The 57,075-nt window shown below is 67.7% G+C and carries 52 protein-coding genes and 1 tRNA gene (2 of these 53 only partly in view); 37 read left to right on the top strand and 16 right to left on the bottom strand.

Translation table 11 applies throughout. The features are described 5' to 3' along the window. A protein-coding gene (locus K8P10_RS11330) for a sensor histidine kinase (RefSeq protein ID WP_224779024.1) crosses the window boundary here: on the top strand, window positions 1-1,135 show its 3' portion. It extends 380 nt beyond the left edge of the window; 1,135 of the gene's 1,515 nt are visible here — the last part of the coding sequence; the start codon falls outside the window, past its left edge; the stop codon is at window positions 1,133-1,135. Between the two features lie 18 nt (window positions 1,136-1,153). Here the strand turns inward: K8P10_RS11330 and K8P10_RS11325 are convergent, their stop codons facing one another. Both K8P10_RS11325 and K8P10_RS11320 read right to left on the bottom strand, forming a co-directional pair. Beyond that, the gene (locus K8P10_RS11325; protein ID WP_224779023.1) at window positions 1,154-1,462 is read right to left on the bottom strand and encodes a hypothetical protein; all 309 of its coding nucleotides are present in this window, start codon (window positions 1,460-1,462) and stop codon (window positions 1,154-1,156) included. Continuing rightward, entirely contained in the window at window positions 1,459-2,982 is a 1,524-nt protein-coding gene (locus tag K8P10_RS11320) for a PspC domain-containing protein (protein WP_224779022.1), read from the bottom strand. The genes K8P10_RS11325 and K8P10_RS11320 overlap by 4 nt, the downstream gene beginning before the upstream one ends. A gap of 114 nt (window positions 2,983-3,096) precedes the next feature. Between K8P10_RS11320 and K8P10_RS11315 the strand changes: the two genes are divergently transcribed. Together K8P10_RS11315 and K8P10_RS11310 are read left to right on the top strand one after the other, a co-directional pair. Further along, window positions 3,097-4,443: an ATP-binding protein gene (locus tag K8P10_RS11315; RefSeq protein WP_224779021.1), complete on the top strand. Its 1,347-nt coding sequence runs from the start codon at window positions 3,097-3,099 to the stop codon at window positions 4,441-4,443. Continuing rightward, window positions 4,440-5,111 carry a response regulator transcription factor gene (locus K8P10_RS11310; RefSeq protein ID WP_224779020.1) on the top strand — a complete coding sequence of 224 codons (672 nt, stop codon included), beginning with the start codon at window positions 4,440-4,442 and terminating at the stop codon, window positions 5,109-5,111. The genes K8P10_RS11315 and K8P10_RS11310 overlap by 4 nt, the downstream gene beginning before the upstream one ends. A 24-nt stretch (window positions 5,112-5,135) precedes the next feature. Here the strand turns inward: K8P10_RS11310 and K8P10_RS11305 are convergent, their stop codons facing one another. Continuing rightward, on the bottom strand, window positions 5,136-6,650 hold the full coding sequence (locus K8P10_RS11305) for a phospholipid carrier-dependent glycosyltransferase (protein WP_224779019.1): 1,515 nt from the start codon (window positions 6,648-6,650) through the stop codon (window positions 5,136-5,138). Between the two features lie 66 nt (window positions 6,651-6,716). On the opposite strand from K8P10_RS11305, the gene K8P10_RS11300 reads away from it, so the two are divergent. The 6 genes from K8P10_RS11300 (at window position 6,717) to K8P10_RS11275 (ending at window position 16,303) form a co-directional block, all read left to right on the top strand. Beyond that, entirely contained in the window at window positions 6,717-8,498 is a 1,782-nt protein-coding gene (locus tag K8P10_RS11300; protein WP_224779018.1) for a proline--tRNA ligase, read from the top strand. Between the two features lie 186 nt (window positions 8,499-8,684). Beyond that, window positions 8,685-8,978, top strand: a complete 294-nt coding sequence (locus K8P10_RS11295) for a WXG100 family type VII secretion target (protein ID WP_224779017.1) — start codon at window positions 8,685-8,687, stop codon at window positions 8,976-8,978. Between the two features lie 62 nt (window positions 8,979-9,040). Next, on the top strand, window positions 9,041-13,435 hold the full coding sequence (locus K8P10_RS11290; RefSeq protein WP_224779016.1) for an FtsK/SpoIIIE domain-containing protein: 4,395 nt from the start codon (window positions 9,041-9,043) through the stop codon (window positions 13,433-13,435). Beyond that, a complete protein-coding gene (locus K8P10_RS11285; protein WP_224779015.1) occupies window positions 13,432-13,752 on the top strand; it encodes a hypothetical protein in 321 nt (106 codons plus the stop codon). The genes K8P10_RS11290 and K8P10_RS11285 overlap by 4 nt, the downstream gene beginning before the upstream one ends. Further along, on the top strand, window positions 13,749-15,617 hold the full coding sequence (locus tag K8P10_RS11280; protein ID WP_224779014.1) for an alpha/beta hydrolase: 1,869 nt from the start codon (window positions 13,749-13,751) through the stop codon (window positions 15,615-15,617). The genes K8P10_RS11285 and K8P10_RS11280 overlap by 4 nt, the downstream gene beginning before the upstream one ends. A 74-nt stretch (window positions 15,618-15,691) precedes the next feature. Beyond that, window positions 15,692-16,303, top strand: coding sequence for a hypothetical protein (locus tag K8P10_RS11275; protein ID WP_224779013.1), 612 nt, complete (start codon window positions 15,692-15,694; stop codon window positions 16,301-16,303). A 51-nt stretch (window positions 16,304-16,354) separates the two neighbouring features. Here the strand turns inward: K8P10_RS11275 and K8P10_RS11270 are convergent, their stop codons facing one another. After that, entirely contained in the window at window positions 16,355-17,656 is a 1,302-nt protein-coding gene (locus tag K8P10_RS11270) for a GNAT family N-acetyltransferase (RefSeq protein ID WP_224779012.1), read from the bottom strand. 95 nt (window positions 17,657-17,751) lie between these two features. Between K8P10_RS11270 and nusA the strand changes: the two genes are divergently transcribed. From nusA to infB, 3 genes are all read left to right on the top strand, one after another. Next, window positions 17,752-18,750: a transcription termination factor NusA gene (gene nusA, locus K8P10_RS11265; protein WP_224779011.1), complete on the top strand. Its 999-nt coding sequence runs from the start codon at window positions 17,752-17,754 to the stop codon at window positions 18,748-18,750. 14 nt (window positions 18,751-18,764) lie between these two features. After that, window positions 18,765-19,016: a YlxR family protein gene (locus tag K8P10_RS11260; protein WP_224779010.1), complete on the top strand. Its 252-nt coding sequence runs from the start codon at window positions 18,765-18,767 to the stop codon at window positions 19,014-19,016. A gap of 74 nt (window positions 19,017-19,090) precedes the next feature. After that, a complete protein-coding gene (gene infB / locus K8P10_RS11255) occupies window positions 19,091-21,838 on the top strand; it encodes a translation initiation factor IF-2 (protein ID WP_224779009.1) in 2,748 nt (915 codons plus the stop codon). A 73-nt stretch (window positions 21,839-21,911) separates the two neighbouring features. On the opposite strand, the gene K8P10_RS11250 is transcribed toward infB, so the two are convergent. After that, window positions 21,912-22,472: a DUF805 domain-containing protein gene (locus K8P10_RS11250; protein ID WP_224779008.1), complete on the bottom strand. Its 561-nt coding sequence runs from the start codon at window positions 22,470-22,472 to the stop codon at window positions 21,912-21,914. Window positions 22,473-22,611: 139 nt separating this feature from the next. Between K8P10_RS11250 and rbfA the strand changes: the two genes are divergently transcribed. Continuing rightward, the gene (rbfA, locus tag K8P10_RS11245) at window positions 22,612-23,052 is read left to right on the top strand and encodes a 30S ribosome-binding factor RbfA (protein WP_224779007.1); all 441 of its coding nucleotides are present in this window, start codon (window positions 22,612-22,614) and stop codon (window positions 23,050-23,052) included. Between the two features lie 31 nt (window positions 23,053-23,083). Here the strand turns inward: rbfA and K8P10_RS11240 are convergent, their stop codons facing one another. After that, complete coding sequence (locus K8P10_RS11240) at window positions 23,084-23,977, bottom strand: A/G-specific adenine glycosylase (protein WP_224779006.1); 894 nt, start codon at window positions 23,975-23,977, stop codon at window positions 23,084-23,086. A 32-nt stretch (window positions 23,978-24,009) separates the two neighbouring features. On the opposite strand from K8P10_RS11240, the gene truB reads away from it, so the two are divergent. The 10 genes from truB to ilvA all read left to right on the top strand — a co-directional run bounded on the left by truB (window position 24,010) and on the right by ilvA (window position 34,418). Continuing rightward, window positions 24,010-24,960, top strand: coding sequence for a tRNA pseudouridine(55) synthase TruB (gene truB / locus K8P10_RS11235; RefSeq protein ID WP_224779005.1), 951 nt, complete (start codon window positions 24,010-24,012; stop codon window positions 24,958-24,960). Then, window positions 24,957-25,313 carry a hypothetical protein gene (locus K8P10_RS11230; RefSeq protein WP_224779004.1) on the top strand — a complete coding sequence of 119 codons (357 nt, stop codon included), beginning with the start codon at window positions 24,957-24,959 and terminating at the stop codon, window positions 25,311-25,313. Before truB ends, K8P10_RS11230 begins: the two co-directional genes overlap by 4 nt. A 17-nt stretch (window positions 25,314-25,330) precedes the next feature. Then, window positions 25,331-25,828: a hypothetical protein gene (locus tag K8P10_RS11225; protein ID WP_370631857.1), complete on the top strand. Its 498-nt coding sequence runs from the start codon at window positions 25,331-25,333 to the stop codon at window positions 25,826-25,828. 5 nt (window positions 25,829-25,833) lie between these two features. Next, window positions 25,834-26,784, top strand: a complete 951-nt coding sequence (locus tag K8P10_RS11220) for a bifunctional riboflavin kinase/FAD synthetase (protein ID WP_370631856.1) — start codon at window positions 25,834-25,836, stop codon at window positions 26,782-26,784. Window positions 26,785-26,915: 131 nt separating this feature from the next. Continuing rightward, window positions 26,916-29,099, top strand: coding sequence for a DEAD/DEAH box helicase (locus tag K8P10_RS11215; RefSeq protein ID WP_370631855.1), 2,184 nt, complete (start codon window positions 26,916-26,918; stop codon window positions 29,097-29,099). Window positions 29,100-29,196: 97 nt separating this feature from the next. After that, complete coding sequence (locus K8P10_RS11210) at window positions 29,197-30,225, top strand: 6-phosphofructokinase (protein ID WP_224779002.1); 1,029 nt, start codon at window positions 29,197-29,199, stop codon at window positions 30,223-30,225. A 107-nt stretch (window positions 30,226-30,332) separates the two neighbouring features. Next, window positions 30,333-31,640 (top strand): inorganic phosphate transporter, encoded by a 1,308-nt coding sequence (locus K8P10_RS11205; protein WP_224779001.1) that lies wholly within the window; start codon window positions 30,333-30,335, stop codon window positions 31,638-31,640. Then, complete coding sequence (locus K8P10_RS11200) at window positions 31,637-31,936, top strand: hypothetical protein (RefSeq protein WP_224779000.1); 300 nt, start codon at window positions 31,637-31,639, stop codon at window positions 31,934-31,936. The genes K8P10_RS11205 and K8P10_RS11200 overlap by 4 nt, the downstream gene beginning before the upstream one ends. Window positions 31,937-31,995: 59 nt before the next feature. Then, the gene (locus K8P10_RS11195; RefSeq protein WP_224778999.1) at window positions 31,996-33,183 is read left to right on the top strand and encodes an AI-2E family transporter; all 1,188 of its coding nucleotides are present in this window, start codon (window positions 31,996-31,998) and stop codon (window positions 33,181-33,183) included. Beyond that, window positions 33,180-34,418: a threonine ammonia-lyase gene (gene ilvA / locus K8P10_RS11190; RefSeq protein ID WP_224778998.1), complete on the top strand. Its 1,239-nt coding sequence runs from the start codon at window positions 33,180-33,182 to the stop codon at window positions 34,416-34,418. The genes K8P10_RS11195 and ilvA overlap by 4 nt, the downstream gene beginning before the upstream one ends. On the opposite strand, the gene K8P10_RS11185 is transcribed toward ilvA, so the two are convergent. Then, window positions 34,415-35,008: a TetR/AcrR family transcriptional regulator gene (locus K8P10_RS11185; RefSeq protein ID WP_224778997.1), complete on the bottom strand. Its 594-nt coding sequence runs from the start codon at window positions 35,006-35,008 to the stop codon at window positions 34,415-34,417. The two genes, ilvA and K8P10_RS11185, sit on opposite strands and share 4 nt — an antisense overlap. Window positions 35,009-35,121: 113 nt before the next feature. On the opposite strand from K8P10_RS11185, the gene K8P10_RS11180 reads away from it, so the two are divergent. Beyond that, window positions 35,122-36,840, top strand: a complete 1,719-nt coding sequence (locus K8P10_RS11180; protein WP_224778996.1) for an amidohydrolase — start codon at window positions 35,122-35,124, stop codon at window positions 36,838-36,840. 62 nt (window positions 36,841-36,902) lie between these two features. Beyond that, window positions 36,903-38,309 (top strand): APC family permease, encoded by a 1,407-nt coding sequence (locus tag K8P10_RS11175; protein ID WP_224778995.1) that lies wholly within the window; start codon window positions 36,903-36,905, stop codon window positions 38,307-38,309. Between the two features lie 223 nt (window positions 38,310-38,532). On the opposite strand, the gene greA is transcribed toward K8P10_RS11175, so the two are convergent. Together greA and K8P10_RS11165 are read right to left on the bottom strand one after the other, a co-directional pair. Next, window positions 38,533-39,018, bottom strand: coding sequence for a transcription elongation factor GreA (gene greA / locus K8P10_RS11170; RefSeq protein WP_224778994.1), 486 nt, complete (start codon window positions 39,016-39,018; stop codon window positions 38,533-38,535). Window positions 39,019-39,146: 128 nt separating this feature from the next. Next, a complete protein-coding gene (locus tag K8P10_RS11165; protein ID WP_224778993.1) occupies window positions 39,147-39,605 on the bottom strand; it encodes a DUF4307 domain-containing protein in 459 nt (152 codons plus the stop codon). A gap of 86 nt (window positions 39,606-39,691) precedes the next feature. On the opposite strand from K8P10_RS11165, the gene mca reads away from it, so the two are divergent. From mca to recQ, 3 genes are read left to right on the top strand one after another with little or no spacing between them, the layout of a single operon-like run. Then, window positions 39,692-40,558 (top strand): mycothiol conjugate amidase Mca, encoded by an 867-nt coding sequence (gene mca / locus K8P10_RS11160; protein ID WP_224778992.1) that lies wholly within the window; start codon window positions 39,692-39,694, stop codon window positions 40,556-40,558. Further along, window positions 40,555-40,860, top strand: a complete 306-nt coding sequence (locus K8P10_RS11155) for a hypothetical protein (protein WP_224778991.1) — start codon at window positions 40,555-40,557, stop codon at window positions 40,858-40,860. Before mca ends, K8P10_RS11155 begins: the two co-directional genes overlap by 4 nt. Then, entirely contained in the window at window positions 40,814-42,703 is a 1,890-nt protein-coding gene (gene recQ / locus K8P10_RS11150) for a DNA helicase RecQ (protein ID WP_370632011.1), read from the top strand. Before K8P10_RS11155 ends, recQ begins: the two co-directional genes overlap by 47 nt. A gap of 1 nt (window position 42,704) precedes the next feature. On the opposite strand, the gene K8P10_RS11145 is transcribed toward recQ, so the two are convergent. Continuing rightward, on the bottom strand, window positions 42,705-44,159 hold the full coding sequence (locus K8P10_RS11145) for an NAD(P)/FAD-dependent oxidoreductase (protein WP_224778989.1): 1,455 nt from the start codon (window positions 44,157-44,159) through the stop codon (window positions 42,705-42,707). Between the two features lie 37 nt (window positions 44,160-44,196). After that, a complete protein-coding gene (locus K8P10_RS11140) occupies window positions 44,197-44,961 on the bottom strand; it encodes a hemolysin III family protein (RefSeq protein WP_224778988.1) in 765 nt (254 codons plus the stop codon). Window positions 44,962-45,045: 84 nt separating this feature from the next. Here K8P10_RS11140 and K8P10_RS11135 point away from each other — a divergent pair, with 84 nt between their 5' ends. Both K8P10_RS11135 and K8P10_RS11130 read left to right on the top strand, forming a co-directional pair. Continuing rightward, complete coding sequence (locus K8P10_RS11135; protein WP_224778987.1) at window positions 45,046-45,843, top strand: isoprenyl transferase; 798 nt, start codon at window positions 45,046-45,048, stop codon at window positions 45,841-45,843. Between the two features lie 37 nt (window positions 45,844-45,880). Then, complete coding sequence (locus tag K8P10_RS11130; protein WP_224778986.1) at window positions 45,881-47,218, top strand: amidohydrolase; 1,338 nt, start codon at window positions 45,881-45,883, stop codon at window positions 47,216-47,218. On the opposite strand, the gene K8P10_RS11125 is transcribed toward K8P10_RS11130, so the two are convergent. Together K8P10_RS11125 and K8P10_RS11120 are read right to left on the bottom strand one after the other, a co-directional pair. Further along, a complete protein-coding gene (locus tag K8P10_RS11125) occupies window positions 47,215-47,706 on the bottom strand; it encodes an S-ribosylhomocysteine lyase (protein ID WP_224778985.1) in 492 nt (163 codons plus the stop codon). The genes K8P10_RS11130 and K8P10_RS11125 overlap by 4 nt on opposite strands. 84 nt (window positions 47,707-47,790) lie before the next feature. Continuing rightward, window positions 47,791-48,054: a hypothetical protein gene (locus K8P10_RS11120; RefSeq protein ID WP_224778984.1), complete on the bottom strand. Its 264-nt coding sequence runs from the start codon at window positions 48,052-48,054 to the stop codon at window positions 47,791-47,793. A gap of 279 nt (window positions 48,055-48,333) precedes the next feature. Here K8P10_RS11120 and K8P10_RS11115 point away from each other — a divergent pair, with 279 nt between their 5' ends. The 3 genes from K8P10_RS11115 (at window position 48,334) to K8P10_RS11105 (ending at window position 49,414) form a co-directional block, all read left to right on the top strand. Next, entirely contained in the window at window positions 48,334-48,912 is a 579-nt protein-coding gene (locus K8P10_RS11115; protein ID WP_224778983.1) for a purine-nucleoside phosphorylase, read from the top strand. Window positions 48,913-49,014: 102 nt separating this feature from the next. Then, on the top strand, window positions 49,015-49,248 hold the full coding sequence (locus tag K8P10_RS11110; RefSeq protein WP_208237762.1) for a hypothetical protein: 234 nt from the start codon (window positions 49,015-49,017) through the stop codon (window positions 49,246-49,248). Window positions 49,249-49,323: 75 nt separating this feature from the next. Continuing rightward, window positions 49,324-49,414: transfer RNA gene (locus K8P10_RS11105), tRNA-Ser, on the top strand. Window positions 49,415-49,483: 69 nt separating this feature from the next. On the opposite strand, the gene K8P10_RS11100 is transcribed toward K8P10_RS11105, so the two are convergent. Further along, entirely contained in the window at window positions 49,484-50,656 is a 1,173-nt protein-coding gene (locus K8P10_RS11100; protein ID WP_224778982.1) for an ECF transporter S component, read from the bottom strand. 185 nt (window positions 50,657-50,841) lie between these two features. Here K8P10_RS11100 and K8P10_RS11095 point away from each other — a divergent pair, with 185 nt between their 5' ends. Next, the gene (locus K8P10_RS11095) at window positions 50,842-51,615 is read left to right on the top strand and encodes a hypothetical protein (protein ID WP_224778981.1); all 774 of its coding nucleotides are present in this window, start codon (window positions 50,842-50,844) and stop codon (window positions 51,613-51,615) included. Continuing rightward, complete coding sequence (locus tag K8P10_RS11090; RefSeq protein WP_224778980.1) at window positions 51,612-51,860, top strand: hypothetical protein; 249 nt, start codon at window positions 51,612-51,614, stop codon at window positions 51,858-51,860. Before K8P10_RS11095 ends, K8P10_RS11090 begins: the two co-directional genes overlap by 4 nt. A gap of 55 nt (window positions 51,861-51,915) precedes the next feature. Here K8P10_RS11090 and K8P10_RS11085 read toward each other — a convergent pair whose 3' ends face one another. Next, window positions 51,916-52,464 (bottom strand): type 1 glutamine amidotransferase domain-containing protein, encoded by a 549-nt coding sequence (locus K8P10_RS11085; protein ID WP_224778979.1) that lies wholly within the window; start codon window positions 52,462-52,464, stop codon window positions 51,916-51,918. Window positions 52,465-52,634: 170 nt separating this feature from the next. On the opposite strand from K8P10_RS11085, the gene K8P10_RS11080 reads away from it, so the two are divergent. Next, complete coding sequence (locus K8P10_RS11080; protein ID WP_224778978.1) at window positions 52,635-54,077, top strand: mycothione reductase; 1,443 nt, start codon at window positions 52,635-52,637, stop codon at window positions 54,075-54,077. On the opposite strand, the gene K8P10_RS11075 is transcribed toward K8P10_RS11080, so the two are convergent. Next, a complete protein-coding gene (locus K8P10_RS11075) occupies window positions 54,049-56,433 on the bottom strand; it encodes a helix-turn-helix transcriptional regulator (RefSeq protein WP_224778977.1) in 2,385 nt (794 codons plus the stop codon). The genes K8P10_RS11080 and K8P10_RS11075 overlap by 29 nt on opposite strands. 590 nt (window positions 56,434-57,023) lie before the next feature. Here K8P10_RS11075 and K8P10_RS11070 point away from each other — a divergent pair. Next, window positions 57,024-57,075 carry the 5' portion of a choice-of-anchor G family protein gene (locus K8P10_RS11070; protein ID WP_224778976.1) on the top strand. It continues 3,509 nt past the right edge of the window, so 52 of the gene's 3,561 nt are visible here — the first part of the coding sequence; the start codon lies at window positions 57,024-57,026; its stop codon lies beyond the right edge, outside the window.

Raw genomic sequence — 57,075 nt, 5'->3', positions numbered from 1 at the left:
GGTGATCACGCTGCACACGAGCGTCTCCGACGCGCGGAACGCGTCGCGGATCGGAGCCGCGTTCCGGGAGTGCGCGCTCGACATCTTCACGATGATCCAGCACGGAGACTTCCCTTCTCCAGGTACGAGTCGCGGGCGCGAGCGCGGCGCGCCCCGCGCGGCCGACGGACTCGTGCGCGTCGATCCGGAGGGCATCGTCCAGTTCGCGAGCCCGAACACGCAGTCAACCTTCAACCTTCTCGGCTACCGCGATGAGCTGGAGGGCGAGAGCTTCCCCGACGCCGTCGCGGAGATCGTGCGTGGTCAGTTCGACACGAACGAGAGCCTGCCGCTCATCGCGCAGGGCAAGATCGCGAAGCGCGCTGACCTCGAGGCGCTCGGGCGGACCGTGACCCTCCGGTCGATCCCGGTCATCCGTGACGGGCACCGTGCCGGGGGGATCGTGCTCACCCGCGATGTCACCGAGATCAGGCAGCAGGCGCAGGAGCTCATCACGAAGGACGCCACGATCCGCGAGATCCATCACCGCGTCAAGAACAACCTGCAGACCGTCGCGTCGCTGCTCAGAGTGCAGGCGCGCCGCGCTCGAGCCGAGGAGGCGAAGCAGGTGCTGGGGCAGGCCATGCGCCGCGTCGCCGCAATCGCCGTCGTGCACGACACCCTGTCGACCGGCCTCTCGCAGATCGTCGACTTCGATGTGGTGTTCGATCGGGTCGTCGGCCTGGCCGCCGAGGTCGCGAGCCTCCACGGGACCACCGTCCATCCCCGCAAAGAGGGGACCTTCGGCGAGCTCCCATCCGAGTACGCGACACCGCTGGCGCTCGCGCTGACGGAGGTCGTCACCAATGCGGTCGAGCACGGTCTGGCCGGCCGCGAGGGCGAAGTCTTCGTCCGCGCGGATCGCGATGACCGCCGTCTGCTCGTCGAGGTCGTGGACACCGGCACCGGATTGCCGGGCGGAACCGTCGGGGATGGGCTGGGCACGCAGATCGTGCGGACCCTCATCGAGGGCGAACTGGGCGGGTCGATCACCTGGAGCCCCGACGTCGCCGGCGGCACTCGGGTCGAGATAGAGGTGCCCCTGCACTGGATCAATACGCAGACGCGCCCGATCCCGCGCCTCGAGAACGACTGAGCGCGGAATCGGGCGGCGTCAGCGGCGGCCGCGCAGGATCACGGCCACTGCGACGACCAGGAGCAGTGCTCCGAGTCCCAGCACGACGCCGGTGACCCACATACCGGGGTCGACGGTACCGGGGGCGAGCGTCTGCTGGAGTACCACAGCGCAGAAGGCCAGGATGAGGACGCCCCAGACGATGGTTCCCGTGCTCGCACCCGATCGTTTGTCGGGCGCCGGGTCCGCGTCGACGGCGTGCGGCTCAGCGGGCTGCGGCCCAGCGGGTTGCGGCTCAGCGGGCTGAGCGTCGGCTGGCTCGGGTGGTTCGAGTGGAGTGGTGTTCATCGCAGTGCCTCCTCGGATGCGAGTGTGGTCATGGGTGCCGCGTCGGCGGTCGTGACATCGACGGGATCGTCGGAGATGCGGGCGGTGCCGAACGCGAGTCGGATCGTCACGTGGGCCGCGTCGTCCGAGGCGGAGGCTCGGGAACCGGTGACGGGGGAGCCTGCGGTGATGGTGCGGTGCAGGAGCACCCCTGAGCTCTGTCGTCCGTCGGAGTCGGTGCCGCGTTCGGTGATGTTGCCGGCCAGGAGGCGGACATCGACGATGGTCGGGCGATCCTCGGGGAGGAGGAGGCGCGCCTGCCCGGCGAGCACCCAGATCTCCGTGTCGACGGCGCTGGTGCTGTCGTCCAGGTCTGAGAGGTCGACGGTCGCGTTGCCCGCGATCATCGTGACGCCGGGAGCGTCGCCGTCAGACGAGATTGTGACGGTGCGCTGCCCGAACGGCTGGAACGCGGAGCCGGACGGGAAGATGGCGGTGAAGAGCAGTGCGACGACCCCGCACCACGAGAAGAAGACGAGGATGCCGCCGTCCTTGCCGCGAGCGCCCGCGACGATGAGGGAGAGCCCGATGACCGCGAGTGCGATCACGCCGCCGACCACGTACGCAAGCCAGGTCTGACTGGCATCACCGGAGAGCGGAAGCGCGACCCAGCCACTGAGGACCGCGGCCACTGCGGTGCCGCCCGCGAGGAGCGCGAACGCCAGGGTGAGGAGGATGTGGCCCGCTCCCAGTCGCCTCGCCCGGTGCCTGGCGGTGCTCTCGGCGCTCACCCGTTCACCCCACTCGGCCGCGCGACGGCCGACGTCTTCGCCCCACTCACCGGCGCGCTGGCCCATCTGCTCGCTCCACTGTGCCCAATCCCTGGACGGCTCCGCAGCGTCGCCCGGCGGCGGAGGGTTCGTCGACGCCGACTTCGGACCGGTGGCGTCGCCGCCCGCCTCGGCACCTGCGTCGCCAGGTGCGTCAGCCGGCCTCGCCTGCCGCCCGGGAGCCCCAGGTCCGCTCGTGAAGAACCACACGATCAACCAGATCGCTCCGCCCACGAGCGCGGTCCACCACAGGACGGCGAACAGTGCGGAGATCCAATCGGGCATCCCCCAGACGTCCCAGAGGGCGAAACCTCCGAAGGGGAGGCCGACGATGCGCAGGAGGACCGGGAGCACGATGACCGCCGCGAGCACGACTGCCGTGATCAGTACCCCGGTCGACGCTCGCCCCCGGACGATGTCCTCCAGGTGAATGCGGCCGGTATGGTCGGGCATGAGCAGCCAGCCGAGCACGTAGAGCAGGATGCCCGGGCCGCCGAGTACGGCGAGGACGAGGAAGACGCCGCGCACGATGAGCGGGTCGATGCCGATCTTCGCGGCGATACCCGAGGCGACGCCGGCGAACCAGCGATCCTGAGCGCGCGAGAATCCGAGGCCGCGGATCCAACCGAAGAAGCCTTCGGCAGGTCGTTCGGATCGCCCGAACTGCGGGTCAGGGGGAGTCTGGTCCCCGGGAGGCTGTGATGCGTTCATGTCTTCGAGTCTGCTGTCGGAGCGCTCGCGTCGCCATCGGGGTTCCCCCTGACCCGACCCTGATTCCTCGCCGTGAACGATGCGGGTGAGCGCTCGGGGTGCTTGGATGAGAGGGTGAACAGACCACCGCTGACGCGCCCGCGCACCGACCGCATCATCGCGGGTGTCGGTGCGGGGCTCGCCAGGCATCTCGGGTGGGAGCCGGTGCAGGTGCGCGTCGTCCTCGCGGCGCTCGCGCTGCTCGGGGGTGCGGGCGCCCTGCTGTACGCATGGTTGTGGGCGACGGTCCCCGAGGAGGGCGAGGTCGACGGTGTCGTCCCGCTGCGGCGTGCTTTCACCCGGCCCAGCGGAGCAGGATCGGCGGGAGCCGCGGCGGTTTCAGCAGAGCCCGGCCCCTCTCCCGCTGCCGCGGTTCCTCCCGCCGCTGCACCCCGTGCGAGCACGAATGCTCCTGCGACTGCGACCGCGAGGGTGGTCAAGCGGCGGATCCCGGTGGCCGAGGTCCTGCTCGGGCTCGGCCTGCTCGCGGTGGGGGTCGCGCTCGTGCTGATGCGTCTCAACGTGGACGTGCGTCTCGACCTGATCCTGCCGGCATTCGCGATCTGCGTCGGCGTCGGACTCGCGTGGTGGCAGATCGCGGACCGCGCGCGACCCGACCGCAGTGCTGTGCCTCGCGTGCTGGCCGCGCTCGCGCTGGTGGCGGTCGGCGTGCTCATGTTCTTCGTCACGGCGCGTCAGCCGAATGCGTGGACCGTGATCGCGGCGGCGATCTCGGTGCTGCTCGGGGTCGCGCTCGCGATCGCGCCGTGGCTCCTTCGGCTGAACCGGGAGCTCATGGCTGAGCGTGCTGGCCGAGCGCGAGAGGCTGAGCGCGCGGAGATCGCCGCCCACCTCCACGACTCGGTGCTGCAGACGCTCGCGCTGATCCAGCAACGCTCCGCGGCCGGGAGCGACGTGGATCGTCTCGCTCGCAGCCAGGAGCGGCAGCTCAGGGAGTGGCTCTTCCAGACGGGGGACGGCGCGCCGGCGCGCGACCGCGACGCGGTCGATGTTGAGCTCAAGTCCCACGCCGCAGCACTGGAGGAGGTGCATGCCGTGCGGTTCGAAGTCGTCGCAGTGGGCATCGGGCCGGGGGTCGACGCCCCGGAGCCACTCGTCGCTGCGGCCAGAGAGGCCATGCTGAACGCTGCGCGTCACGCCGGAGGAACCGTGACGGTGTATGTCGAGGCGGCGCAGGATCGCGTCATGATCGACGTCACCGATCGCGGGCCGGGCATCGACCTGGAGGCGCTTCCAGAGGGTCGGATGGGAGTGCGCGAATCGATTCTGGGTCGCATGGAGCGCGCGGGTGGGTCGGCGAGGATCGTCGCCGGACCAGGCGGATCCGGCACCTCCGTCAGGCTGTCGGCACCGCGGTCGAGTTCGACGAGTCAGCCGGAGCAAGGAACGGAGTCCACGTGAATTCCAGCGAACAGCCCATCAGGGTCGTGATCGTCGACGACCACCAGATCTTCCGAGCCGGCCTGCGCGCCGATCTCGGAGCTGACCTCGAAGTCTCCGCCGAGGCCGCGACCGTCGACGAGGCCGTGCGGGTGATCCGAGAGACCGAGCCGGATGTCGTCTTGCTCGACGTGCACCTGCCGGGTGGCGCCGGCGGCGGCGGAGCAGAGGTGATCCGAAGTCTGCAGGGGGTCATCGACCCCGCACGCACACGGTTCCTGGCGCTCAGCGTCTCCGATGCCGCGGACGACGTCGTCTCCGTCATCCGCGCCGGTGCACGCGGGTATCTTACGAAAGCCGCGACGGGCGCCGAGGTGGCGGACGCCGTCGCGCGCGTCACAGCGGGGGATGCCGTCTTCTCACCCCGCCTCGCCGGCTTCGTGCTGGACGCGTTCGGCGCGGGGATCGGGGAGACCGCTGTGGTGGATGACGAACTCGATCGCCTCTCCGCCCGTGAGCAGGAGGTCATGCGCATGATCGCTCGCGGCTACGCCTATAAAGAGGTTGCCGCGGAGTTGTTCCTCTCCGTCAAGACCGTGGAAACCCACGTGTCGAAAGTGCTCCGCAAGCTGCAGCTGTCCAACCGGCACGAGCTCACCGCCTGGGCGCTCTCCCGCAGACTGCTCTAATCCATCGAGCCGGCTCGCGGGACGTTACACCCAGTCGGGCAGCCAGAGGTGCAGCCGCCAGAACATGCTGCTCACGGGCATGCCCGACCAGAGGGGGAAGAAGAACAGCGACACCGCCACGGAGACGACCACGAAGATGGCGACGGCGATCCTGCGCCCCATGAGGGCACCCGGGTCGCGCTCGAAGCGGAGCAGACGGTGCCCCGGCGATTCCGGGGCGCGGATGAGCTCCGCCAGCAGCAGTGCGAGCGCGATGGCCGCGAAGGGCGTGAGGACCACGGCGTAGAACTGGAAGACCGCGGAGCGGGACACCGTGAGTACCCAGGGCAGCCACCCCGAGAGGTAGGCGACGACCGTGAATGCGGCCGCCCCGACGAGGGGGTTCGCGACCAGGCCGCCGCCGCGGTGCCTGAGCGCCCGGACTCCCGCGATGCCCACGACCGCAGCGAGCACGAGCAGTGCGACGACACCGCCCCACGTCACCAGCAGATTCGGCAGCGGCGAGACGACCGAGAGCCAGTCCGAAGCCTCGCCGGCCGGTCCCGCCGTCCCGTCTCCAGGGGCAGGGAGGGTGGATCGGCGCATCGCCGTCGGGATCAGGCCGAGCGGCCAGGTCCACGGCGACGAGTCGTAGGGGTGCGGGGCCGAGAGTGTGCTGTGCCACTCGAGCATCTCCGCATGGTACTGCCACAGCGCCGCCCACCAGGTGGGGGCGCTGTCGCGTGCGTGACCACCCGGGGTGATGATCCACGCCGTCCACGTCGCGACGTAGGCGGCGACCGCGACGACGAGCGCCCCGATTCCGGTGACCAGCGTGCGGAAAGCGGCGCCGAGCCACGGGTGCCGCGCACCGGTGCGCCGGGCCACCAGAACGTCGCTCACTGCGATGAACAGGAAGAGGAACACCATGGGGTAGATCCCTGACCACTTGATCGCCGATGCCGCACCGAAGCACACCGCCCCCGCGACGAGCCAGGGTCTGAGCCACCAGCGTCCTGCCCGATCCCGCTCGTGGTCCCGCCACAGGCACAGTGCGCCCGCCACGATCGCGCAGGTCAGCGGTCCGTCGAGGAGCCCCACGCGGGACAGCGTCACGTGGACTCCGTCGATCGTCAGTAGTAGACCCGCGAGGCAGGCCGTCACGACACTGCGGCTCATCCTCCAGGCGAGGCGCATGGTCAGCGCGACCGAGATCACACCCGTGAGTGCGACCGCGGAGCGCCAGCCCCAGCCGTTGTCCGGCCCGAAGAGCAGGATCCCCAGACCGATGATCCATTTGCCGAGCGGCGGGTGCACCGCATTCGCCGGCGACTCCGAGAACCCCGTTGCCCGTCCACCGGCGAGACTCGGCTCGCGATCCGGCCAGACCGTCGGGTACCCATGCGCGAGCTGGCTGATCGCATCGCGGACGTAGTAGACCTCGTCGAAGACGAGCGTGTCAGGGCGGCCGAGCGCCCAGAATCGGAGCAGCAGCGCCAGGGCGAGCACCGCTGCGGGTCCCAGCCAGCGCTGGCGGAGCAGGGACGGAACGGCGGTCACGCGACCAGCTTACGAGTCGCCGTCGTGCGGCCTCGCGCAGCCGCGCGACGGACTACGATGGAACCCGTGCTTACTCGTCTCAGCAACTACTTCTTGAAGACCCTCCGCGAGGATCCCGCCGACGCCGAGGTGCCCAGCCACAAGCTGCTGGTCCGGGCCGGATACCTGCGCCGCCAGGCGCCGGGAGTGTTCGGGTGGATGCCGCTCGGACTGCGGGTCAAGGAGAAGATCGAGCGCGTGGTGCGCGATGAGATGCTCGCCGCAGGGGCCCACGAGGTGCACTTCCCGCCGCTGCTCCCGCGTGAACCGTACGAGATCTCGGGCCGCTGGGAGGAGTACGGCGACGCGCTCTTCCGTCTGCAGGACCGGCACGGTGCCGACTACCTGCTCGCACCGACGCACGAAGAGGTCTTCACCCTCATGGTGAAGGACATCGTGAGCTCGTACAAGGAACTGCCGCTGACGCTGTTCCAGATCCAGGACAAGTACCGCGACGAAGCGCGTCCGCGCGCCGGGCTGCTGCGCGGGCGCGAATTCACCATGAAGGACGCGTACTCCTTCGACGCCTCCGACGAGGGGCTCGCGCAGAGCTACCAGCGTCAGCGGGACGCCTACGAGCGCATCTTCCAGCGGCTCGGCCTCGAGTACGTCATCGTCTCCGCCGATGCGGGAGCCATGGGCGGGTCGAAGAGCGAGGAGTTCTTGCTGCCGACCGCGATCGGCGAGGACACGTTCGTGCGGTCGGCCGGCGGTTACGCGGCGAACGTCGAGGCCTACGTCTCCACCGCTCCAGAACCGCTGCCGATCGAGGGGCAGCCTGCGGCGCACGTCTTCGACTCGCCCGATACGCCCACGATCGATACCCTCGTCGCGCACACCAACGAGGTGCTGCCCCGTGAAGACGGCCGTGCGTGGACGGCTGCGGACACCCTGAAGTGCCTCGTCTTCGCCGTCACCGATCTCGAGGGCAACCGCGAGCTCGTGGTGGTCGCGATCCCCGGCGACCGCGACGCCGACATGAAACGCGTCGAGGTCGCCTTCCCGAACTGCGAGGTCGAGCCGGCGACGCCCGCCGACTTCGCGCAGCACCCCGGCCTGGTGAAGGGGTACATCGGGCCGACGCTGATCGGCGCAGACGGCTCGGCGACGCCGGTGCTCGGCGAAGCGGGATCCACGCGGATCCGCCTCCTGCTCGATCCCCGCATCGTCGACGGCACCACCTGGGTGACGGGTGCGAACGAGGACGAGAAGCACGTCGCATTCCTCGTTGCGGGCCGCGACTTCAGCGGCGACGGCGTGGCAGACATCGCCTCGGTGCGCGACGGCGACCCGGCCCCGGACGGCTCGGGGCCCATCGAGACGGCACGCGGTATGGAGATCGGGCACGTCTTCCAGCTCGGCCGCAAGTACGCCGAGGCGCTCGGGCTCAAAGTGCTCGACGAGAACGGCAAGCTGGTCACGGTCACGATGGGGTCCTACGGCATCGGCGTCACGCGGATCATGGCGATCCTCGCCGAGCTGAACCACGATGACCGCGGTCTGATCTGGCCGCGCGAGGTCGCCCCGTTCGACGCGCACCTCGTCGCGACGGGCAAGGACCCCGCGATCCACGAGGCGGCCGAGACTCTCGTCGGTGAACTGGAGGCTGCCGGTCTCGATGTGCTCTTCGATGACCGCCCCAAGGTGTCGCCCGGCGTGAAGTTCGGCGATGCCGAGCTGCTCGGCGTGCCCCGCGTGGTGGTCGTCGGGCGGGACGCGCCTGAGGGGCTCGCCGAGGTCTGGGACCGCGCCGCCGGTACTAAGGAGAAGATCGCCCTCGCCGACGTGCCGGGGTGGCTGGCCGCTTAGACCTGCGTTCTACCGGTCGTCCCCAGGCCGCGCTCGAATACACTTCGGACGCCACCTGGGGATAACTGTTTCTGCACGCAGTGTTTCGATAAGCTGAACCCGTTCGGTCTTCCGCCGGGCAAGGCCACGGTGGCCGACGCGAACTGAGGGGGTTCTTCGCGGCATCTTCGCAGTACTGGAGTAGAAATGTCGAACATTCGGGTGAGCTATGCAGAGATCGAGGCGGCCGCGGCGCGTCTGGGGTCCGGCCGCGACGAGATCATCGAGAAACTCAACCACCTGCAGGCGCTGATCGGCGAACTCGTGTCGTCGGGGTTCGTCACCGATCTCGCATCGGTGCGTTTCACGGAGTCCTACACCCAGTACACGCAGTCCGCGCAGCAGACAGCTCAGCACCTCACGGACATCCAGGGATTCCTCCAGCAGACCGCGAATGCCATGCGCGACATGGACGCGGAGATCGCGGCACGCATCGCCTAGGCCCGGTCATGCAACGGCAATTGCGATTGCGCGTACGCGGGAGCGGGGGAGCGCGCCACGTTGTGGCCGTCTCGCACGAGAAAGGCGTGCTGGTGCGCGACGTCGCGCACGCGTTGATCCGACGCTTCCCCGAAGAGGCGACGGCGGCGGATCCCGAGATCTCTCATCGTCGCGGAACCCTTACCCTGATCGGCCAGTCAGTCGACGGCGACGCCCTTGAGATGCTCGATCCCGGGGCACCGGTCGAGCACTCCGGAGTGCAGTCGGGGTGGGAGGTCAGTGTCATTCGCGAGTTCGCGACGGCGGTGGCCTCCGCGACGCGCGTGACACCGATCCTCGGCGTCGCGGAGGTACTGGATGGTGCTGGTCGGGGCGACCGGTTCAGCCTGGTGGCGGGGGCGAACTCGGTGGGCAGGGGAGCACGCAACCGGATCCGGCTCAGCGATCGGAGCGTCTCCCGTCGCCACTGCGTGATCGACGTGGGCGATCGAGCGGTGATCCGGGATCTCGCCTCGGTGAACGGCGTCATCGCCGATGGGGTTCCCGTGCCCTCGGTCGCGGTTCCCGCGCAGGGAACCCGCGAGGTGCGCATCGGAGACGTCGGTCTCCGCATCCGCATCGACGCGCTTGCCCATGTCCCGTCCGCGGTCGAAGGGACAGCTGCAGTACCGCCGCGTTCGACGCATGAGGCGCATACCCCGCCGCCGCGGGTCGTGCCCCGGTTCGCGGCAACCGAGCGCGTCCTTCCGAAACCGCCCGCCCGACCGGCTCCGGCCCGGGTGCCGCTTGCGGCGATGATCGCGCCGGCGGTGCTCGGGATCGCCATGTGGTTCGTCACGGAGTCGGTCACCAGCCTCGTGTTCGCCGCGCTGTCGCCGGTGCTTGCCGGCGCGGCATGGGGAATTGAACGAGTCAGCAGACGAGCGGGTGAGCGGCACGAGGGGGCGAGATTCCAGGCCGCGATCGCAGGTGAGCGTCAGGAACTCGCCGCCGCGCAGGAACAGGAGATCGTCGCGAGGACGTCTGCGGCTCCGGCGACTCCCGAGATACTGCGGGCGGTGCAGTACCGGACCCGACTGCTCTGGACGAGACGCGTCGAGCACGAGACCTTCCTCATGGTCAGGCTCGGCACCGGCAGGGCAGTCAGCCGCACACGGCTCACAGCGCCGGAGGACGGGAGTGCTGACGAGCGAGCGCAACTCAATGCTCTGGTCAGCGACTTCGCGTATATCGAGCCGGTACCGATCGTCGAGCGCCTGACGGAGGCGGGCGCGGTCGCGGTCTGCGGAGTCGGCGAGGAGACGCTGGGAGCGGCTCGGGCGCTCATCATGCAACTCGTCGGCCTGCACAGTCCCGCAGACCTCCAGCTGGCGGCGTTCGCTGACGCCGCGACCGGATTGGACTGGGCGTGGCTCGGCTGGCTCCCGCACGCCGATGCGGCGGCGAGCGGACTCGGCGTCACCCACCTCGTCGATGACGCGGCCGGAGCGTCCGCCCTCATCTCGGCGCTCGAGAAGGAGCTCTCGCGACGGGCCGACGCCGAACGGACGAAGTCACCGATCCTCGTGGTGCTCGTGTTGAGCGACGCGCATGTTGCTCGCGCACGCCTCCTTCGCATCGCGGAGCACGGCCCCGACGTGGGAATCCACAGTGTCTGGGTGGTGCGGCACAGCTCCGATGCGCCGGCAGCCTGCCGCACCTACGTCGAGTGCGACAGCGCATCGGGTCGAGTCGGTTCAGTACGCACGGGAAACACCGTCCCACTGCGAAGCGTGGAGTCGGTCGACGCGGATGCGGCCGAACGGACCGCCCGGCGCATGGCCCCGCTGTTCGACGCCGGTGCTCCGCCGGCGATGTCCGAGGGGCTCCCTGCAACCGTGGAACTGCGGGACCTGCACGAGGTCGATCTCACGGCAGGAGCCGAGGCGATCCTGCGCGGGTGGCGCGCCACCGAATCGGTACGCGCAGATTGGCACCCCGGCCGCCATCGGAACCCGTCGCCGCTCACCGCCACCCTCGGACAGGGGGCGGGAGGACCACTGCAGATCGACCTGCGTGCGGACGGCCCGCACGCGCTGGTGGGTGGGACCACAGGGTCGGGCAAATCCGACTTCCTGCAGACCTGGATCATGAGCCTCGCGGCGAGTCTCAGTCCTGAACAGGTCACTTTCCTGCTGTTCGACTTCAAAGGCGGGGCGGCGTTCGCCGCCTGCGCATCGCTCCCGCACACCGTCGGGCTCGTCACCGACCTCTCAGCGGACCTCGTCCATCGAGCGCTAACGTCGCTTCGAGCGGAACTGCGTTATCGGGAGGCACTGCTTGCCGAGGCCGGTGCGAAAGATCTGCTGTCGCTCGAACGCGTGTCGCACACCGCCGCGCCTCCGGCCCTCGTCATCGTGATCGACGAGTTCGCGGCACTGGCGAGTGAGGAACCCGAATTCGTCGACGGTGTCGTCGACATCGCGCAGCGCGGCCGTTCGCTCGGGCTGCACCTCATCATGTCGACGCAGCGGCCGGCGGGTGTGATCACCGATAATCTGCGGGCGAACACCCGTATTCGGATCGCGCTCCGTATGGCCGATGAACGCGAGAGCAGGGATGTCATCGGCACGACGCACGCCGCGGAGATTCCGCTCACCGCTCCGGGCAGGGGAGCGGTCCGGTTCGGCACCGACGCCCCTGTGCTGTTTCAGACCGGGCGGCTGGGCGGCGCGGGTCAGTCACGACGAGCCAGGGCCACGGTCTCGGTCACGGGGCTCGGGTTCGGGGAACGAGAGGCTCCAGGATCGGCGGTCACCGCCGAGTCCGAGAACCGACCGGACCGCGTTGACGAACTCGAGCGACTTCGCCTCGCGATCGGTGGGGCCGCGGAAGCTGCCGCCGTACCCGCCCCGCGGAGGCCCTGGCTCGACCCGCTTCCCCGCGTTCTTCTGCTGGACGAAGTGCCTCCCAGTCCGCCGGAACGTCGAGCCGGAGCCGTCGTGATCGGGCTGGTCGATCTTCCGGAACGGCAGCTGCAGCCGGTGCTCTCGATCGACTTCCCTGCGGTCGGTCACGTCGCGATCATCGGGGCGGGTGGCACCGGCAAAACCTCCGCGGTAGTCATGATCGCGTGCGAACTCGCTCGAGCCTCATCGCCGAAGCACCCGATCGAGATCTATGCCATCGACGCTACGGGCGGGGAACTGGAGTGCCTCTCACCGCTCCCGATGACGGCGGCCGTGGCGTCCATCTCGAACATGGAACTGGTGACGCGCATCATCGACCGACTCCACTCGCTCTTGGACACGCCGTGCAACGGCCGGGTGAGCGCCGTGCTGATACTCGAGGGTCTCAGCGCTTTCCGCGAGGCGACCGAGTCGACCGCTGTCTCCACGCCGCTGTATGCCCGGTTCGCCGAGCTCGTCGCTCGGGGACGGGCAGCGGGCGTGCACGTCGTCCTCACGACGGATCGACCGGCGGCGATACCCGCCGCGCTCGCAGCACACCTCGAAATGCGGCTCGCGCTCCGCCTCGTCTCCGAGAGTGATCAGGCGCTTCTCGGCCTCCGTGTCGGAGGACTCGATGACGCCCCTCCGGGCAGAGGCTTTATCCTGGGTTCGCATACGACGTTTCAGCTCGCACTCCTCGCCTCTCCTGAGGAAAGACGGGGGCTTCGGCAGGTGGTCGCGCGCTGCGCGCAGGATCTGGAATGCTCGGGCCACCGGAGAGTGCCGCGTCTGCGCAACGCTCCGCGGCGCATCAGCCTGGCTGCGCTCCCGGTCACGCTCGACGAGGCACCCGTGATCGGCATCGAAACCGCTGGACTCTCTCCGGTGACGATGCCGACCAGAGGTCTCTGCCTCGTTGTCGGACCTCCGTCCAGCGGGCTCACCACCGCGCTGCGCACCTGCGTCACCGCCTGGGCTCGCTGGTCCAGTAAGTGCGGATCGACGGCGGAGACGGTGCTGCTCAGCTTCGGTCGGTCCGGCCTCAGCGGAGCATGTGCCTGGAACCGAACGGCGGTCGGAGCCGTCGCCGTCCTGCCCGTGGTCGAGGAACTGCTCGCCGCGCTCGACGGCGCTGCACGGGAACAGCCCGAGCCGACGTGTTCGAGATCGGCGTTGCGAACCCTGATCGTGGTGGAACGCTCGGCCGAATGCGACGATGAACGAGTCCTCTCCCGACTCGCGGCACTGGTGGGCGCTATCAAGCGTTCCGACATGGTCATGCTGGTCGAGAGCGATCCGGGTGCCGCGCCGTACCCGTTCGGTGCAGCGATTCGGCACCCGAGATGGGGGATCTCGCTGAAACCCGACCCGGCTGACGGAAGCGGACCCTTTCGAGAATCGCTCCCCCGCCGTGCACGGGACGAGGATCCTCCAGGGCGCGGTCTGCTGATTCGTACGGGCAGGGTCAGTGAGGTTCAGATCGCTGATCCATCGGAAGTCTGGGAAGCAATGGGTGCCGAGGGATGAGCGATCAGTTGGTTCTCGTCGAAGCCCACTCTCGGACCGCTGTGCGGTGCCTCACCCGCGCCGCACAGCACCTCGAGACCCGGCGCGAGATTCCCGCGCTCGCCGCAGAAACGTTGACGGCCGGCACAGGCGCGAGGATCGGGAACTTCATGCGCTCGTTGGAAGACGCGCGGTCGGCTGTCGCAGTCGCCGGGGGGAGCGCAGCGCGCATCGTGGCTGCATCGATCCGGGATTCGGACAGCGTCGATCGATCGATCTCGCAAGCGCTCGGCACAGGGTTCGCGACCGCGAACGAGTTCGGCGGAGGAGCGCGATGACCACCCTTCCCACTGCAGCGGACGTGTTACCCGACCCATCGCCGATCATCGGCAGCGCTGAGGAGTTCGAGGCGGCCGCAGGCTTTGCTGCGGACCTCGATGCTCGATTCCGTCAGGCGGAACGCGAGTTCGAAGGGGCAGCGGGGGAATTGAGCCAGCAGCACTCTCGTCACACGAATGAGATGGTGCGGCGTCTCCGCACCACGGTGATCTCGGGCTGTCAACTGTCGGGGGACACGGCTGCGGAGGGACGGCGAGCACTGCTAAGACACGCCGACGCGGTTGCCCAGACGCATCGCGAAGCACGGGCCGTCATCGAGTCCGTCGAGACGGGGATCGCGCACATGGCTGGTGCCTCTCAAACACTCAGCGAGGTCGCGACAGAACTCGGCTGCTCCTGTGAACTCTCATGGCGAGAGCCTGCGCCGCCGGTTCCACCGGTGGGAGCGCCTGCGGCGGGGCGCGGAGCCGCACTGGGTGTTGGTCCACTGGTGTTGGAATCGGGCCGCTCCGGCGTGCTCGAGGCCCGGTGGCGCGGCGCCGCTGCGGTCTGGAACGACGCCATTGAGATGATGGCCATCGCCGTGCGGCGCTGGGAGCGCCTGGTCGAAGAGCGTCGGGAAGCCGAACGGACGCTCGTGGCGAGCCTGAGTCGCACGGCGCTGGGAGCGCTGATCCTGCAGGGCGACTCCCATACGACACGAGAGAACGCCGTCTCGGCGACGGTCGCCGGATTCTCGAGCGGCAGGGTGCTGCTCGGAAGCGAGGCCTTTGCTGCGTTGGTGGGAGGGACGCTCGCTCCCACTGAGGCCGCGCGGGTGTGGAACGAGATCGTCGCCACCCGGTCCGCCGAGGAAGTGAACGCCCTCATCGATGAGCACTGCTGCGAGCTCGCGAGCGTGGACGGCATTCCCTTCTGGGTCATGAACCGTGCGGCGAGAGCTGTTCTCGCATTCGCACTCGAGACGGGCCTCGGCGAGCGCCGACAACGCGGTCGGCTCGCGGAGGTCGCGGCACGTATGGGGTTCACCCCGCGGGAGATCGACCTGCGTCAGTTCGGGGAGGAACTCAGTGGAATTCGACGTGATCTCGAGCGGGCGGAACGTGCTGGTGGGGGAGAAGTACAATTGCTCGATCTCGGCAGACATGACGGCGCGCTGACGGCAGCCGTTTCGTTCGGCAATCTGGATCGGGCGTCCCGCGTCGGGGTGCTCGTCTCCGGCATGAAGTCGGACGTGAGTGGCATCGAGGATGCGTTCAAGGCATTCTCACGGATCCGCAAAGGGGATCCGGGGATCGGAATGGTCACCTGGGTGGGCTACCGATCCCCGGGACTCCTCGAGGAACCGTTCCAGGCGCGTGCATCCGCCGGCCGATTGTCGTTGGCGTCGTTTCTCGATGGGTTGAGCGCGGCCCGTGTGGATGAGCCGCCGCTCCGCACGGTACTCATCGGACACTCGTATGGCTCGAACACGGCCGCTGAGGCTCTGAAGATCACTCGAGAGCCGATCGACGCCTTTGTGACCATGGGGTCCGCCGGGCTGAAGCCCGGAACGGTCACCGAGCAGCTCCACGCTCGCGAGATCTACGCGACGCACGCGGCCCAGGATCGCATCGCCCCCATCGGCATGAGCCTGCACCTCTCCGAACCGGGTCCGCGTGTAGACCCGCGGAACCTGGACGGCGTCCGTGTGCTCTCGGCGGAGGAAAGTGCGGGAGGGCGCGCGGTGTCGAGCCACCCTCTGAACCCCGGATCGTCGAACTCGGTGGGTGGCCAGGCTCGGGAACGAATCGGGTACCTAGACCCGACATCCAGAACCGTTCACGAGCTCAGCCGGGTTCTTGAAAACAACGTCAAGGAGTGAATTTGGTCAAGGTCCTTCGAATATCGAGCTGCGCTTTTCTCTTTGCTCTTCTCGGGTTACTACTTGGATGCTCGATGAGCGTCGACGCGGATGGAGCAACGTTGGAAGAATCTCAACAACTTGGTGACAGAGAAGGCTACGAACTTGCGTCCCGACGTTACGTTGAGTTCAACGAGTTCTTAGCCAAGGAACAGGAGTTCATACATCGAGGGGATTGGAACCTTTCAGGTGTGCGCAACGAAATCTTTCCGTTCGACGGTGGTGGCATGAGCGCATCTCAGCGTGGAATGAACGCGGACAATAGTTACTGTTTCGAAGCCACTCGAACTACTCAGCTCAAATCGAGCATTGCTCGGATTCTGGAGAAAACAGAGGAACGCTGGCAGCTGCGTGGATGGAGTGTCGAGGAGTATCGCAGTGAGGTCGATGGCAGTTCACGAGTCTCAGCATTCACAGATACGGGCGCATGGATCTCCATCGAGGAAGCAACGAACGGGGTGCTACTCGCTGCTTATTCACCCCCATACTGGGGCGAGTATCTCCCGCTCGCTGACGACATTCACGAGCGATACGAAGCGGAGAAGGCACGTGGCGAGCACGCCCGATACGACATCGAAGAGGATGAGCACCTCTCCCTGCTACCCGGCGACTACCGACCGTTCCCCCGGTGGGACGCAGTCGAGTGAAGGTGATGCAGAGGTCGCGTGAGGACACCCGACAATCTCGCCCCGCAGCACCTAATAGCTGATGCTCAACTGCGGTGCCCGCCAACTGTGCAGCGCTGCGGCAAGCGCACGAAGCGCCGGTTCAGGCCCGCGCACGCGCCCCGCATCAGCCAAGGCACGCACCGCGACGCCACCGAGATACAGCGACGAGAGCTCCGCCACCCCCAGCGAAACGCGAGGCAGATCCGAGTCCGCCGCCGACGTCACCGTAGCCGCACCCGACGCGTCGGCCTCAAGACGCCACGCGCCCGCGGCATAGCCGTGCGAGTCGGACACGTCGAGAACCACCGACACCGGAGCGGAATACCCGCGAGCGGTGAGCGCCGCGGGCACATCCAGAATTCGCAGCCACTCGAAATCGCGACCCTCAATGCTGACCGCGCGGGTATCAGCGACCAGCCAGGGGAGCGGATCATCGACGGGGCGGTGATCCGCCGTCACCTGATCCACCAGGTCGTACTGCACCGCGAACCGCCAGAGCGCCGCCTCCGCCTCAGGCGTTTCCGCGGCGAGGAAACGGACATCGAGCCGCGTCGGACCCGTTTCGGGCTCGTACACGCGATATGCCAGGGCGCCCCGCAGCTGCCCGGAACCATCGACGAAACGGACACCCCTGACCCGCTTGCCATCCTCTTCCCCCGCAGCCAGGCCGGCGAACTCCCTCCACCGCTCAGGCCAACCCGGCACATCACCCGGCCGGGCGAGGCGACCCGCCTCGTGCACCTCTCCCATCGCGACAGCGAGCTCTTCTCGGTCGATGAACTCGAGACGACCATCGGTCTCGGGGCCGACCCACCCGGCACGGCGCGTGTCGACGGTGAGCCGTGCTCCGGTCGTCGCGATCCCGAATCCGTACCGACCGTAGATCGTCGCCTCCGACGCAGTCAGGCCCGCGAGCGCGACGCCGGATTCCGAGGCATCGCGCAGCTCTCGTTCGAGCATCGTGCGGGCGATGCCGCGGCGGCGGTGCGTCGGTGCGACGGTGACAGCCGAGATGGCCCACATCGGTGCGCTTCCGCCGGGGACGGTCACATCGGTGACCCAGGATCCGACGGTGGCGACCGGAACCTCGGGGTGCGGAAGCGACGCATCGAAGACCGCGATATGCCGACGGCCCTGGATTGTCGAGCGCTGCGCGGCGAGTTCCGCATCGGTGGGCTCGCCCATGAGGAAGCCCCGAGCGCCTGCCCGGGTCACCGCGTCGACACCGGCGAGGTCATCTTCCGCGATGACCCGATACTCGAGGCCGCCGCCGCCGTCGACGGCGGGGCGGGGCTGACGGTTCGCGGGTGCGGAAGGAGGTGTCTGAGCCATCTCTTCAGACTAGGGGGAATGTCTCGGCAGTGTGCGGTATCCTGGGGGATTGACCCGTGAACCGTGCGGGCCGGACATGTGAATAGGAGGGCACCGTGAAGATCGATCTCGCGATGCTGCGTGGACTTGAACGCGAAAAGGAGATTCCTTTCGAGGAACTCGCCGAAATCATCGAGCAGGCCATCCACTCCGCCTACCTCAAGCACCAAGAGAACCAGAACCGCACCGTTCCGAACGAGAAGGATGTGCGGGTCACTCTCGATCGGAAGACGGGCGACATCTTCGTCTACGTCCCCGAGTTCGACGACGACGGCCAGATCATCGGCGAGGCGCTGCTGACCACCGACGAGTTCGGTCGCGTCGCATCCGCCGCGGCGAAGCAGGTCATCAACCAGCGTCTCCGCGACCTGTCCGACGACGCCGTGCTCGGCGTATTCAAGGACAAGGAGGGCAAGATCGTCTCCGGCGTCGTCCACCAGGGGCCGAACCCGCGCATGGTGCACGTCGACCTCGGTGAGATCGAGGCGATCCTGCCCCCAGAGGAGCAGATTCCGGGCGAGGACTACTCGCACGGCACACGGCTGCGCGTCTACGTGACGAGCGTGTCGAAGGGGACGAAGGGCCCGCAGGTCACCGTCTCCCGCACGCACCCCGGACTCGTGCGTCGACTGTTCGAACTCGAGGTTCCCGAGCTGACCTCCGGCGCCGTCGAGATCGTGGCGCTCGCTCGCGAGGCCGGGCACCGGAGCAAGGTTGCCGTTCGCGCCAAGGAGTCCGGGATCAATGCCAAGGGCACCTGCATCGGCGAGATGGGGCGCCGTGTGCGTGCCGTGATGTCGGAACTCGGAGAGGAGAAGATCGACATCGTCGATTACTCGTCGACGCTGCCGGTGTTCGTGGCGAACGCGCTCTCCCCGGCGAAGGTGACCGATGTCTTCATGCTGAACGAGTCGCTGAAGCAGGTCCGCGCACTGGTCCCTGACTTCCAGCTGTCGCTCGCCATCGGCAAGGAAGGGCAGAATGCTCGCCTCGCTGCGAAGCTCACCGGCGCTAAAATCGATATCCAGCCGGATTCAATCATGGAGTCCGACTGACTGCTAAGATAGTTATGCTTCGAACCTGTGTGGCGTGCCGCGAACGCGCGGAACGAGGGGATCTGCTCCGAGTTGTCGAGAACCGAGGTCAGCTCATCGCTGACGAACGGGCGGTACTTCCCGGCCGCGGATCCTGGGTCCATCCCACCGCACAGTGTTTGACGACTGCGATGTCGCGCGAAGCATTCGCGCGTGCATTGCGAGTGTCGGGGAAGCTCGACACTGGCCCACTAGAGAACAGGCTGAAATCACTCATGGATAACTGATGAGCGGCTCAAAATGAGGTCCGTCCGATAATTATGGTTCTCGCCTGTCTGGCGTGAACCCAGACAGGAGAAATGTGGCAAACCCACGCGTACACGAGATCGCTTCGGAGATCGGTGTCGATAGCAAGGTCGTTCTGGCCAAGCTGAAGGATATGGGCGAGTTCGTCAAGGCGAGCTCGTCGGCCGTCGCGCCCCCGGTCGCCCGGAAGGTGAAGGCTGCCCTTGAGGCAGACGGCGTCACCCAGGGCGGCAACGCCCAGGCGAGCAGCGACACTGAAAAGAAGTCCAGTGCTCCGAAGCCGGGCGCGAAGCCCGGTCCGAAGCCCGCAGCGAAGACCGCGAAGCCGGCAGCAGAGGATGCAGCCGAGACGAAGCCGTCATCGCCCCCGAATCCCGGTGGCACCGCGCCGAAGGCCGGTTCCTCCGCCCCGAACCCCGGCGCAACTGCGCCGAAGCCGGGCAGCACCCCGCCCAATCCCGGTGCTGCGGCTCCGAAGCCGGGTGGATCGGCGCCGAAGCCCGGAGCTGCGAAGCCCGGTGCGAAGCCTGGCGCTGCGAAGCCCTCGGGCCCGCGTCCGGGCAACAACCCCTTCGCGTCGAGCCAGGGTATGGGAATTCCGCGGCCCCCGAAGCCGGGCAACAACCCGTTCAGCCCCTCGCAGGGGAGCCGTCCGGGGAATCGCCCGAATCCCGGCAACATTCCGCGGCCCGCTCCGCGCCCCCAGGGTGCCGGTGCAGGTCGTCCCGGCGGCGCAGGTCGTCCCGGTGGCGGCGGACGTCCCGGCGGCGGTGCAGGGGCTCGTCCCGGCGGCGGTGCCGGTGGTGGCTTCGGCGCTCCGCGCCCGGGCGGCGGCTTCGCCGGCCGTGGCCGCGGTGGTCGCGGTGCGGGTACGGCCGGCGCGTTCGGTCGTGGCGGCTCCAAGAGCAAGGCACGCAAGTCGAAGCGGGCGAAGCGGGCAGAATTCGAGATGCGGGAGGCGCCGTCGCTCGGCGGCGTGAGCATCCCCCGCGGTTCGGGTGACACCCCCGTCCGTCTGCGTCGTGGAGCCTCGCTCGCCGACTTCGCCGAGAAGATCGATACGACCGCGTCGAACCTCGTCACGGTGCTGTTCCACCTCGGTGAGATGGCGACCGCGACCGAGTCCCTCGACGAGGGCACTTTCCAGGTGCTCGGCGAGGAGCTGGGCTACAAGATCCAGATCGTCTCGCCCGAGGACGAGGATCGCGAACTGCTCGAGGGCTTCGACATCGACATCGAGTCCGAGCTCGATGAGGAGAGCGACGAGCAGCTGCAGCCGCGGCCCCCGGTCGTCACCGTCATGGGTCACGTCGACCACGGTAAGACGCGACTCCTCGACGCAGTGCGTCAGGCCAACGTGGGCGGCGGTGAGGCCGGCGGCATCACCCAGCACATCGGTGCCTACCAGGTGCACACGGAGCACGAGGGCAAGGATCGCGCCCTGACCTTCATCGATACCCCGGGTCACGAGGCGTTCACCGCCATGCGTGCCCGTGGTGCGCAGGTGACGGACATCGCGATCCTGGTCGTCGCTGCCGATGACGGCATCATGCCGCAGACGATCGAGGCGCTGAACCACGCGCAGTCGGCAGGTGTGCCGATCGTGGTCGCAGTGAACAAGATCGACAAGGAAGGCGCGAACCCGCAGAAGGTGCGCCAGCAGCTGACCGAGTACAACCTGGTCGCTGAGGAGTACGGCGGCGACGTGATGTTCGTCGATGTCTCCGCGCGCAACAACGTGGGCATCACTGAACTGCTCGACGCCGTCCTGCTCACGGCTGACGCCGGTCTCGACCTGCGTGCGAACCCCGACAAGGACGCCCGCGGCGTTGCGATCGAGGCTCGCCTCGACAAGGGTCGCGGTTCGGTCGCCACGGTGCTCATCCAGTCGGGTACGCTGCGCGTCGGCGATGCGATCGTCACCGGCACGGCCTACGGTCGTGTCCGGGCGATGATCGACGAGAACGGCGAGTCCGTGACCGAAGCCGTGCCGTCGCGTCCGGTGCTCGTGCAGGGTCTGTCGAGCGTGCCGCGCGCGGGAGACAACTTCATCGTCACCCCCGACGACCGCACCGCACGCCAGATCGCCGAGAAGCGTGAGGCAGCGGAGCGCAACGCTCAGCTCGCCAAGGCGCGCAAGCGGATCAGCCTCGAGGACTTCACGAAGGCGCTCGAGGACGGCAAGGTCGAGTCCCTCAACCTCATCATCAAGGGAGACGTGTCCGGTGCTGTGGAGGCACTGGAGGAGTCGCTCATGAAGATCGAGGTGGACGACTCGGTCCAGCTCCGGATCCTGCACCGCGGCGTCGGCGCGATCACTGCCAGCGATATCGACCTGGCCACGATCGACAACGCCATCGTCCTCGGCTTCAACGTCCGTCCCGACGTCAAGGCGCGCGAGCGCGCCGCCCGCGAGGGGATCGACATCCGGTTCTACAACGTCATCTACAACGCGCTCGACGACATTGAGAGCTCGCTCAAGGGCATGCTCAAGCCCGAGTACGAAGAGGTGCAGTCCGGTGTCGCCGAGATCCGCGAGGTGTTCCGCTCCTCGAAGTTCGGCAACATCGCCGGTGTCATCGTCCGCAGCGGAACGATCACGCGCAACGCAAAGGCCCGTGTCATCCGCGAGGGCGTTGTCCTCGCAGACGGCCTCGCCATCGAGTCGCTGCGTCGCTTCAAGGACGACGTCACCGAGGTGAAGACCGACTTCGAAGCCGGTATCGGCCTCGGTAAGTTCAACGACATTCAGATCGGTGACGAGATCGAGACCACCGAGATGGTGGAGAAGCCCCGGGCATAGCCCGCGGTGCAAGAAAGGGCCGGTCGGCAGTGGGATCCACTGCCGACCGGCCCTTTCTTGTCTGCGAGACGCGTTAGCGGCCCTGATCGAACCGCTGGCCCTCAACCTTGGACGGGAGGAGCAGCAGAACGAGCAGCACGATGCTGCCGACCGTCGGGATGAACGACAGGAAGAAGAACGGCCCGGCGAAGTTGCCGTCGTGCAGACGACGCCACGTGATCGCGAGCGTCGGCACGAGGATCGCGAGTGAGATGACCGTGCTGAGGCCGCCGCCGACGAACATGAGGATCGCACCGGTGCCCGCGGCAGCCTGGTCGACCCCGCTGGTCGTGAGGTTGCCCATGCTGTCGTACGACATTCCGGCAGCGGTCGCGGACGCCGCCATTCCGATACCGACGAACATGAGGATGCCGGGGATCAGCAGCACGAGCACCTGGAAGAGCGCCACCCACCAGTACTCGCTGCGGGACGCACGTCCCGTGAAGTTCGCGTACTGCTTGAAGAAGCGCTTGATGGCCTGGCCGAATGAGGCGCCGTAGTAGGGGAGCGTGACGTCGTCGACGTTCGTGGTTCCCAGCGGTTGCTGCGGCTGCTGCGGCCCCGGCTGGTACTGAGGGGCGGATGGGATAGTCATGATGAGTCGCTTTCTCCTGGATGCATATGCCGTGTGATACGAGCGGGTCCCCACCCGTACGCACCGACTATTGCATCACACTCTGCGTCGATATGCGGGCGGGTCAGTGGCGCGTCCTCACCGCGGTAGGCTTGATGTCATGAGCAATCCACGTGCCGGCAAGGTGGCAGAACGCATTCAGCAGATCGTCGCTCGACGACTCGAGAAGGGTTTGCGGGATCCGCGGCTCGGATTCGTCACCATCACCGATGTGCGCGTGACCGGCGACCTGCAGCAGGCGAGCATCTTCTACACGGTCTACGGCTCGGAGGCGGAGCAGGCTGATTCCGCGGCTGCATTGAAAGCGGCGACGGGTATGCTGCGGACCGAGGTCGGCAAGCAGCTCGGCACTCGCCTCACCCCTGCGCTCGAGTTCATCCATGACGAACTGCCGGAGTCTGCGCAGCACCTCACCTCCCTGCTGGATGAGGCGAAGCGTCGCGACGCGGAGTCAGCGGCCCTTGCCGAGGGAGCCGAGTACGCCGGTGACGCGGACCCGTACGAGAAGCGGGACGCTGAGGCGGAGGACGAGAGGGGCTGACCGACGCGTCGGTCGCTACCGGGAGCGGTCCCTACCGGGGAAGTGCTGTGCGTCCCTCGTGCTCCACGATGAGACCATCGGCGAGCAACGAGTCGTAGGCGCGACGGGCCTGCTCGGGTTCCCGCAGGCCCCCTTCGGCTGCAGCCGCGAGCGCGTCCGCCGGATCCACCGGTGAGGTGGCTTCACGCAGCAGCGCCATGATCCGTCCGCGCACTTGCCGGTCGCTGCCTGAGAACGCAGCCTGGCGGGGGCGCTTGGCGGGTGCGTTGTCGGGGTAGCCCGCCCCGCGCCACTCGCACCAGTCCGCGACGGGGCATGCACCGCAACGCGGGGCGCGTGCGGTGCAGACGGTCGCCCCGAGTTCCATCGCTGCGGCGTTGAAGCGGGCAGCTGCAACGGGTTCGGCCGGAAGCAGGGCCTCCATGTCGGCGAGATCGGCAGGGGACGGCATGCCGGCGGCGGCGCGCCCGTGGACGAGGCGCGCGATGACGCGACGCGTGTTGGTGTCGACGACGGGGTGGCGGTCGCCGAATGCGAAGGCCGCGACGGCGCGTGCGGTGTACGGGCCGATGCCGGTGAGCGCGAGGAGCGCGTCGACGTCGGAGGGGACCCGGTCGTTGTGGCGCTCCGCGATCTCGACGGCGGCGCGGTGGAGCCAGAGCGCGCGCCTGGGGTACCCGAGACGGCCCCATGCGCGAACAGCCTCGCCCGGCTCCGCAGCCGCAAGGGCGGAGGGGGTCGGCCAGCGTTCCATCCACTCCGTCCAGCGAGGGAGGACGCGGTCGACCTGTGTCTGCTGCAGCATGAACTCGGACACGAGGATCGCCCACGCATCGACGTCAGGCGCACGCCAGGGAAGGTCGCGGGCGGCGGTCGCGTACCAGTCGTTCACGGCGGGTGCGACGCGGGAGAGTTCTGCGGCCACTCGCCCCAGTCTAGGTGAGTAGGCTGGACGGGATGGATGCGAAGTTCGAGCTCCCCGCCCAGGGCGGCATTCTGCTGGTGGACAAGGCCGAGGGGTGGACGAGTCACGATGTCGTCGCGAAAGCGCGGCGCGCGCTCGGCACCCGGAAAGTGGGGCACGCCGGCACGCTCGATCCGATGGCGACGGGGCTCCTCGTGCTCGGCGCCGGGCCCGCGACCCGTCTGCTGACGCACCTCGTGGGACTGGACAAGACGTATGAAACAACGATCCGCCTCGGCGAGTCCACGGTCACGGACGATCGGGAGGGTGAGCGGCTCTCAGCTGCCGACGCTGCTGATGTCGCTGCAGTGCTCGCCGATCCGGATCGTGTCGCCCGCGGTGTCGATGCGCTGACCGGCGCGATCGAGCAGGCGCCGAGCGCCGTGAGCGCGATCAAGATCGATGGTCGCCGCGCCTACGACCGGGTGCGCAGCGGCGAGGAGGTCGAGCTGAAGCGTCGGCCGGTGACGGTGCACCGCTTCGCGGCGGGGGAAGCGCGACCTGCGGAGTCGAGCGATGGTGGAGCGGTGCTGGACCTCGATGCGACGGTGGAGTGCTCCTCAGGCACGTACATCCGTGCGCTCGCGCGCGACCTCGGTGCCGACCTGGGTCTCGGAGGTCATCTCGTCGCGCTGCGGCGGACGCGGGTGGGGCCGTTCTCGGTGGCGGACGCCGTGTCGATGGAACGACTGGTCGCGGGGGATCCGGGCCCGTTGCTCGCCCCGGCCGACGCGGCGCGGTCGCTCTTTCCCGAGCTCACGCTGTCGGCCCAGCAGGCGATCGACCTCGGGCACGGCAAGCGTCTCGAGGTGCCAGACGTGGCCGATGCGCGCCTGGTCGCGGCAATCGATCCGGAGGGCCGCTTGATCGGCCTCGTCGAGGTGAAGCGCGGCGTCACTCGGGTCGTCACGAACTTCCCGACACCGGACGGTGCTGCCGGATGATCCTCTGGTTCGCGGTCGCCCAGATCGCGGTCGCGCTCGCGGCGATGTTCCTGTGCCTCGTCGCCGGCCTACGGAGGAGCGAACCCAACGACTTCACCATGGGGGCGACGCTGCTCGTCGCGCTGCTGCTGCTCGCCCAGGTCGTGGTGGCGATCGTCGCGCCGTTCACCGGCAACCATGCCGTGGGGGACCCGCTCGAATTCTGGATGTATCTCATCGTCGCGTTCGCGCTGCCGATCGGTGCAGGGTTCTGGGCGCTCATCGACCGGACCAGGTGGGCGAATCTCGTCCTGGCGCTCATGCACTTCGCCGTGGCCGTGATGCTGTACCGCATGCTCGTCATCTGGGGATGAGCGGTAAGCTGGAGGGCGTGCCAGAAACGAGATCGACGAGCAGCGCGCAGGGCGCGGGCGCCAGTGGCGCTGCCCAGGAAACGGGTGGTGCAGGGCGCGAACGTCGCCGCGGCGCCGGCCGTGTGCTCATCGCGGTCTACCTCGTGCTTGCGATCGCGGCAACCTTCCGGTCGGTCTACCAGATCCTCACGAAATTCGACGAGGCGCCCGTCGCCTACGCGCTTTCGGCCGCGGCCGGAATCGTCTACATCGTGGCGACCGTCGCGCTCGTGAACCGGGAGCGGCCCGGCTGGCGCGGTATCGCGTGGGCGGCGATCCTGTTCGAGCTCGCCGGCGTGCTCATCGTCGGCACGCTGAGCCTGGCGGTGCCCGAATGGTTCGCCCACCCGTCGGTGTGGTCGGGCTTCGGAATCGGGTACGTCTTCATTCCGCTCGTGCTTCCGGTGCTCGGCCTGGTGTGGCTCACCCGGACGCGCGGGGACGCCGCGGCGCGGACAACGGGGGGCATCTCCTGATGCGCATGTTCACCTCGATCGACGAGATCGGTGCCGCCTCGATTGAGCGTTCGGCGGTCGCGATCGGCAAATTCGACGGTGTGCACCTCGGACATCAGGCGATCCTCGACCGACTGCGCGGAGTTGCGAAGACCGAAGGACTCGACTCCGTCGTGTTCACGTTCCGCGAGAACCCGCTGAGCCTCCTGCGGCCCGAGCGCTGCCCCGCGCCCTTGATGAGTCCGGCGCAGCGCGAAGCCGCCCTCGCAGAAGCGGGCGTCGACATTTGCTTGATGGTGCCGTTCGATGAGCGACTCTCGTCCGTGCCGGCGGAGGCCTTCGTCCGCGACATTCTCGTGGGCAGAATGGGCACGCGGCACGTCATCGTCGGCCCCGATTTCCGCTTCGGCCACCGGGGCACCGGCGACGTTGCGCTGCTGCGACGGATGGGGGCAGAGCTCGGCTTCACGGTCGAGGAAGTCTCATTCGTCGTCGACGACGATCTGGGACGCGTGTCGTCCACCCGTGTACGCGAGGCCATCGGACAGGGCGACATCGAGCTCGCGACGCGGATGCTCGGGCGACCCGTAGCCCTGCGCGGCGAAGTGGTGCGCGGTGATGCGCGGGGGCGCGAACTCGGGTTCCCCACGGCGAACCTCGGGGGCGACATCGAAGGGTTCGTGCCGGTCGACGGCGTCTACGCGGGCTGGGCCACCGTCGGTGGTGTCCGGAGGATGGCCGCCATCTCGGTCGGTTCCAACCCGACGTTCACGCCGGAGGCGCAGTCCAGAGTCGAAGCCTTCCTGCTCGACTACTCTGGCGATCTCTATGGTTCGCAGATCACGATCGAGTTCGTGCACCGCATTCGCGGCACGTACACCTTCTCGGGGGTCGAGGCGCTCGTGGAGCGCATGCACGAGGATGTGCGGGAGACGCGAGCGCTTCTCGACGGCGGGAACCTGCGCGACGAGTGCTAGACTGATCTCAGGTCGCAACCCGTGTTCCCCCGGCGCCCAGTGCCAGGCACTTCGTCAGGCGGGGGTGGAAGCGGCGGACCGCGCTCCCGGAAGACTGGTCCGGGTCTGTGCTCACATCGATCAGGAGATCCATGGCATCCACCACTGCCACGCGCCCTGCCGGCGCTCGCAGCATGTCCAACGCCCCCGCGAAGCAGCAGGGGAAGCGACGTCACACGCACAACGAGGGCATCATCCCGCTCCTCGCCCGCGCGGTGCGCGAGGTCGAGGCGTCCGCGCAGCGGGGGAAGGCGACGTCGACGAGCCGCACCAAGTTCCAGGTCATCGCGCTCCTCATGCGCGAGGAACGTGCTCGCGTCCGCACCGATGAGAGCGTCAGCGACGCGGAGCGTGCGGAGACGCTGAAGCGACTCGACGGCATCGCGTCGATCCTCGCCCGCACGGCCGCCCGCGACACCTCCCTCATCGCGCTGCTCGAGCCGACCGCTTCGCTCGGCGATGCCGCGAAGCAGCTGAAGCGCAAGATGCTCACCCAGGCAGGCATCGACGTGCCCGAGGAGGCTCCCGAGCCCGAGCCCGCTCAGAAGTTCGTGCCGCCGGAGCTCGCGGAGCGCCAGGTCGAGCCGCGCGGCATCGAGACGCGGATCCGCACGAACCCCTTCCTCCCGCCGGATCTCAGCGGCAGCGCGTCCCCCACTCCGGTGGTCCGTCTCGCGAACTGGGAGCTCCTCGGACCGCTGCTGAAGTCCTTCGAACAGGGCGGTGGCGGGTCGGCCTGCATGGAACTGCCCGAGCCGCCGCAGCCGGATCGCCTCGCTCCGCGAGGCCAGGAACTCATGCCGCACCAGGCGCGCTTCCTCGCCGCGGTCGCGGAGGGGCACCGCAGCTTCCTCCTCGCCGATGAGCCCGGTCTCGGCAAGACGGCGCAGTCAGTGCTCGCGGCCTCCGTCGCGGAGTCGTATCCGCTGCTCGTGGTCGTGCCGAACGTCGTCAAGATGAACTGGGCGAGAGAAGCCGAGCAGTGGACGCCGCGGAGGCGCGTGACGGTCATCCACGGAGACGGCGCCGACATCGACCCCTACGCCGACATCTTCATCGTCAACTACGAGATTCTCGATCGGCACCTGAGCTGGATCTCCCGCTTCGGCTTCCGCGGCATGGTCGTCGACGAAGCGCACATGATCAAGAACGTGCAGTCGCAGCGGTCGCGCAACGTGCTCGCCATCGCCGAGCGCATGCGCGAGCGCACGCCGACGGCGCTGCCGCTGCTCATCGCTCTGACGGGTACGCCGCTCATCAACGACATCGACGACTTCCGTGCGATTTGGCGGTTCCTCGGCTGGACCGAGACCGATCTCAGTGGCAACGAGAAGCCGGGGCGCGAGCTGCTCGCCGCACTCGAGGCGAACGGGTACACCCCGGCCGATGCCGGTTTCTACCCGGCGGCCAGGCACAGCGTCGTCGACCTCGGAATCGTGCGTCGCCGCAAGATCGACGTCGCCGCCGACCTGCCCTCGAAGCGGATCGTCGACCTCCCCGTCGAGCTCGACGACGAATACGGTCGCGGGATCCGCGAGGCCGAGCGCCAGCTCGCGCGGAAGCTGCTCGAGCGCTTCGTCGCCGCCAAGCGGGGCAAGCTGGGCGAGAAGCTCTCCGACGAGGCGATCATTCGGATGATCTGCGCGCAGGAGCTCGAGGAGTCGAACGCGTCGGCCGACGGCATGAACGTCTTCACGATGGTCCGTCAGATCGGTCAGGCGAAGGCCCCGCTCGCCGCGGACTACGCGGCGCAGCTCGCGCGCTCGGTCGGCAAGGTGGTCTTCTTCGCGAAGCACATCGACGTCATGGACCAGGCCGAGGCGATCTTCGCCGACCGCGGCCTGAAGACGATCTCCATTCGCGGAGACCAGACGTCGGCGTTCCGTCAGGCGCAGATCGATGCCTTCAACCAGGACCCCGAGGTGTCGGTCGCGGTGTGCTCGCTCACCGCCGCGGGCGTGGGGGTGAACCTCCAGGCCTCTTCGGACGTCGTGCTCGCCGAACTGAGCTGGACCGACGCCGAGCAGACGCAGGCCATCGACCGCGTGCACCGCATCGGCCAGGAGGAGCCCGTCACGGCGTGGCGGATCATCGCGGCGCAGACGATCGACGCGAAGATCGCGGAGCTCATCGACGGCAAGGCGGGCCTCGCGGCGCGCGCCCTCGACGGAGCGGAGGCGAAGGACGAGGACGAGGACTCGGTGCAGCTCCAGGCGCTCATGCAGGTGCTCAGCGACGCCATCGCCGCAGGAGCGGACGAGCACGACGCGTCCTGACGCGACCTGCGTTCCGGAAGGGACGCAGGAACGCATCTTCCCCTAGGCTGGACCCACGTGCGCGTCCGCGCGCGATCTTCTGGGCAGGAGGAGAGCAATGCGTATTGGAATGCTGGTATCCGGCGGTGATTGTCCCGGGCTGAACGCCGCGATTCGCGGCGCAGTGCTCCGTGGCGTCGACGTCTTCGGATTCGAGATGATCGGCTTCATGTCGGGGTGGCGGGGCGTCATCGAGAACGACTGGATCCCGCTCGACCGCCGCGCGGTCCGCGGCATCTCTCCGATGGGCGGCACGATCCTCGGGACGAGCCGGGTGAGCCCATTCACGGATGAGGGCGGTGGCGCCGAGGGGATCAGGGCCCGCATGCGCGAGAACGAGCTCGACGGCCTGATCCTCATCGGCGGCAACGGTACGCAGACGGTGGCGCAGATGCTCTCGGAGGAGGGGATCAACGTGGTCGGCGTGCCGAAGACGATCGACAACGACCTCGGCGGTACCGACTTCACCTTCGGCTTCGACACGGCGGTCTCGATCGCAACCGACGCCATCGATCGCCTGCGCACGACCGGCGAGTCGCACGGGCGCTGCATGGTACTCGAGGTCATGGGCCGCGACGCCGGATGGATCGCCCTGCACGCCGGGATGGCCGGCGGTGCGCAGGTGATCCTGCTCCCCGAATTCCCGGAGTCGATCGAGCAGATCTGCGAGTGGGTCGAGAGCGTGCGCGATCGCGGCCGGCACTCGCTCGTCGTCGTCGCCGAGGGCTTCCGGCTCGAGGGCATGGACTCCGAGGTCACCCGCGAGGGGCTCGACGGATTCGGTCGCCCCCGCCTCGGCGGAGTCGCCGAGGTGCTCGCCCCTCTCATCGAGGAGCGCACCGGTATCGAGTCCCGCGCCACGGTGCTCGGCCACGTGCAGCGCGGCGGAGTGCCCACCGCCTTCGACCGGGTGCTCGCGACCCGCGCGGGCATCGCGGCTTCGGACGCGGTCGAGGCGGGCAACTGGGGCGTCATGACGTCGCTGCACGGCAACGACATCGTGACCGTGCCGCTCGCCGAGGCCGTCGGATCCCTGAAGGTGGTGCCCCGGGATCGGTACGAGCAGGTGAGGCTGCTCTTCGGCTGACCGGCGGCGGGAGTGCGCAGGTGAACAGTGGGTGAACTCTCCGAGTGAACGGCGTGTAACGGTTCGGTGAACTTGACCTGTCCGTGCAGCGATGTAACGATGATCCGGTGGAATTCACCCTGATCGTCCTGCTGGTCATCGCCCTGGCACTCTTCTTCGATTTCACGAACGGATTCCACGATACGGCGAACGCTATGGCGACGCCGATCGCGACCGGAGCGTTGAAGCCGAAGACGGCGGTGCTGCTCGCGGCCGTGCTCAATCTCATCGGCGCGTTCCTCTCGACCGAGGTGGCGAGAACCATCTCTGACGGGCTCATCAACGAGGGCGACGGCGGGGTGCTGATCACGCCGGAGATGATCTTCGCCGGGCTTATCGGCGCGATCGTGTGGAACCTGGTGACGTGGCTGTACGGTCTGCCGTCGAGCTCGTCGCACGCGCTCTTCGGCGGCCTCATCGGCGCGGCGATCGTGGGTGCCGGATTCCAGGCCATCAACGGCGGAGTCTTCCTCTCGAAGATCATCATTCCGATGCTCGCAGCCCCGCTGACTGCAGGACTCGTGGCCTTCACCGCGACGAAGATCGCCTACTCGATCACCCGGCGTCACGATGGCAAGAAGGACGGACGCGGGCGCTTCCGCTACGCCCAGATCGCCTCGTCATCGCTCATCGCTCTCGCGCACGGCACGAACGATGCGCAGAAGACCATGGGCGTCATCACGCTTACCCTTGTCGCGGCCAACCTCCAAGAGCCGGGCACCGGCCCCCACTTCTGGGTCATCGCGTCGTGCGCGTTCGCGATCGCGCTCGGCACCTACTCGGGCGGCTGGCGCATCATCAGGACGCTCGGCGCCGGCCTCACTCAGGTGAAGCCCGCGCAGGGCTTCGCCGCTGAGACCAGTACTGCCGCGACGATCCTCGCGTCGAGCCACCTCGGCTTCGCGCTCTCGACGACCCAGGTCGCCTCGGGTTCCGTCATCGGGTCGGGGCTCGGGCGCCGCGGATCCAGCGTCCGCTGGCGCGCGGTCGGCCGCATCAGCCTCGGCTGGCTCTTCACGCTCCCGGCATCGGCAGCTGTCGGCGCTGTCGCCGCCCTGGTTGCCCACCTCGGCGTCTGGGGGATCATCGCGAACGCGGTGTTCGGCCTCGGCTTCATCCTCTTCATCTTCTGGCGGTCGCGCCGCAACAAGGTCGACTCGTCGAACGCGATCCCCGTCCCCGACGTCGCGGAGTCGGGCTACGCCGTGCGCGTGCGGAAGGGGAAGAAGATCCGCAAGGTGAAGACGAAGACCGGCACGATCCCGCCGCTCACCCCCGTCGCCCAGTCCGCCGTCCGCGACGACGAGGCCGCTCGCGCGGCGCGCGAAGCGGAACGAGAACCCGGCGGATCTGCCGGAGAGGAGTCACGCCGATGACGATCGACTGGATGGCGTTCGTCATCGTGTTCCTCGCAGCCCTCGTCTCCGCCGCGGTCGTCGTGTCGCTGTACTCCCTGGGCATCCGCTTCCTCGCGATCCCTGCGCGGCCCGTGCGCCAGGCTGACGGGACTTTCGCACCGAACGGTCCGTCGCGCGACGATGAGAACGACGACGTCGACGCAGTGGGGCGTCCGCGCTGGGCAACGGTCTCGGCGAACATCTGCTTCGGACTCTCCGTCTGCTGCGTGCTCGTCGGCATCTTCCTCATCATTCCCGGCCTCCACTTCTGGTGAGCCGGGAGGCGTCTCGACGTATCCCAGGTTCTGCACGCACCCGCGACTAGTATTGGGGCGTGCCAGAAACCCCTCCCTCCACTGACGCCGCGCAGGAGCTCCCGCTCGGCATGCGGGTCGCCGCGGCGTGGTCGTGGCGGCTCATCGTCATCGGCGTCGCTCTCGCAGGCTTTCTGTGGCTCGTGGTGCAGGTGCGGATCATCGTCATCCCGCTGCTCGTGGCGATACTGCTCACGGCGCTCCTGTCGCCGATCGTGCACTGGTTCCAGCGGGTCGGAGCGCCGAAGTGGGTGGGGGTCATCGCCGCCCTGGTGTCGTTCATCGCGGCGGTGTGGTTTCTCGTCGCGCTGATCATCCACTACTCGCGCAGCGGTTTCTCGGATCTCGCGCAGCGGTCCGAGGCTCTCTGGTCCCAGTTCCTGCAGTGGATGGATTCGGAAGCGAGCTTCCTCGGCGTCGAGGCGAGCCAGATCGATGACTTCGTCGTCCAAATCCAGGAGACGATTCAGGATCACCAGTCCGAGATCTGGAGTGGGGCGCTCGGCGTGGCCACCACGGCTGGGCAGTTCGTCGCGGGCCTGCTGCTCGCGATCTTCTCGCTGATCTTTTTGCTCATCGACGGCAAGAAGATCTGGTACTGGGTGCTCGGGTTCACTCCGGCCAAGGCGCACGCCCCGCTCGACTCCGCGGGTGTCGCCGGATGGGTGTCGGTCGGGCAGTACGTGCGCGTGCAGATCTTCGTCGCGTTCGTCGACGCCGTGGGCATCGGCCTCGGTGCGTTCCTGCTCGGGGTTCCGCTGCCCGTGCCGATCGCGATCATCGTGTTCCTCGGATCCTTCATCCCGTTCCTCGGTGCCATCAGCACTGGTGCTCTGGCGGTCTTCATCGCGCTCGTCTACAACGGGCCGGTGAACGCCGCGATCATGCTCGGCGTGGTGATCCTCGTGAATCAGATCGAGGGGCACGTGCTCCAGCCCCTGGTGATGGGCAACGCCGTGAAGGTGCATCCGCTCGGCGTGGTGCTCGTGGTGTCCGCCGGCGCGCTCGTCGCCGGCATCCCCGGAGCGCTGTTCGCGGTGCCGTTCGCGGCATCGGCGAACTCCATCGTCAACGCGCTCGTGGCGCGGGAGTGGGATCCCGACTCCGATCCGGTCGCCGATTACCATCTGCAGAACAAGAAACGACAGCGGGTGCGCAGCCGTGCCCGCTGGGTGGCGCGTCTGAGGCGCAGAGAGGGAAGTGCATGAACTTCGACACCCCGACCCTGGAAGACTTCGAGCGCGCCCGTGACGTCGTCCACGTCATTACGCAGCGGACCCCGCTCGAGTCATCGCGCTACCTCGCGGAAGTGCTCGGAGTGCCGAAGGTCTACATGAAGTGCGAGAACCTGCAGCGCACCGGGGCCTACAAGCTGCGCGGCGCATACAACCGCCTCTCGCGGCTCTCCGCCGAGGAGCGGGCCAGGGGCGTCGTCGCCGCGTCGGCAGGCAACCATGCACAGGGCGTCGCCTTCGCAGCGAGCGAACTCGGCATCAAGGCGACGATCTTCATGCCGCTCGGCGCGGCGCTCCCGAAGCTGCAGGCGACGCGCGACTACGGCGCCGACGTCGTGCTTGCCGGTGCCGACTTCGCAGCGACCAACGAAGCGGCGCAGCGCTTCGTCAGCGAGACCGGAGCGCTCTTCGTTCCGCCGTTCGACGACGACGCCGTCATCGAGGGCCAGGGAACCGTCGCGCTTGAGATGTTCGAGGTCGCGCCCGAGATCGAGACGCTGATCGTGCCCATCGGCGGGGGCGGTCTCATCTCGGGAGTCGCAGCTGCGGCGAAGCAGCTCGCCGCGCGCGACGGACGAGAGGTCCGCATCATCGGGGTGCAGGCGGAGAACGCGGCTCCGTACCCCGTCTCCCTGCAGCGGGGGGAACCGGTGACGGTGCAGACCCGTCCGACGATCGCCGACGGCATCGCCGTCTCGCGCCCGGGCGAGCGCAATTTCGAGCTCATCCGCGAGTACGTCGACGAGATCGTCACGGTGAGCGACGACGATATCGCTCGTGCCATCGTCATGCTGCTCGAGCGCGCGAAGCTCGTCGTGGAACCGGCGGGGGCAGCGGGTGTCGCGGCGATGCTGGCCGGCAAGATTCACGCGCGAGGCGTCACCGCCACCGTGCTGTCAGGCGGCAACATCGATCCGCTGCTGCTGCAGCGCGTCATCGGGCACGGGCTCGCCGCCTCGGCACGGTACCTCAAGCTCCGCATCCTGCTGCAGGACGTCCCTGGACAGCTCGTCAAGACCGCCTCGATCGTCGCGGAGAACAATGCGAATGTCGTCGAGGTGATCCACACGCGTCACGCCACCGAGCTGCCCATCAGCGACGTGGAGCTCGAACTGCACATCGAGACGCGCGGTGTCGACCACGGCGAGCGCGTCGTCGAGGCGCTGCGGAGCGCCGGGTACACCGTGCGGGTCGGCGAGCGCTACTAGGTCCGCGCCCCCGCCTGCTCCGCGTACAGGCGGATGGCGCGTCGCGCGTCGGCGACCGTGATGTTGCCGCCGGCCACGATGTGGAGTCCGTACGCGTCCTCGAGGGCGACGAGATTCATCGCGGTGTCCTCCAGAGGGCCGGTGAGCGCGAACTCGCCGGATGCCACGCCCTCCTCGAGGATCCCCCGGTAGAGGTGCAGCTGCTCGCGGTAGAGCTGCTGCACCAGTTCGTCGTGGAGGGGAGACTTTCCGGCGAGCACGTCGAACTCGTAGAGCAGGCGCATGAGGGCGTCGTCCGGTCCGCTCGGAAGACCGGCGTCGATCGCGGTGCGGAGCTTCGCGACCGAGGTCTCCTGCTGTGAGACGAGGGCGACGCGTTCGGCGCCGACGCGCTGCATACCGGAGGCGTGCGCCTCGACGAGGATCGCCTCGAGGTCGTCGTAGTAGTACAACAGCGCACCGCGCGTGACACCGGCCTGGTTGGCGACGTCCGTGAGAGAGAGGTGTCGAAGGCCGCGATCGGCTGCCGCTTGCAGTGCGGCATCGATCACCTCGAGGCGTCGCTGCTGCTGCGTGTTCGGTCGGGCCATGCTTCTCAGTATGGCAGTCGGGGCCTGCGATGAGCCGTGGTTCACGAGTTTCTTGACTTTCGCGTAAATTAATTTACTCTGGAGTGAAATAACCCGCGAGCGTCAGGATGGACATGGTCGTCGACACCCTCTACACGGGCGGAAGCATCCGCACCTTCGATCCCGAATACCCCTGGGCGAGTGCGCTCGGCGTGACCGGCGACCGGATCAGCTACGTGGGGCCAGTCGAAGAGGCGCCCACGGCCCGTCGCACCGTCGAACTCGCTGGCCGCCTCCTGACGCCCGGTGTCGCCGACACCCATAACCACCTGCTCCTCGGGTTCGACGACCTCGCGGTCAGCCTCGACCAGGTCACCAGTCTGGACACCGTCCGCAACCGCATCGCCGAGTTCGCCGAGACGCACCCCGATCTCGAGTGGATCTGCGCCGAGAACGCGCTCTACTCGGTGGTCGAGGGCCGGCGCCCGAACGCAGGGGACCTCGTCGGCGTGACGGACCGACCGGTGTTCATCACGACCTACGACCAGCACTCCGTCTGGCTCAACCGCCCAGCGCTCGCGAAGCTCGGCATCCTGAACGGCGGCGACATCGCCTGGGGCAACCCCGAGATCGACGACCGCACCGGCGAACCCACGGGGTGGGTGACGGATTTCTACACGAGCGCCATGACGATCGACGGGCTCGCGGAACTCCAGCGCGACATCCCGATGTACTCGCCCGATCGGCGCTACCGCAAGATCACCAACAGCCTCGACATGGCCGCCCGCTTCGGAATCACGACCGTCGTCGAACCCCAGGTGCCGCTCGCCGAGCTCGACCTCTTCGCCCGTGCGGAGCGCGAGGGGCGACTCACCAGCCGGGTCATCGCCGCGATCTACCACCCCGTGGGCGCAGACGGCGACTTCCGCGCTCGCATCACCGAGGCGATCCGCGATACGCCGCAGCACGAGCGCTTCGCACTCGGACCGGTGAAGCTCTACGCCGACGACGTCATCGAACCGCACACCGCCGCCATGCTCGAGGACTACGCCAACCGGCCGGGGCACCGCGGCTACCCGAGCCTCGAGCCGACCGAGTTCGAACGCCTCTTCGTCGAACTCGATCGCCTCGGCTACCAGGTGCACACGCACGCCACGGGGGACTGGGGGATCCGCCTCACGCTTGACGCCATCGAGGCAGCGCAGCGCGCGAACGGCCGCGTCGACACCCGCCATGGCGTGGTGCACGTCGAGTGCCTCGCGCCTGAGGACCTGCCACGCTTCCGCGACCTCGGCGTCGTGGCGGCGATGCAGCCGCGCCACGCCTCGCCCGACCTCGTCGCGGGGACCTGGATGGAGAACATCGGGGAGTCGCGTTGGGATCGTGCCTGGCGCTTCCGCTCCATGATCGACTCGGGGGCGCGCGTCACGTTCTCGAGCGACTGGCAGGTGGGGGAGATGGACCCGCTCGTCGGGGTCTACAGCGCCATGACCCGTGCCGGTCTCGACGGGACCCAGGCCTGGACCTCCGGGGAGCGCGTCGGACTCGACGCCACACTTCAGGCCTACACGCTCGGGGGAGCGGAGGCCTTCCACCGCGAGGGCGCGAGCGGCATGCTGCGGCCGGGGTACCTCGCCGACCTGGTCGTCTGGTCCGGGGATCTCTACGACATGGAGCCCGCGGCAATCCTCGATCAGCAGGCCGACCTCACGGTGGTCGGCGGCCGGCCGATCCACGATGCCCACGGTGAGCTCGACGGCGCGGCCGCGGCCGCGAACGTGCAGGATCCGGCAGGTGCCGGGCAGACCTGCTCGGAGCCGTCGTCCGACCATCACTGCCACGACCACGGCTGAGCCACCCGCGCGTTCGCCTATGCGCCCCGCGCCCCACCCCACGACGACGTGAAGGAACCCCGATGTCGACTCTCCCCTCCCGCTCATCGGTCGCCGCGGGCGACGATCAGCTCGCCCACGAAGTGACCCACGAACCCGGCAAGTTGAAGCGCACTCTGAAGCTCCGCCACCTCGTCTTCATCGGGCTCGCGTACATGGCACCGCTCGCGGTGTTCGACATGTTCGGCATCGTGTCCGAGGAGACGGGCGGGCACGTCCCGCTCGCGTACCTCGTGGTGATGGTCGCGGTGCTGTTCACGGCGTTCAGCTACTCGCGCATGGTGCGCTTCTTCCCGATCGCCGGCTCCGCGTACACCTACGCCAAGGAGGCGATCAACGCGCACGTCGGGTTCCTCGTCGGCTGGGTGGCGACCCTCGACTACCTGCTGCTCCCGATGATCAATGCGATCCTCTCGGGCATCTATATGGGCGCGGTGTTCCCCGATGTCCCGTTCTGGGTGTGGGTGGCGCTCACGGTCGGCATCTGCACTGCGCTCAACCTGGTCGGTGTGAAGCTCGCCGCGAAGATGAATGTGCTGCTCGTATCGATTCAGCTCGTCGTCGCCGTCGTGTTCGTCGTGCTCGCAATCACGAATATCGCGACGAACAGCGTGCCTGTCACCACGCTGCCGTTCGGATCGAGCGACACGGCCGCCGTCTCGATCGCCGCGGGTGCCGCGATCCTCGCCCTCTCGTTCCTCGGCTTCGACGCCGTCTCGACGCTCGCCGAGGAGGCGCAGCGCCCCACTCGCGATATTCCGCGCGCGATCTTCATCATCGTGCTCGTCGCGGGGGCGTTCTTCATCACCGTCACCTACGTGATGCAGTTGCTCTTCCCCGACGTCACCCAGCTCGCCGACATCGTGGGAGCATCGCCGGAAATCGCCAAGTACATCGGCGGGGCAGCGTTCCAGGCCGTCTTCGTGGGCGGATACATGATGGCCGTGCTCGGGTGCGGCATCACCCAGCAGATGAGCGCGGCGCGCCTCCTCTACGCCATGGGACGCGACGGAGCGCTGCCGCGCCGGCTCTTCTCGCGGGTGAACGAGCGCACCGGCGTTCCAGTGACGAACGTGGTTCTCGTCGCACTCGTCGCCCTGACCGCGCTGTTCATCGACCTCGACCAGGCCGCCTCGATGATCAACTTCGGCGCCTTCATCGCGTTCACGTTCGTGAACCTGTCAGTCGTGTTCACGTTCTTCCGCTTCATGCGGCGGCGCACGGCGGGCGCGTGGCTCGGGTTCGTCGTCGTGCCGGTCGTCGGAGCGGTCATCAACGTGGTGCTGTGGTTCAGTCTCGACACGACATCGATGATCATCGGTGCCTGCTGGTTCGCCGTCGGACTCGTGTATCTCGTGGTGAAGACGCGCGGGTTCCGTGCCGCGGCCCCCGACCTCACGGGCCCGATCAACATCGGGATGTACGAGTAGGGGTGCTGGGCCCGGAGCCTGCGCGGAGGTGGCGACAGCACTGAGTGGACGGTTTCGCATGGAATTGTTGCCGTATAACGTGCGAAACGCTCCACCGAAGCAGGGAAAGGGGGTGCGCGGGTCGAGGCGGGGCGGCGGGGAGCGCGACGCGCAGCCCCTCACGCACCGGAGGCCCGGCCCCGCACCGAGCGGGACCGGGCCTCCGGTGCGGGTGAGCGCGCTGCTAGCCCGTGTAGGTGTCGACAGCGACGATGCCGACCTCGATCTTCTTCCCGTTCGGGGCCTCGTAGCTCGTCGTGTCGCCGATCTTCAGACCGAGGATCGCCGACCCGAGGGGGCTCTCCGCGCTGTACACGTCGAGGTCCGAGCCCTCGCCGAGTTCGCGGTTGCCGAGCAGGAACTTCTCCTGGTCTCCGAGGATCTCCGCGGTGATGACGGTGCCGATCTCGACCACGCCCCGGCTCTCAGGAGCTTCGGCGACGACGGCGTGCTTCAGCAGCTCTTCGAGGTCGCGAATGCGCGCCTCGATCTTGCCCTGCTCGTCTTTCGCCGCGTGGTAGCCGCCGTTCTCCTTGAGGTCGCCCTCCTCGCGCGCCGCCTCGATGCGGGCGGCGATGTCGCGACGGCCCGGGCCGCTCAGTTCATCGAGCTCGGCCTTGAGTCGGTCGTAGGCATCCTGGGTCAGCCAGGTCTGGTTGGAATCAGCCATGCTGGTCCTCACTCTCGCGGAAGCTGGTGCGGCAGGTGCGCAGATGTCATAAACGCCTCGGTTTCCCGAGGCGCCATCTCAGCGTAGCAGCCTCGGCGGACTTCCGTTGCAGGTTGACCGCGTGTGCGTCACTCAGTGTCTTCGAGCACCCAGCAGCTCTTCACGCTGCCAGTGGTGGCGCGGTTCGTGGTGGTGACGGTGGTGCTCACCGAGTGGGAGCGCTCATCCGTGACGGGAAGTTCCACGATTTTCCACCCGACGATCGCCTTCGTCGGGTTCTGCGCTTCGACCGCACAGGCGACCGGAGTGTTCGCAGGGCCCGTCACTTCGAACCGCACGTCCACGCGATGGGCATCGACGATGGTGCGTCCGATGTCCTGGTACTCGACGGTCGCGGTCTGCTGCCACCCGCCGACGAGCAGGATCGTCAGTCCGGCGACGACGGCGATGCCGCCCGCGATCCAGCCGAAACGGCGGTCGATGCCGCGAGCGCGGGTGCGCCCGTAGCGGTCGTCGAGCGCGCGGCGCGCATCGTCGGTGGCGATCCCGGTGTTCGCCGACGGCGTCGGCTCGGGAGCCTCGGACACGGGTTCCTCCGAACTGCGCTTGGTTACACTTGAGGGTCGGGAGCCAGCTTATCGCGACCCGCTCTCCTCGAAGTGAAAGGACGCCGATGACGTTCAGGCTGATCGCGGTGCACGCGCACCCGGACGACGAGTCCAGCAAGGGGGCGGCGACGTACGCGCACTACGTCGAGCGCGGCGTCGAAGTGCTGATCGTGAGCTGCACGGGCGGGGAGCGCGGCGACGTGCTCAACGAACTCGTCGCGCGCGATCCGAAGAGCCGGCGAGATCTGGCGGGTCTGCGGCGGGACGAGATGGCGGCAGCGCAGCGGATCATCGGGTTCGACCACCGCTGGCTGGGCTACCAGGATTCGGGACTCCCCGACGAGGGGATCGCGGTGCCGACGGGCTCGTTCGCCGATATCCCGGTACAGGTCTCGGCGGAGGCGCTGGTGCGCATCGTTCGTGAGTTCAAGCCGCACGTCATGATCACCTACAACGAGCAGGGCGGCTACCCGCACCCGGATCACATCCGCTGCCACGAGGTGAGTCGTTTCGCGTGGGAGGTGTCGGGCGATGCGGAGTCGTATCCCGACGCCGGCGCACCGTGGACCATCAAGAAGCTCTACTACGAGGAGATCTTCAACTCGGAGCGGGTGAAGCACATCCGCGACACGCTCCTCGAGACCGATCCGGACTCGCCGATCCGCGCGCAGATGGATGAGATCGCCGAGCGGATGGCGCTCAGGCCGTACAGCGGCACGACGCGCATCGATGTCGGCGAGTACTTCGATCGACGTGACGAAGCGCTGCGCGCGCACTCGAGCCAGGTGCCGCCCGACAGTCCGTTCTTTTTCTGGCCGAACGACCTGCAGCGCCAGGCGTGGCCGTTCGAGGATTACCGGCTTGCGGCGTCGCGTGTGGCGACGACGGAGTTCGAAGCCGACCTGTTCCAGGGAATCGAGGAGGACGAGTGAACGTGCTGTACTCCGCCCCGTTGCTGGCGGTGACGTCGGTGCTGGTGGCGGCCGAGGACACCGAGTTCGATCCGGATCGGGTGACCCCGGGGACCGCCGGTTTCATCGCGACCGGCGTCTTCGCTCTCGCGGTGATCCTGCTGGGTGTGGACCTCGGGAGACGCCTGCGTCGCACGAAGTACCGGGCTGAGATCCGGGAGCAGCTGGAACGCGAGATGGCGGAGAACGCCGAGAACGAAGAACGGGCGGCGGAGGATCACCCCCGCACCAGCACCGAGGATCCGCGCGGGCCGCGCGACTGACATGGCGTCGGCCGATCCGCGCAGGGTGCTCGCCGAGGTCTTCGGCTACGACGATTTCCGCGGTGATCAGGAGGCGGTCGTCCGTCAGGTGATCGGCGGGGGCGACGCGGTCGTGCTCATGCCGACCGGTGGCGGGAAGTCGCTGTGCTACCAGATTCCGGCGATCTGCCGAGAGGGCACCGGGATCGTGCTGTCACCGCTGGTGGCGCTGATGCACGATCAGGTGGCGGCCCTTCGGCTTGCCGGGGTAAGCGCGGCAGCGCTGAACTCGTCGATGGATCCCGCTGAGCGGCAAGACGTGATGCGCGCGTATCGGGCGGGGGAGCTCGATGTGCTCTACCTCGCTCCCGAGCGGCTCAGCGCTCCGGGCACGGTGGAGGTGCTGCAGCAGGGGAAAGTCGCCCTGTTCGCGATCGACGAGGCGCACTGCGTCTCGCAGTGGGGCCACGACTTCCGGCCAGATTACCTGCGGCTCGGCGAACTCGCGGAGCACTGGCCGGATGTGCCCAGGATCGCGCTGACGGCGACGGCGACGCCCGAGACCCATCGGGAGATCACGGAGCGTCTGCGACTCGAGAACGCCGAGCACTTCGTCGCGAGCTTCGATCGGCCGAACATCCGCTACCGGATCGAGCCGAAGGGGCAGGTGCGCAGGCAGCTGCTCGACTTCATTCGCGGGGAGCACCCGGGGGAGGCGGGCATCGTCTACGCGCTCAGTCGCAAGCGGGTGGAGCAGACGGCGGCGGCGCTCGCCGAGGCGGGTGTCGACGCGGTCCCGTACCACGCCGGACTGCCGGCGGAGCAGCGTCTCCGTGCGCAGACCCGATTCCTGCGTGAGGACGGTGTCGTGGTGGTCGCGACGATCGCGTTCGGCATGGGGATCGACAAGCCCGACGTGCGGTTCGTCGCTCACATCGACCTGCCGAAGTCGGTGGAGGGGTATTACCAGGAGACGGGACGCGCCGGGCGCGATGGCCTTCCGTCCGAAGCGTGGCTCGCGTACGGACTCTCCGACGTGGTGCAGCAGCGGCAGCTCATCGACATGTCTGACGGCGACCAGCAGGTGCGCTTGAACCAGCTGCGCCACCTCAATCAAATGCTGGCGCTCTGCGAGGGCGTGGCGTGCCGTCGGGTGTTCCTGCTCGAGTATTTCGGTGAGACGGGTGCTGAGCCCTGCGGCAACTGCGATGTCTGCCTCTCGCCTCCGCGGACGTGGGACGCGACCGTACCGGCGCAGAAGCTCCTCTCGACCGTGCTCCGCACCGCCAAGGAGCGGAACCGGACCTACGCGGCCGGCCAGCACATCGACGTGCTCCGCGGCGTCGGCTCGGAGCGGGTCTCGCAGATGCGGCTGGATGAGCTCTCGACGTGGGGGATCGGCGATGACCTGGCGACCCACGAGTGGCAGGCCGTTGTACGCCACCTGCTCGCCACCGGTGTTCTGGAGTCTCAGGGGGAGTACGGTGTGCTCGCACCGACGCAGGCGGCGAAGCCGGTGCTGCGTGGCGAGGAGCACGTGTTCATGCGCGAGGTGCCTGCGCCGCGTCGTGGCGGACGCAGCGCTGTGCGCGGTGCCTCGGGCGGTGGGAGCAAGCGCTCCGCTGCGGCCGCGGACCTTACTCCAGAGCAGGCGGAGACCTTCGAACGGCTGCGCCAGTGGCGGGCCGCCGAGGCGAAGGAGCAGGGCGTGCCAGGCTACGTGGTGTTCAGCGATGCGACGCTCGCGGCGCTCGCCGCGCACCGCCCCACGCAGCGGGCGTCGCTCACGGCGATCCAGGGGATCGGCGAGGTGAAGCTCGAGCGCTACGGGGACGCCGTGCTCGCTGTCCTCGCGGGAGGCTAGTTCAGGCGTCGATGCCGAGGGCCGGCGCTGGGAGCCCGTACTGGTGCTTGAGCGCGGACCGAGCGGCGTACCAGCCGTTGAGTCCGTGGACTCCTGGACCGGGGGACACAGAGGACGACGAGAGGTAGACGCCTGGCAGCGGCGTGCGCCAGGGGTCGGTGCCGAGCACGGGCCGTGCCAGCAACTGCGGCATCGTGATGGCACCCGCGCTGAAGTCGCCGCCGTGGTAGTTCGGGTTGTACGCTTCGAGCTCGCGCGCCGTCGTCACGTGGGCGTCGACGATGCGGTCGCGGAACCCGGGGGCGTACCGTTCGATCTGGGCGGTCACTCGCTCGCGCATGTCGGTGTCCGACCCCGCGGGCACGTGTGCGTAGCTCCAGATTGCGTGCACGCCCTCCGGGTTCCGGGAGGGGTCGAACTCGTCCGGCTGGGCGAGCAGCACGTACGGCCGTTCGGGGATTCTGCCCCGACTCACCTCGCGCTCGGCGTGGGCCGTTTCGGCGCGCGTCCCGCCGAGGTGGACGGTCGGCGCCAGTGCGACCTCGGGATCGCCCCAGGGGATCGGACCGTCGAGCACGAAGTCGACCTTCGTTGCGCCGTCGCCGTATCGGAAGCGGCGCAGCGCGCGCGCGTATCCGCCGGGCAGGCGCGAGCCGGCGATCTCCGTGAAGACTCGGGCGGAGGTGTTGCAGACGACGGTGTCGAACTCGGAGAGTTCGCTGAGATCGGTGACGCGGTGATCCGTCTCGATGGTGCCACCGTGGTCGACCAGGTCTGCGGCCATGGCATCGGTGATGGCGCGGGATCCGCCGACGGGCACCGGCCAGCCGGTGGTGTGCGCGAGCGCGCCCAGCACGAGCCCCACGGCTGCCGGGGCGAGCCCAGGCAGACTCCCGATGCTGTGGCCCGCGACGCCCGTGATCAGGGCGGGAGCGGCCTCGGCGCGGAAGCGAAGATTCCAGAGCGGAGTGCCCTGCTCGGCGACCCGGAGCCCCATCATGGCTGCTGCTGCGAGATCGCTGGGCCATCGCAGCATGGTGCCGCCGAGCGCGAAGTCGACCACATCGTCGATGCGGTCCGTCAGCGGTCGGAAGAGGTTCGCGTAGGCGCGGCCGTCGGCTCCGAGGCGCTCGGCGGTCCGGTGCAGGTCGCGATACGCGATCGCCGAGTAGCGATCGCTCAGCGGGTTGGCGTACGAGACGTCGGGAACGACGAACTCGGTGCGACGGTCGATCTCGAACGCCCGCATGAACTCGGTAGCGAGCGCCATCGGGTGGATCGCCGAGCAGACGTCGTGGAGCACCCCCGGGCGCACCACCTCGGCCGTGCGGGTCCCACCGCCGATCGTGGTGTGCGACTCGAACACGGTCACGGGGACGCCCGCGCGAGCGAGGGTCACAGCCGCTGCCAGGCCGTTCGGGCCGGAGCCCACGACTGCTGCGCCTCGATCCGTCATATCGTCAGGCTACCGGAGGACCGAGTCGTGCGCTGCGTCAGCGCAGCCGGAAGGGGTCGAGCGCGAGGAGTAGCGCGGCCGTCCAGTGGCAGAGGAACGCGAGCACCGTCAGCGCGTGGAAGATCTCGTGGAAGCCGAAGGTGCCTGGCAGCGGGTTCGGGCGCTTCATGCCGTAGACGACCGACCCGGCGGTGTAGAGCAGGCCGCCGACGATCACGAGGACCATGGCGGCGGGGCTCGCTTGATAGATGTCGCCGAGATACATGACGGCAGCCCACCCGAGAATGACGTAGAGGGGAACGTAGAGCCAGCGCGGCGACCCGATCCAGAACACCCGGAAACCGATTCCGAGCAGCGCACCGGCCCAGACGAGCGCGAGCAGGAGCGTTCCCTGGTCGGCGGGCAGCGCGAGGAGGGCGACGGGGGTGTAGGTTCCCGCGATCAGCAAGAAGATGTTGGCGTGGTCGAGCCGCCGGAACAGCTGCTTGGTCTCTGGCTTCCAGTTGATCCGGTGGTAGAGCGCAGAGATGCCGAAGAGCAGCATGCTCGTGAGCATGAAGACCGCAGACGCCGACTTTGCCAGGGACCCGTGCGCGAGGCTGATGAGGACGATGCCGGCCGCGATCGACACGGGGAAGGTTGCCGCGTGGATCCATCCCCGCCACCGAGGCTTCACCTCCGATGCACCGGCCGAGGCGCGCTCGTGCTCGATCGACTCGTCGAGGAGCGGCACCGACAAGCTGTCGGGTTCGGGGAAGGTGCGGTCGCGCGATTCGGGATCCGGTTCGCGTCGTTCTGCCATGAATCGAGTCTACGCAGCCGCCCTGATCGGTCAGGTATACGGCCGCTCGGCGGTCGCGCGGGTGCGCAGGGGTAGACTCGCGACGTGCAATCCGATCCCGCGAAAGAACTCGAGACGCCCCGTCCCGGGTTGCTCTACCGGCTGTATCAGCGGCGACTGCGCCGCGAGATCGACGGCTCACGCGTGCCGCACCACATCGCCGTGATCGTTGACGGGAACCGACGCTGGGCGAAGCAGCGCCTGCAGGAGCGCGCCGCGTACGGGCACCGGGCAGGCGCGCGGAAGATCCCCGAATTCCTCTCGTGGTGCGAGGAAGCCGGGGTGGAGGTCGTCACCCTCTACCTCCTGTCCGCGGACAACCTGGGCGCCAGGGACCGGCAGGAATTGGAGGATCTTTTCGGGATCATCGCGGAACTCGCGCGCGAGCTCGCTGACAAACCGCAGTGGCGCGTCAAACACGTGGGGGCCTGCGACGGTCTGTCCGAAGAACTTGCCTCAGCGCTCGCCGCAGCCGAGGAGCGCACCGCTGAGCGCCCGGGACTCCACATCAATCTCGCTGTCGGGTACGGGGGCCGGAGCGAGATCGCGGCAGCGGTGCACGGCATCATCGAGGAGCATCAGGAGGCCGGTGGATCCATCGACACCCTAGCCGACCACCTCACCCCCGAGAGCATCGGCGAGCACCTCTGGACCCGGGGGCAGCCCGACCCGGATCTCGTGATCCGCACCTCGGGGGAGCAGCGGCTCAGCGACTTCATGATCTGGCAGTCGGCGCACTCCGAGTTCTACTTCGTCGAAGCGCTCTACCCCGACCTGCGAGAGGTCGACTTCCTGCGGGCGCTCCGCGACTACTCGACCCGTCAGCGCCGCCTCGGCGGGTGACCGCTCGAGCGCTGGTCGTCACGCATAGCATGGGGGAATGACTCACCGACCCCACGCCATCACGCCAGAGGTACTGCGGGCCGACGCGATGCTCACCCCTGACGGGGCGATCGCCGACGCCGAGCTCGAGTTCGATGAGACGGGCACGATCCTGTACGCCGGCCCTGCGCGCTCCACCTCGCGCGTCACGCGCGAGCTCTGCGGTCATGTGCTGATGCCGGGTCTCGTCAACGGCCACACCCACTCGGCGATGACGCTGCAGCGGGGCGTCAGTGACGACGAGGGGTTCATGCCGTGGCTCGCCGCGGTGCAGGCGATCGAGCAGCACCTCACACACGACGATGTCGCCGCCGGTCTCGAACTGGCGCTCCTCGAGATGATCGAGACAGGCACGACGGCATTCGCCGACATGTACGTCTGGGACGAAGCGCTCATCGAACGCGTCCGCGAGGCCGGAATGCGCGCGATGATCGCTCCGGCTTCCTTCACGAGAGAGACGGTGGGCTTCCCGGGGGTCACCGGGGCTACCGGCGAAGAGGTCACGGAGGCGACCGAGCGGCTCGCCGCCCGGTACGCCGATGATCCGCAGATCAGGATCGCCTTCGGCCCGCACGCCCCCTACACCTGCGAGCCGGAGTTCTTGCGGGACATCGCCGAGCGGTCGCTCCGCACGGGTATTCCGGTGCACACGCACGTCTCGGAATCGCTCGCCGAGACCACCGACGTGGAGGCGCGATTCGGCGCGACCCCGGGTGCTCACCTGGATGCGCTCGGAATCGTGAACGACCGTCTGCTGGCCGCGCACTGCGTGCACCTCACCGCGGGTGAGATCACACGGTTCGGTGAGGCGGGCGCGGCAGTGAGCCACAATCCCGTCTCGAATCTGAAGCTCGGCAACGGGGTCGCGCCGTTCCTCGAACTCCGCGAAGCGGGGGCGCGCCTCACGCTCGGCACCGACAGCGTCGCGAGCAACAACTCGCTCGACCTGTTCGAGGAGATCAAGACAGCGACGATCCTCCACCGGGGCGTCAGGCACGACGCTGCGGCTCTGCGCGCCGCTGACGTGCTCCACGTCGCGACCCGAGGGGGAGCGGAGGCCATCGGGTTCCCGGCTTCTGGAGCACTCACGGCCGGGGCGAACGCCGACGTGATCGCGCTCGACGTGACCGGCACGCACGCCACGCCGTTCTCGGGTGCCGCTGCACTGGTCTCGCACCTCGGCTTCGCCGCGCGCGGTACCGACGTGAGGCACGTGTACGTGGGCGGTCGGCACCTGTACGCCGACGGAGAGCACCTCACGCTCGACGCATCGGCGGTTCGCGCGCGTGCGCGCTCTGCAGCTGAACGGGTCAGGCGGGAGGCCGGGTCGCTCTAGGCGATCCGCGAGCGATCAAACGCGTCGAGGCTGATGCCCTGGCGCAGGACTTCGGCAGCCCACTCCTGTGCGGAGAACAGGCTGTGATCGCGGTAGTTGCCGCAGCTCGTCGCGTCGGTGCCAGGCACATCGTCCCAGGTCACGCGGTGCACGAGATCTTCGAGCGACGACTTGATCGCCGCGGCGACCTCGGCCGGCTCCGGCTCACCCCAAGCGATGAGGTGGAACCCGGTGCGGCACCCGAACGGCGAGATGTCGATGAGGCCCTCGAGTCGGGTGCGCAGCAGAGCGGCAATGGTGTGTTCGATGGTGTGCAGGCCGGCCGTCGGGATCTCACCGGCGTTCGGCTGCACGAAACGAATGTCGTAGTTGGAGATCGCGTCTCCGCGCGGGCCGCGCTCCACGCCGATCAGTCGCACATAGGGTGCCAGGACTTTCGTATGGTCGAGCGCGAAGCTCTCGACCTCGGCCAGTTCGATGTCGCCCATGGAGTTCCTTTCATCGCTGCGCGGTGCGTCGGTACCCCACCAGGCTACGCCGCAAGAGGCGGGGGACGCTCAGCTGACGGAGTGTTACGCCGCCAGCGGAAGGTCGGCCTGGCTGAGCAGGACCCGCGCGACCGAGCTGTGGCTTTCGCGCTCGACCTGCACGTCCCAGCCCGTGCGGGAGAGCAGCGTGAGGTCGGCGGACGCAGCACCCAGCTCATCGGTCTCGACGAGGTATGTGGTGCGACCGGGGCCGCGGTAGACGGACCGGTGCTGTGCCCACTCGGGAACGCGGGTGCCGCGTTCGCCGCCGAGGGCGTGGTAAGGGGTGAAGAGTTTCGATGTCATCATGTGATTACTTTCTGTGCGTACGCGGTCATGATCCGTCGTGGGTCATCCGCGGATGTCGGATCCGAGCCGGTGCGAGGGACGCTATGCCTGATGGACCGTGTCGATCGCAGTGATCGCTGGAATGCGGTCCCGGTGGTCGAGGTCACTCGCCGAACTCGGGGTGAAGAGCCGATCGTTCGCTCCGCCGCACCTCCCCGCACTGGGATGGGGCCTGGCGAACCATCGTGGCTCAACGAACCAGTATACACGTTTGTTCGAGAATTGCTAGTGTGGTTCGTTATGGCTACTGACGAACTGCCCCTGCTGGTCTTTGCACACGCCGATGAGGCCGCAGCGTTCGCTGATGTTCCGCACCTCGTGACCGGGGTCGGGAAGATCAATGCGGCGACGGAGCTCACTCGTGCGCTCTGCGCCGCCGAGGATGACTATGCGGAGGTGGTCGTGCTCGGAACGGCCGGCGTCGTCGCCGACGGGCCAGATGCTCCGGAACTGAATCACGTCTACCGCATCTCGGAGGCGGTGCAGCACGACTACTCGCTGCCCTCGCCCCGCCTCGCACTCGACGCGGGGAGTGCGGACGGGGAGCGTACCGCGGTCATCGCGACCGGAGACGTCTTCGTGCAGAACGACGCGCAGCGTGCGCACCTGGCGAGTCTGGGGGCCGCGCTGGTGGACATGGAGACCTATGCGTACGCCGTGGTCTGCGAGCGGCTCGGAGTTCCCCTCCGTGTGTATAAGGTGCCGTCCGACTTCGCCGACAGCTCGACGACCGGCGAGGAGTGGGATGAGATCGCGGAGACGAAGAGCGAGCAGCTTCGTCGATTCTGGGATGAGCGGGTGGGTGAGCCCGGCCGCTGAAGCGGGGGTCGTGGGTGCGGCGAACCTGAAACTTCGCATGAAGTGCCGTGCTGTGGGGCGGAGGAGTGGTCGAACGCGTGCAATTCGGTATATCCTGCACCAATGGCTGAAAACGGATTCGCGACACTGCCGCAGAACGTACAGACGATGGTCATCGCGGGACTCGATCGTGAGATCGCCGACCGCACGAGTCTGATCGAGCGCGAGAAGAGCACGCGCCACCCCGACCAGAACTCGATCGATTGGTGGGAGGGTGACATCGTCGCGTCCCGCAATCTGCGTGACCGATTCCTGCACTTCAGCAGCCTCAGCCCGAACGCGTCGCGCGACCGCTAGCCGACGACGCGCCGACGGGCGCGCGGAAGGCGTCTCGATTCGCATTTCAGATGCGGATCCCCTATTCTCTTTAGCGGTGACGTGTCCGAGCGGCCGAAGGTGCGACACTCGAAATGTCGTGTAGGGTAACCCCCTACCGCGGGTTCAAATCCCGCCGTCACCGCCACAAAACCCCCGATCAGCACTGGAATCCAGTGAGGTTCGGGGGTTTTCTCGTACGCGCGTGAGTGTTGCGTTACTGCGTGCAGCGTCGCGTGTGGTCGGAAGCTGCTGATGCCGGCTTGCGTGCGTCGTGGTCCGGGGCGTGCTCAGCGTCGAGCCGAGCCTGTTCTTGGTGATCAGTTGAGGTGCGGGCCGGACGCCCGAGGCGGCTCAATTGGTCGAGCAGCGGGAACTCCGCTCCGTCCCGCCGCCAGCGTGCGTGCACGAAAAGCAGCAGACTCAGGGCGACGAAGCCCGTGATGAGCTTGTCGGGGAGCGAGGTCATGAGGTTGCCTGCGAATACGGCGACCGTGAGCGGAAGTCCGAGGTTCTGCAGAGTCAGCGCGAGGCCATCCACCGCGTGACCCGTTCCGCTCGCGAAAAGGCTGAGGATGATCGGGACGGCGACCAACGTGCAGACGGTGCCGGCGATGAGGCTCAGGACGAAGTACCTGGTGAACGTCTGCCCCATGGCGAACCTGCGTATGCCGTAGCCCCACACGAGGGCGCCGGCGATGTTCACGAGCGTGAACGGAAGTACCGCGGCGCTGTTCGTGCCGATCGCGATGCCGTGCGTGGCGACCGCCACTGCGACTCCGTACCACGGCCCGAGCGCCACAGCGGCGACGGCGGTGCCGATCATGTCGAGGAACAGCCCGAGCGACAGCTCGGCGACGACCGCATTGCCCGCGATGTTCATCGCAACGCACGCGAGGAGGAGTGCGCCAGCGCCCCAGTGGCCGAGGGGTCGGGTGCGCGCGGGGTCGTGAGGTGCAGGGGCGTGCTCTGACGTCTCCGCGAGCGCACCGAGGGTGCTTTCGGCTGAGCCTTCGGTCTCGTGGTTATCGGAAGCGTGGTGTCCGGTGACCGTCCTCTCCTCCGCGGTAGTCGCGCGGATCGGCAGTGCGCGGCGGGCACTGGTGCACCGGTCGTGCCACTCATCCGCTCTGGCCTCGCTCTCGCCGAGTGCGAGTGCAATCTCCCGGATGAGCTCGGCATCCATGCGCGCACGTCCGTCACGGAAGGCGTTGTACACGGTTGATCGGGGAGGGGTCGCCGCGACATCGGGGACCCCCTGGGAACGTCGATGGACGCTGATCCGGCGGGAGATCTCGGCGAAGCTCGTCTCGCCTCGACGCGCGCGCAGTGCACGCAGGTCCGCAGCGATGTCGTCGAAAGTGACAGGCTCATCTGGTCTGTGGTCCACGCCGCATCTCCTGTCCGCCGATGTTCTATTCATACTATTCGGACAGTCCGTAACGGCATGATTCCGCGGGTAACTGTTCGAGAACTGTATGAAAACCAGTGTCGCTTCGGTCTTGGGTGAACGGTACGGAGTAACGTCAGGCTGAACATCTGACGAGGCATGTCACACCTTTGGGGGAGGGCGGGATGACACGGTTCATCGAATCGGAGGCCGAGCACGCGCACCTCGGCGGCCTCCTCGACCGCATCGAGGCGGGCGTGGTGGCGTACGAAGAATGGGAGATCGACGTTCGGTCCTTCGGTACAGCGGCCGAACTGCAGGAGTCGCTCCGCGAGATCCTGCCGAACGGACCCGCTCCGGTGACGGTCACTCCCGTCAACCTTCCGAGGCTCCGGGGGGCCGCAGCCGGGCCTACTCTCTTCGAGCGTCACCGAGGCCGACGCGCACGCGACGGCCGGGTCGAGGTCGAGCGCCGTTACTTCGGAGGGGTGCCGCGAAGCGCGGGCGACCCGGCTTCGGAGTGGTACGTTTCGGGCGCGGACGCACCCCGCGCGTTCACCATGTCGCTCAGTGCCGACGGTGCCGAGGTGCGCGGGTTCGCAGCCGACCACTGCTTTCACCTCGACGATGTTGATGACCGCGGGCGCGGTGCGGGGGAAGGAAGCGGCGAAGTTTCCTGGTTCGGGATCGGCTTCTCCGGTCTGCCCAGCGTCCTCGTGATCCCGGCGCACCGCTCGCGGCTGCAGGTGCATCTTGATCACGATGGCGCCTACATTGCATTCACTGCGCGCGACGCCGAAGACCGGGGGAGCGAGCTCGCGCGAGAGCAGGCGTACGACGAGCGTTGGGCGCACTGGCTGAACGACGACGTGCTGCTCGGGCAGCGGGAGCTCGACGAGGCTCAGCGTCGCGTGGAGGCCGACCTCGACGCCGTGATGGCGAATCGGGGCGAGCAATGACGAGCGTGATCGACACGGTAAGGACTTCTGCCGGCGCGTCGGATGCGCTGGACTCGATGTGCCACTGGTCCCGCAGCGCGTGCGCGCTCGGCCCCGAGTGGTACATCGTGTGGTCGATCGACGGTGTGCGTGAGGTCGAGCTGTTCTGTCAGCGTCACTACATTCTCACCCTCGACTGGTGGGTGTCAGTGGAACGAGTGTCACGGGTGAGTTCGCTCCATTACGTCGATCGGGGCCGGCTGTAGCCCGGATCTCTCCGAAGTACAGCCGGCCCCGATTCGCCGGACTACGAGCCGACCGTCAGGCGGTCTGCCCGCTGTGCTTGCCCTCTTCGATCTCTTCCACGAGCTTCGCGTTGAATGCCGGAAGGTCGTCCGGGGTGCGACTCGACACGAGCCCTTCATCGCAGATGACCTCGGCGTCGACCCACTTCGCCCCGGCATTCTGCAGGTCGGTCTTCAGGCTCGGGTAGGAGGTGATCTCGCGACCCTGCAGCACATCGGCGTCGGTGAGGATCCAACCGCCGTGGCAGATGACACCCACCGGCTTGTGCTCGGCGAAGATCTGGCGGACGAACGCCACCGCATCCTGGTCGAGCCTGATGTCGTCGGAGTTCACGACGCCGCCTGGCAGCACCAGAGCGTCGTAGTCGCCCGTGCTGGCCTGCGCCGTGGTCTGATCGACGCGCGCTTCGTGACCGTTCTTCCCGGTGATCGTGCCTGACTCGGTGGAGATGAGCTCCGCGACGGCTCCGTGCTCGGTGACGGCTTCCCAGGGACTCGTGAGCTCGGAATCCTCGAATCCGTCCGTGGCGAGGAACGCGACTTTCTTTCCGGTGAGTTGCGACATACGTCTACTCCTTCTCGTTGTGGGCTGCGGTCGTATTCGAGTCAACCGCTCGGCCGCAGCCTGGCGCAACCCGTTGAGCGCTCGGCTGAATTCGGCTACGCCGCGCGTGTGCGAGAGCTGCGCGGGGCCGGTCTGAGGCGACGAGGAGGCGAGCGGAATAACATATGCGTATGACTCAGCTCTCTGCCGATCTCGCGATCATCGGTTCCGGATCAGGTAACTCGCTCATCACCCCGTTCTGGGACGATCGTCGCGTGGTGATGGCTGAGCGGGGCGTCTTCGGGGGGACCTGTTTGAACGTCGGCTGCATCCCGACGAAGATGTTCGTCCGCCCCGCGCTGATCGCCCGCGCTCCCGAGGAGGCGGAGCGGCTGAATGTGACGCAGCATACTGAGTCGGTCGACTGGCCGGCGATGCGCGACCGGATCTTCGGAAGGATCGACCCGATCTCCTCTGGCGGGCGCGACTACCGTCTCGGGCTCGACAACGTCGAACTCATCGAGCAGCGGGTGCGTCTCACGGGCCCTCGGTCATTCGTGGCCGATGACGGGACCCATATGGAGGCGGAACAGCTCGTCATCGCGGCGGGGTCGCGCGCAGTGCTGCCGGACGTGCCCGGAATCGATCTGCCCCAGGTGCACACCTCCGACACCGTCATGCGTCTCGACGACCTCCCGGGGCGGGTACTCGTTGTGGGCGGCGGTTTTATCGCCTGCGAGTTCGCCGGCATCTTCTCGGGGCTCGGGTCGAACGTGGTGCAGATCAACCGCAGTCAGCGGCTCATGCGCACGCTCGACGCCGAGGTGTCCGATGCGTTCACCAAGGAGGCTGCGCAGCAGTGGAGTGTGCAGCTCGGTCGCGTGCTGGCGGGTGTGCGCGAGGGCGATCATGGTCGCGTGCTCGCAGACATCAGCGTCATCGACGGTGAGGGAAACACGGTCGACCGTGAAGCGCTCGAGGTCGATGTCGTGCTCGTCGCGATGGGCAGACGCCCGAACTCCGACCTCGTCGATGCCGCTGCAGCCGGGCTCGATCTGCACGATGACGGCAGAATTGCCGTGGACGAGTTCCAGCGGGTCCTGTCCGGTGGAGAAGCGGTGCCCGGTCTGTTCGCGCTCGGGGACATCTGCTCCGCGGCGCAACTGAAGCACGTCGCGAATCACGAGGCCCGTGTCGTCGCCCACAACCTCGAACACCCGGATGACCTGGTGGCCTCACGGCGAGAGGCGATCCCGCTCGCCGTCTTCACGCACCCGGAGCTCGCAACGGTCGGATTGACCGAGGAAGCCGCGATCGAGGCTCTCGGTGCTGAGCATGTGACCGCGAAGACGCAGCGCTACGGCGACACAGCCTACGGGTGGGCGATGGAGGACGGCAGCAGCATCTTCAAGGTGGTCGCAGACCGCCGCGACGGTCGAGTGCTCGGTGCCCACGTCATGGGTCCGGAGGCATCGAACCTCGTGCAGCCGATCATCGCGGCGATGAGCTTCGGGATCGATGCTCACACGTTCGCGCGTGGCCAGTACTGGATCCACCCGGCCCTCATGGAGGTCGCAGAGAACGCTCTGCTCGGGCTCGACGTGCCTAGCTCGCGAGTCCCGGGTGCAATCTGAGATCCTGACGACTCGCGAGTCCGAGCTTCGCCCGCGCCTGTGAGAGGTGGGACTCCACGGTGCGGATGCTGCAATCGAGGTGCCTGGCGATCTCGAGGTTCGACATTCCCTGTGCGGCGAGGCGAGCTGCTTCGATCTCTCGCGGGGTGAGGCTCGTCGCAGTGGTCTGCGGAAGGTCGTCATCGCAGAGCCAGGGCACGTTGCGAAGCATTTTCAGTCGCAATTCGGCAATCTGCTGGTCGCACCGAGTCACGGCTCCCGAGGCTCGTCGTTTCAAGAGGATCTCGCGGGTTTCGCGGAGCGCGGTCAACGCGGGACCATTGAGGTCGGCTTCGGCGAGCTTCTGCGCGACACGTTGGAGAGCCGCAGGATTCTGCTGAGCGGAGGCGGTGGTGTGCTCGTACATGAACGTGAGAATGCGGAGGTGCTTGTGCTCATCCGGAGCGGTCTCGAGCTGGGGGAGACGCTCTGTCTGGCCGAGGAGATAGGAGAAGAGGTGGCTCGGGTTCCACCGAGCATCTCGCCCGCTGTTGCGCTCGGTCGCCGCTGTCCACCTGCGCTCCTTCGGGGAGCTCCCCGCGTATGACACGGCCTGCTCCAGCATCCGCGTCACCGCTGAAATGCGTTCCCTGAGGCGACGCGGAAGAAACCGCGGGATCCGCTGTCCAAAGCCGCTCCATTCGAGGAGCGAGCGTTCCGCATGACCTGAAGTCAGTGCCGTCGCGGTCGCGAGCAGATGTGTCAACCAGCGACGGTGTTGGTCTGCGCTGGACAGATTCTCCACGAGCGCTCTGAGTTCGCCAGCCCGGGAGCGGTAGTCCTCGGAGAGGAGCAGGGTGATGGCGTAGCTGACCACAGCGGTGTCGATGAGGTCACGTGAGATGAGGGAGTCGGTGAATCCGGCGCGTTCGAGCAGCGTCAGAAAGCGTGCGTAGTCGGCTGGCGCGGGCTGGTGACCGTTCCAGAGGAGTTCGAACTTGAAGAGCGCGGCGGCGATGAGCTGAAGATCCGGGGCGCTATCGTCCTGCGCCACCTGGCGGATGAACGCGAGGTCGTCCGCTATCGATCCGGTCGCATTCCACAGGCGGAAGAGCCGGAGAGCGGTGGCGTCTTCGGCGGACTCATCCGCACCGGAGAGCGCTCGCCGTACCGCACCCAACCCTGATTCCCCCTCGAGGAGCGTGCGGAGGAACAGAGAAGCCAATCGTTCGGGACGCGCTTCACTGTCGTTCTCGTCCGTCGTCGGGGGAAGCTTTGCGAGGCCGTGCTTCGGTCCGCCGATGATGGTCATGGCTCGAGCGCCGAATGCGCCCTCCAGCTGCATCCCCATGCTGGCTGCTCGCATGAGCAGCGCTCGAGCGCTTCCCTCGTGCCCGAACGCGACGAGTTCCTCCGCGGTGCGACGCAGGAGTTCGCGGAGCGCGTCCGACAGGCCGGGCATCCCTGCGAACCTTTCTGGGGCGGCGTATCGCGCGCAGAAGAGCGAGTCCGCAGAACTCAGGGGCATTCCCATGGCCTCCTGGAGAAGGAGATGCTCTGCGGCGTGCTGTCTGGCGTGATCGAGGGCCTCGGGGGTCGCTTGGGCGCGGACGGCTGCAGCAAGAAACGGAGGAACGCTGAGGAGGTGCGTGTGCTCGTCTAAGTCGATCATTCCGCGCGAGAGCATCTCTTGCACGGCGTGAGAGCGGGTGAGATCACCGGCTTGTGTCTGGTCGAGCGGGTCGAGTTCCGAGAGTACGATCGTGGCTGCCGCCACTTCCTCGGTGAGCGGCCCGATGCTGACCGAAGATTCGCGCAGCGAGGTCAAGTGCAGGTCCCGAATGTTGCGGGTATCGATCATGGGCCGCGCATCGTCGATGAGGAGTCCGTGCTCGGCGAGCGTGGTGATGTCGGCCGCCCAACCGGGTCGACCCTGCGCCAGCTGCAGAATCATCCCCATCGTCACCGAGTCGACCATGTGCGCGCTGCGTTCGTGCACCAGACGTTCGATCTCACTGTCCGTCATCGGCTCGAGTCTCACGTGAGCCCAGTTATCCCAATTGTCCAGGAGCGCTGGTTTCTCCTGCATGACTTCCGCAACCGAGGTCTCGAGGCGGTTCGATAGGTGACCGCTCTGCACGGCGGACACGCTGACGCCGCTCTCGGAGAAGCGACTGCTCAGCAGCGAGATCATCTCGGGCGCTGCATATTCGAAGTCGTCGATGAAGAATGCAGCATTGAGTGGCGCCTCCTCGGCCGCGCGGAACGCCTCCCGGCCTCCTCGGCAGCTCAATTTCACAGCGGGTCGCCCCTCAGCGCTCCAACGCTCGGCGAGCGTATTCAGTACATGGGTCTTCCCCATACCGCTGCCGGCCATCAGGACTACATGCTGCCCGTCGGCCAGGTTCTGAAGGATCTCCCTGATCCGCTGCTCTCGAGGAAAAGTTCGTCTGAAGGCCACCCGATCCCCGCTCTCCGCATCGTCGATTCGGGGAACTCGGCGCCACCAACGTCGGTGTCTTGCACCGATTTCCCCCTGAAAGGCAGATTACCTGGGGGTTTCAGTGTTTCTGGACACGATACACAAATGAAAGACGCATATCTCAGGGATTTTGCGATAAGAAATCCGTAATCAGATGTTTTTATCTCAGTAGTCTCCGCACCCACATCAGTGCTGCTCACCGACCTCCTCAGCGTCTCGCAGGTGCTTGGAGAACTCTCCCAGGTTCCTCTTAGGCTCGGCCTCGTCGCGTGTGTCGTATTGCGTGCTGCAGTCGCACAGGGGAAGCGGCGCCCGGTACGCCGGAAAGTACACATTCGTGAAGGGGAGGGGATCCTTTGGGAGACTCAGTAGATACCCGTGCGCGTTTCCGCAGAAAGCGGAAACGAGCGCTCGGGGGAATTACGGCGGGGGCCACGGCCTTCGCCCTTGTCGGCATGGGCGCGTCTGTCGCCCAGGCCGACAGCGTGACCACCGCAGCGGACTCCGCGGGTCACGGTCACGCCCTTTGGCTGGAGG

Source organism: Leucobacter sp. Psy1, from assembly GCF_020096995.1.
Taxonomy (GTDB): domain Bacteria; phylum Actinomycetota; class Actinomycetes; order Actinomycetales; family Microbacteriaceae; genus Leucobacter.
The sequence above is the reverse complement of the archived record's forward strand: the minus strand, read 5'-3'. Positions and strand labels throughout refer to the sequence as shown.

What these genes read in the sequence shown, in the direction of transcription:
- K8P10_RS11325 (WP_224779023.1), bottom strand. Translation starts at nt 1,462, where the DNA reads ATGAACACCACTCCACTCGAACCACCCGAGCCAGCCGACGCTCAGCCC.
- K8P10_RS11320 (WP_224779022.1), bottom strand. Translation starts at nt 2,982, where the DNA reads ATGAACGCATCACAGCCTCCCGGGGACCAGACTCCCCCTGACCCGCAG.
- K8P10_RS11295 (WP_224779017.1), top strand. Translation starts at nt 8,685, where the DNA reads ATGTCGAACATTCGGGTGAGCTATGCAGAGATCGAGGCGGCCGCGGCG.
- K8P10_RS11285 (WP_224779015.1), top strand. Translation starts at nt 13,432, where the DNA reads ATGAGCGATCAGTTGGTTCTCGTCGAAGCCCACTCTCGGACCGCTGTG.
- K8P10_RS11280 (WP_224779014.1), top strand. Translation starts at nt 13,749, where the DNA reads ATGACCACCCTTCCCACTGCAGCGGACGTGTTACCCGACCCATCGCCG.
- K8P10_RS11275 (WP_224779013.1), top strand. Translation starts at nt 15,692, where the DNA reads ATGAGCGTCGACGCGGATGGAGCAACGTTGGAAGAATCTCAACAACTT.
- K8P10_RS11270 (WP_224779012.1), bottom strand. Translation starts at nt 17,656, where the DNA reads ATGGCTCAGACACCTCCTTCCGCACCCGCGAACCGTCAGCCCCGCCCC.
- K8P10_RS11260 (WP_224779010.1), top strand. Translation starts at nt 18,765, where the DNA reads ATGCTTCGAACCTGTGTGGCGTGCCGCGAACGCGCGGAACGAGGGGAT.
- K8P10_RS11250 (WP_224779008.1), bottom strand. Translation starts at nt 22,472, where the DNA reads ATGACTATCCCATCCGCCCCTCAGTACCAGCCGGGGCCGCAGCAGCCG.
- rbfA (WP_224779007.1), top strand. Translation starts at nt 22,612, where the DNA reads ATGAGCAATCCACGTGCCGGCAAGGTGGCAGAACGCATTCAGCAGATC.
- truB (WP_224779005.1), top strand. Translation starts at nt 24,010, where the DNA reads ATGGATGCGAAGTTCGAGCTCCCCGCCCAGGGCGGCATTCTGCTGGTG.
- K8P10_RS11230 (WP_224779004.1), top strand. Translation starts at nt 24,957, where the DNA reads ATGATCCTCTGGTTCGCGGTCGCCCAGATCGCGGTCGCGCTCGCGGCG.
- K8P10_RS11220 (WP_370631856.1), top strand. Translation starts at nt 25,834, where the DNA reads ATGTTCACCTCGATCGACGAGATCGGTGCCGCCTCGATTGAGCGTTCG.
- K8P10_RS11215 (WP_370631855.1), top strand. Translation starts at nt 26,916, where the DNA reads ATGGCATCCACCACTGCCACGCGCCCTGCCGGCGCTCGCAGCATGTCC.
- K8P10_RS11210 (WP_224779002.1), top strand. Translation starts at nt 29,197, where the DNA reads ATGCGTATTGGAATGCTGGTATCCGGCGGTGATTGTCCCGGGCTGAAC.
- K8P10_RS11200 (WP_224779000.1), top strand. Translation starts at nt 31,637, where the DNA reads ATGACGATCGACTGGATGGCGTTCGTCATCGTGTTCCTCGCAGCCCTC.
- ilvA (WP_224778998.1), top strand. Translation starts at nt 33,180, where the DNA reads ATGAACTTCGACACCCCGACCCTGGAAGACTTCGAGCGCGCCCGTGAC.
- K8P10_RS11185 (WP_224778997.1), bottom strand. Translation starts at nt 35,008, where the DNA reads ATGGCCCGACCGAACACGCAGCAGCAGCGACGCCTCGAGGTGATCGAT.
- K8P10_RS11180 (WP_224778996.1), top strand. Translation starts at nt 35,122, where the DNA reads ATGGTCGTCGACACCCTCTACACGGGCGGAAGCATCCGCACCTTCGAT.
- K8P10_RS11175 (WP_224778995.1), top strand. Translation starts at nt 36,903, where the DNA reads ATGTCGACTCTCCCCTCCCGCTCATCGGTCGCCGCGGGCGACGATCAG.
- greA (WP_224778994.1), bottom strand. Translation starts at nt 39,018, where the DNA reads ATGGCTGATTCCAACCAGACCTGGCTGACCCAGGATGCCTACGACCGA.
- mca (WP_224778992.1), top strand. Translation starts at nt 39,692, where the DNA reads ATGACGTTCAGGCTGATCGCGGTGCACGCGCACCCGGACGACGAGTCC.
- K8P10_RS11145 (WP_224778989.1), bottom strand. Translation starts at nt 44,159, where the DNA reads ATGACGGATCGAGGCGCAGCAGTCGTGGGCTCCGGCCCGAACGGCCTG.
- K8P10_RS11140 (WP_224778988.1), bottom strand. Translation starts at nt 44,961, where the DNA reads ATGGCAGAACGACGCGAACCGGATCCCGAATCGCGCGACCGCACCTTC.
- K8P10_RS11130 (WP_224778986.1), top strand. Translation starts at nt 45,881, where the DNA reads ATGACTCACCGACCCCACGCCATCACGCCAGAGGTACTGCGGGCCGAC.
- K8P10_RS11125 (WP_224778985.1), bottom strand. Translation starts at nt 47,706, where the DNA reads ATGGGCGACATCGAACTGGCCGAGGTCGAGAGCTTCGCGCTCGACCAT.
- K8P10_RS11120 (WP_224778984.1), bottom strand. Translation starts at nt 48,054, where the DNA reads ATGATGACATCGAAACTCTTCACCCCTTACCACGCCCTCGGCGGCGAA.
- K8P10_RS11115 (WP_224778983.1), top strand. Translation starts at nt 48,334, where the DNA reads ATGGCTACTGACGAACTGCCCCTGCTGGTCTTTGCACACGCCGATGAG.
- K8P10_RS11110 (WP_208237762.1), top strand. Translation starts at nt 49,015, where the DNA reads ATGGCTGAAAACGGATTCGCGACACTGCCGCAGAACGTACAGACGATG.
- K8P10_RS11095 (WP_224778981.1), top strand. Translation starts at nt 50,842, where the DNA reads ATGACACGGTTCATCGAATCGGAGGCCGAGCACGCGCACCTCGGCGGC.
- K8P10_RS11090 (WP_224778980.1), top strand. Translation starts at nt 51,612, where the DNA reads ATGACGAGCGTGATCGACACGGTAAGGACTTCTGCCGGCGCGTCGGAT.
- K8P10_RS11085 (WP_224778979.1), bottom strand. Translation starts at nt 52,464, where the DNA reads ATGTCGCAACTCACCGGAAAGAAAGTCGCGTTCCTCGCCACGGACGGA.
- K8P10_RS11080 (WP_224778978.1), top strand. Translation starts at nt 52,635, where the DNA reads ATGACTCAGCTCTCTGCCGATCTCGCGATCATCGGTTCCGGATCAGGT.
- K8P10_RS11075 (WP_224778977.1), bottom strand. Translation starts at nt 56,433, where the DNA reads ATGGCCGGCAGCGGTATGGGGAAGACCCATGTACTGAATACGCTCGCC.